Genomic DNA, 56,825 nt, shown 5'->3' on the forward strand with positions numbered 1-56,825 from the left:
TGAAGGGGCCTCGTTGAGAGGCAATCGTATCAGCCTTTTCCGCCGGACGCGCCTCCTGCGAATCTCGTAAAAATCCCGCCCCATGAACATGGGTGTCGCAAAAAGCCGCCGCGGCGTTACACTTGGCCAAGGGCCGCGGGGACAGGCGGCCGGAGTTTTTCAGATGAATTCATTGAACGATGAGCCGCAGGCGGAGGCCATCACGATCGTGCTGGTCGAGGACGACGCGCCGACGCTTTGGCGGCTGCAGGACGCGCTGAGCAAGGCCGGATATCAGGTCAGGGCCGCCGGCACGCTCACGGAAGCCCGCGCCTGTCTCGCGCAAGGCGCGCCGAAAGTGCTGCTGACCGACCTTCAATTGCCCGACGGCCATGGCGTCGATCTGATCCGCGAAACGCGGCAGCGCTTCCCAGACACCGAGATCATGGTGATCTCGATTCTCGGCGATGAGGAAAGCGTGATCTCCGCGATTACCGTCGGCGCCACCGGCTACCTGCTCAAGGACGCCTTCCCGACCGATATCGCCGCCACCGTGCGCGACCTCGTCGCCGGACACTCGCCGATCTCGGCATCGATCGCGCGCTTCATCGTGCGGCGGACCCAGAACACGCCCGAGCCGCCGCCCGGTCCCGCGCTCAACACCGCCAAGCTGACGCCGCGCGAGATCGACATCCTCTGGGGCATCGCCAAGGGCTTTAGCTACGCCGAGATCGCCAGCCATCTCGGCCTGTCGCGCCAGACCGTGCCCGGGCATATCAAGAACATCTATCGCAAGCTCGAGGTTCATACCCGGGGCGAGGCGGTGTTCGAGGCGGTCCAGCAGGGCTTGATCAAGCTGTGAACGACCACGACGAGGACGCGACGGCGGAACAACCGCCCGGGCGCGAACGGCGGCGGCTGCTGACGTCCCGCCTGGTCCAGTACCTGCTGCTGCAGGCGGTGATCGCCGGCGCCTGCATCCTGGCGCTTCTGCAGTCGCTGCCGGGCCCTCCCGCCCAGTATCAGGTCACGGCATTCCAGCTCACCGAAGCCGGCGTCGAGCGCGCGGTGACGCTGCCGTATTTCTCCCGGTTGCGGAATGCGATGGACGATCCGCCGCGTTTCAGCGGAAAATTCGTCCACCCGGCCGGCGAAGCTGCGCGGCCCTGGTCGGTGTTCCTGCCGCGCTTCACCAACGGCGTCGAGGTCACCGTCAACGACGTCGTGATCTTCGACAGCCGGCGCGATCCCGCGGCCAACCGTCCCGATCGCAACACGCCGGCGATTGCGGTGATCCCGGCGTCGGTGCTGCGCGACGGCGACAACGCGATTGCAATCCGGCTGTTCATCTGGGGTCCGATATCAGGCTTTCTCGATCGCATCTGGGTCGGCCCGGACGAATTGTTGCGCCCGACCTATGATCTGAGAACCTTGATCTTCGTTACCCTGCCTGTGGTGTTCTCGTCGTGGCAGGCGATCCTCGCGGTCATTCTCGGCATCATGTGGGTGATGCGCCGCCATGAGCCGGCCTACGGGGTTCTGGCGGCGGCGATGGCGGTTGGCGTCGCACAGGCCTTTCTGCAAACGCCGATGGGGGAGACGCCGCTCTCGAGGCTCAATGTGGTCCTGATTTCCTCCGCGCCGCTGGAAAGTGCGCTGGTGCTGACGTTTGCGCTGTTGTTCTCGGGGTGGAAGTGGCAGCGCTGGGGCTGGATCATTTTCATTCCGGGAATCGCACTGGCGCTGGGCGGCCTGTTCGGAAATCAGGCGCTGTCGCGCACGCTGTTCCTCGTTCTGGCGGTCCCGATGGTCGGTATCTCGCTGGTCATCATGGCTGTTGTCAGCGCCCGTTCGGCGCTGAAATGGCAGAACGTCGCAGGCTTCCTGCTCGGCTGCGCGGTCACGATCATGCTGACCTGCTGGATCGCCGACCTGCTTTCGGTATTCCAGATGACGCCGAACCGGATCTTCGTCGCGCGGCTGTCCTATTCGGTGATGCTGGTGGCGATCGGCGCCGGGCTGACCTGGCGGTTCGCCCGCGCGCTGAACCAGGTCGACGGCTTTGCCGGCCGCCTCGTCACCCAGGTGCGCGAGGCTGAGGAGAAGCTGAAGGCCAGTTTCGCCCGCGAGGAGGAACGCGCCCGCGCCGCGGCGCTGGCGCGCGAGCGGACGCGGCTGATGCGCGACCTGCATGACGGGCTCGGCGGCCAGCTCGTCAGCATCGTGGCCTTGAGCGAGCGCGGCAATGCCGGCGCGGGAATCGGCGATGCGGCGCGCGCCGCACTGAAGGATCTGCGTCTGGTCATCGATTCGATGGACGACATCGGCGGCGATCTGATGCTGGCGCTGGGCTCATGGCGCGAACGCGCCACGGCGCAACTGCGTCCGCATGATATCGCGCTGGACTGGCGCGCGGTCACGGCGCAGGGCCTGCCGGTGCATCCCGAACTGCGGCCGTGGCACGTGATCCAGATCGTGCGGCTGCTGGATGAGGCCGTGACCAATGCGGTCAAGCATGCCAATGCACGGCGCATCACGGTGAGGATCGAGACACTCGCAGGCGCCGATGGCCTCGACCGCGGCTGCATCACCGTCGAGGATGACGGCCAGGGTTTTGAGATCACGTCTGACGGTGCGGCAGCAGGCGCGATAAAAGCGGCGCGCGGCTTGCGCAACATGCGAAGCCGCGCTGCGCGCTGTGGCGCGGAGCTGGAACTGAGCTCCTGCGCCCAAGAGACTGATCAAGCGACTGATCAAGGCACGCGCGTAAAGCTGACATTGCCCCACCGCTTTCCCGACAGCGACGGCGCTACCGGTTAACTTACGTATCTTCGTTTTGACGCGTTTTCTTTACGCGAACCGGAATCCACTTCGCTCGAAAACGCTTTAGCTAGCCTCAGCGGCGGCCGACGCGATTGACCGGACCGCCGCGATTCATCGGCGTGCCGGGGCGGACGCCGACGCCGGGAGCACCGACGCCGACAGCACCGACGCCGACAACCGGTGTAGCGACCACCGCAACCGGCGTCGGCCGCACCACGCAGCCCTTCGGCACGCCGACCGTCTTGCAGTAAACCACCGCGGCCTGGGCCGAACCCACACCGCCCAGCGCGAACGAAGCCACGGCCGAGAACGCCGCAAGCGTCAGACCAGCGCTCAACCAACCTGTCTTCTTCAACATGTATCATCTCCCGAATTGGGCGTGCAGCTCTTTGCGATGTGCCGATCGGTCACCGCAGCCGACGCGGGATGTACATGGTCCATGTGAGCCCGCGGCAACATCCCATGAAAATGGTGTGGGCGTGCGCGCGAGGATTTGCGGGCCGATTTCCGACGCCATGAACATGGCATGGACCAGGGGCGCAACCTCGACGAGCTTCCGCGCGCTTTCAACCCTCATATCCTCGTCGAAAGGTGATCCACGATGAAATCAATCCACGTCTCGGCCGCCGCGCTGATCCTGTCGCTCGCCGCCGGCTCGCTGGCGCAAGCGCAATCCGGACCCACCCCGCAGGAGCAGATGGCCTGCCGCTCGGATGCCGGAAAATTCTGCGCCGAACATGTCGGCAAGCCGCCGCAGATGAATGCCTGCCTGCGCGCCAACAAGGCGAAGCTGTCGGATGGCTGCCGCAAGGTGGTGGAATCGCACGGCGGGTAAAACGGCTGCGATGATCGGGATTGCGTTCCCCGGATGCTGCGCACCACGCCGCGCTTGTCGGCGTGGTGCGCTGCTGATCCGGGGTCCACAGGCTCGGGTCCCGGCTCTGCGGTGCATCGTCCAGAGACGCCGCACCGCGTCCGGGACACGGATACCCCGTTCGAAGAAACATCACCATGCCCGAGTGGTGATCGTCCAGAAACGATCAATCATCCTGATCGAACAGCCTGATCCGGGGCATTTCGCTTCTGGCCGGCTCGGCGAACATATCCCTTCTCCTGGGCTCGGCGAACAAGTCCCTTGGCAAGTCCCTTGGCTCGCCTTCTTCCCGGATTCTGATTCGCCGCGGCTCGGTCACTTCCCGGACTCTCTCTTCGACCGCCTCGAGCTCCTGCTCACGGGGCTGCTTCAAACGGCGCTTGTCGGCCCATTGCTGTCGCCGTTCCGCGCGCCGTTTTTCGGCGTCCGCCCGTTTGATGTCGGCGTCGCGGGCTCTGGCGAAGGCATCCCGGGGCACGGCGGTCTTTTCGTCGGCCTGTTCGGCAGGCTTCGAAGATTGCGGTGGTGGCTGTACGGGTTGCGCGGCCGCACCGTTGTTGGCGGGCTTCTCTTCGGCGCGGGGAGGATTGGCGGGTGGAGCTGTCGCGTCTATTTGCGGCTGCGGCTGCGTGTTCGGCTGTTGCTGCGTTTGTGGCTGCTGGCTCTGCTCCTGCGCGGGCGCGGCAGCCGGATTCGTCCCGGCCGTCGCAGCCACATGCGGCACCGGCTCCGCTGGCGCCGTCGTGACTGTTATCGGTTCCGCCGACATCCTGCGTTCCAGCTTGGACACCGTCTGCGAAGGCGGGCTGGTAATGTTCGCAGCCAGATAGCCACCGCCAAGACCAGCGCTGACCGCCACGATCACGGTTCCCACGCCTGCAAAATAAGCCGTCGACGTCCGCATGGTTCGGCTCCCTCGTCCACGCGGGCAACGCGTTGGCATGGGCCGATGTTCCTGCACGGCAGCGTGAGGGAATTGGAACCGGCGGCGCTGCAATCGCAGCGCGCACCGCTCAGATCATCGCGGCGACTTTTTCCAGGCCGATGATGCGGGCGAGCGAACGGACTTCGCTCTTCTGGTCTTCACGCAACTGGAACAGCAGCGGCATCGCCGCCGATTTCAACTGCTGGACCTCTGCGGAGTCGGGATCGATCGGCACGCCCGCAGCACTCGGGTTGGCCTGACGGCCCGCATGAATCTTGCGGGCGACAGCGCGCAGCGCGCTCTCCACCGGCGGCCAATAGGACTCCTGCGATGCGGACAGTTTCAGGCGGTCCTTGATTCCGGCGATCTGGACGTCGCTGAGCAGCGCGTAGTTTTTCTGCGGCTGGGGCTTGGCTGCGGCCGGGTTTGCCTGCTTGGGCTTCGGCGGCGGGGTGGGCGCTACCACGACCGGCGCAAGCTCCTTCGGCAGACCGATATCGGCGGGGGCGGTCGAGGCATAGGCCTGGCGCAACGGCTCGCTCAGCGCCGCGGTGGTCTGCGGCGGCTCATAGGCGGCCAGCGCGTAGCTCACGACGGCCAACCGGTCCTTCTTGCTTTCCTTGTTCGAAACCGGCGCCTGGACGACGGCCGTGGAAGCAGCAGCCAGTTGGGGCGGCGCCGATGGTACGCTGTCGCGGCCGAGAATGGCAGTGGCGGCGGCGCCGACCACGAGAAAGCAGATCAGCGCGACGATCGTCATGGTTTTGGTCAAAAAGGTCTCCATTCCCGCCGATGTGTGGCCCTTTTGCCGAAAACTGGACGACAATTGAGGCTTTACGATGCCGACGGGAGCCCTGACGCGGCCGAAAAGCTGGGGAAATCGTCCCGAAACAGCTTGGAATCAGGCCGCGGCGGCCAATTCGTAGGCTTCCTGAATGTCGGCCACGATATCGGAAGCCTCCCACAGGGCGTCGGGCTCGATCGCCTGCAGGGTGACGGTCCAGTTGCTCTTGCGGCTGCGGGGCAGGCTGACGACCTCGAATTCGATCCCGCGGCACAGCGGATGCCGATCGAGCGCGAACATCACCCGCCGGGTGATCTCGTGCAGGGTCGCCGGGGTTTTGGCAGCTAGATACTGATCGAGATCCATTCCATTACCCCTTCGATTTGCCGTCCGTCCGACCGTGGCGGCGGACCGTCCTCTGGGGCTATTGTTGGGGCCGATATGGTTAACGGCGCGTTAAGGGCGGCAGTGGCACGGGCCGGAACCTTAAGCGAGCGGCGGAGCGGAACAGCCCGGCATGGCTGAAGCGATACCTCAGACGACAACGGCCGCGGCCGGCCCTTCGGTCCGCGCCCCGCTGGCGGCGGCCGTGTTGGTTTCGGCCGTCACGCTGTCGGTCGCGACCTTCGAACTGGGGATGGCGGACTGGCCTTCCGGCTTCGTCCTGCTCCTGGTCGTGCCGCTGGTGGCGCTGATCTTCTGCGGCTGTGCGCTGTGGTCAGCGACGCTCCTGCTCCGCCTCCGAAAAGGCGGGCTGAAGTTCGCCCTGCCCTTCCTGGCGTGCGCGTTGACGCTCGCCGTTCTCGTCTATGCCCCGCTGCACCAGATCGCCCTGCAGCAGAATTTCAACTGGCACCGCAAGAGCCGCGAGCGGATCGTGGCGCGGATAGAGGCCGGCGAACTCAAGCCGAACGTCAGTTACAACAAGCGCCTGATCGCGCTCGGCGACCGCGAACCCAACGCTTCCGCAGGCGGCAACGACATCGTGGTCGATGAGGCCGACGAAGGCACTTATGTGCTGTTTTTGACCACGCGGGGCCTGAAGCACTATTTCACCGGCTTCCTGCGCGTGCCACCGGGCGGCGATCCCAAAAAATTCTTCGAGTTCGAAGACAAGCCGCCGAGCCAGTTGGTCCGCTACGACAAGGACTGGTATTTCGTGGCGAATTAGGCGCCTCAAACCAGCTCCATGCGCAGATGGCGCCCGACTGCCTGCGCGGCCCGCGCCAGCGTCCCCAGCGTTACCGACTCATTTTCGGGATCGAGCAAGCGATCGAGCTGAGCGCGGCTTGTCTTCATCCGCACCGCGAGCTGGGTCTTGGAAATTTCCTCACGCCGCATCAATTCGTCGAGCTGTCGCACCAGCACTCGCTTGATCGCCCGCGCAGTTACACCCTCGTAGATTCCATCCTCCTTCAGAAAATCATCGAAAGACGATCCAATTCGACCTTGTTTGCCATGCACCTTCTTCATGCGATCTCCTTCTTTCGCTTGATCGCCAATTCCAGATCACCTGCGGGCGTCTTCTGCGTCTTCTTGATGAAGGCGTGCAGCAATATCATTCTGCCTTCATGTTCACAGAACAACACGCGGGCGATACGCCCTTGCGTCAATGTGCTGCGGACCTCCCACAATCCACGACCCAGGGACCGGTAGAGCGGCATCCCAATCGGCCATGCGAACTCGACGTCCTTGATGTCCTCGCCGACGATCTTGCGATCATCGGCGGACAAGCCCTTCAGCCATTCCCGAACCGGCTCACGACCGGAGGAAAGGGTGTAAAAGGGTGTAGAAGAAAGCGGGCAGTTGTTTCATTGCGCCCAGACTTGTACCATTTTTGGTACGCTGCTGCAAGAAAAATCCAGCCGGCCCCCTTATATCGAGCGTGCTGTATCAACAGGACTGGCGAGCAGGGCCTGTTTCTCGGCTTCGCGGCATGGAATGAAAAGGAGATCGATCAGGCCGCGCGCATCCTTGGCCGGATCGTCCGCTAGCAGCGTGTATCGCGCCGAACTAGCCGGCCGCGCGCCGCGGCTTTGCATTCGCGGCATCAGCGGCCGCCGGAACCTGCATCAGAATGGTTTGAGCTGTAGGCGCGATTTCCACGCCGCACTCCTGGAATCGCCGCTTCATGCGGCGGTTGAATTCCCGCTGCACCGGCCAGCGGCCGGCGTCGCTGCAGCGAATCTGGCCGACGATCGAGGCCATCGAGCCGTCCACCTTGTCGACGCCCCACAATTCGAGATCGCCGCGGATCAGGTGCTGGAATTCCACCTCGCGGCGCATCTCGGCGACGATGTCTTTCAGTATCTGGCCGGCGCGGTCGGTGTCTTCCTTGTAGGAGACGTTGACGCTGACGGCCGCGTTGCCGGCGCCGCGGCTTGAATTGGTGATGGTCGTCACCGCACTGAACGGCACGATGTGCACCGAGCCGTCGCCGGAGCGCAGGCGAAGGGTGCGGATCGAGACGTTTTCCACCACGCCCGACAGGCCCGACAGCGTGACGTTGTCGCCGACCTGGACGGTGTTCTCGAGCAGCAGGAAAAGCCCGGTGATAAGGTCCTGCACCAGTTTCTGCGAGCCGAAGCCGATGGCGATGCCGACGATGCCGGCGCCGGCCAGCAACGGCGCGACGTTGACGCCGATTTCGCTCAGCGCGGTGAGGCCGACGACGGTGACGATCAGGCCCAGCAGCACCGTTCGCAGCATCGGCTGAAAGGTGCGCAGCCGCGCCGCGCGCGCGTAATGGCCCTCGCGCGACAGCGCATTGATCTTGCGGTCCAGCAGCGCGTTGCTGATCTCCCAGATCGCCGCCGCCGCCAGCGCGGCAATGCCGACGGTCACCACCGCCGACAGCAACCGGCTGCCGATCTGGCCGCCATAGAACCAGACGATGGCATCGACGCCCCAGACCTCCAGCAGCGCAACGAAGCCGATGAACGCAATCACCGCCGAGACGATATTGCGCAGCAGCGGCAGATAGCGGTTGGCGCGGGTCTCGAGGCCCGGGAAGCGGCGCAGCAGATCGGGGCTGATGCGAAAGCCGCGGTCGATCAGGCTCAGCACGAGAATGGTGGCAAGACGCATGATCAGCACGACCGCGATGGTGCCGACGAAATACTGCAGCAGCAGCGCGTAGCCGTTGCGGATGTTCAGCGCCCACACCGCCCACAGAGCGAGATCGAGCGCGATCGCCAGATAATGCCAGAGGCCGGCGATGCGATTGCGCACCCTGACCGCGGCGCCCTCGCGGCCGGCCGGCGCGCGAATGGCCTCGGCGACGGGCCTTCGGCACTGCAGGATGATGACGACAACAAAGAGATGCACGACCAGCATCACCAGGCGCAGCACCGTTGCGTAGCCGGCGCGATGCAGGCCCAGCAGCAGCGCTACATTGGCGAAGGCGATGCCCGAGACGGCGACGGTAACGATGCGCCGCGCCCATATCTCGATGTAGGCTGCCGTCTCGGCGCGAACGCGAAACAGGCCGAACGGCCCGGCCAGCGCCCGCACGACGCAGATCAGCGCGCGCGACAGCGCATAGGCGTTGACGACCGCAAGGATCACCAGCCGGGTGGTTGCGAGATCGCCGATACCGGTGCCGAGCAACATCGTGGCGATCCCGATGAAGACGAGCACCGGGAGCAATTCAAGCGCGAGACGTCCCAGCACGAAGGGCAGCCTGACCAGCGACTGCCAGGTGCGCGCCAGGCTGAGCCGCCGTTGCTGCAGCTTGGGCTCCGCGACGACGTCAGCCGCCGACGATGGCGGATCCGCCACGGCCAGCGTCTGCGCCGGGGCGCGCGCGGTTTGCGGAAGCCGCGCTTCCAGGAGCGCCACCGGCCGCTTGATGAGGCGGAACACCAGCCACTCGGCAGCGAAGGCACAGAGGAACACCAGCGCCAGCTTCCACGCGATATCGAGCAATTGATGATAGGCGGACGGATCGTTGGCGGTCCGCACGAACCAGTAATAGAACGCCCGAAAATGCGTCAGTGTCCGCGCTACGTCGGCAACCTCGCGCGAAATCTCGCCGACCTGCTCGGATATCGAAAGCAGAAGCTGTGCGCCAAGGCTGTCCGAAGTTAGCGGTATCGCGGATTTCTGCTCGAGCGCGGCGGCTTGCGGCGGCTGCGAGGCATTGGCGATCACACGCAGCGTCTCGATGACCTGCGCGCGCTTCTTGTCGTCGGAAAGGGTCTCGAGCGCCCGCTTCGCCTGCTCGGGCGAAAGCACGTCAACTTTATCGGCGGCAGGGGCAGCCGGCGCAGCGCCGGGCTGAGCGAAAGCCGGAACAATAAACAAGACGCTGGCGAAGAGTAGCGACGGCAGGAGTTTGAGCGACACGAAGACCTCTTTGGAAAAAATGCGCCCGACGGCGAAACCGGGATCGGCCTCGCCCTCGCGCCTGCGTCATGTCGGATTGCCTGTTTTCGCCGCCATCCTGTGTCGGAAGTTTGCCATAGCGACGGTTTTCTTTTGGCATTTCGCCTGGCATTGCAGCATCACAGAAATGCCGCAGCGCCTAATCGCCGGGAACTTTTGCCATTGCCGCAAAAAGAGGGAAAAGCGTAGCGCTCTAATCAAGTCTGACGCGCGCGGCGGCCTCGCGAAATTCCGCTGATGTGCGCGCCACCAGCTCATCGACCGAAAGCAGCTCCGTTACGCCCGAGACGGAATGTCCCGCGCTCCAGATATCCTTCCAGCTTTTTGGACGGCTCTCGCGCGCACCGATGTCGATATCCTTGCCGATATCGATCGCGCCGCGCAGCGGCAGATTATCCGGATCGAGCCCGGCGGCCTCGATCGAGGGCCGCAGCATGTTGGTCTGCAATCCCGTAAACGCCGACGTCAGCAGGACATCGTCGGCGCTGCTCGCAACCAGCAGCTCCTTGTATCTGATATCCGCCATGCTCTCGTGCGTGGCGATGAATTTTGTGCCCATATAGGCGAGTTCGCAGCCGAGCGCCTGCGCGGCGCGAAGGGCGTGGCCATCGGCGATGCCGCCCGCCAGCACCAATGGCCCATCGAAGAACGCCCGCACCGCGCGCACGAACACGAAGGGATTGAGCCAGCCGGTTTGACCGCCCGCGCCGGCCGTCAGCAGCACCAAGCCGTCCGCCCCCGCAGCCACCGCACGCTCGGCATGGCGGATCGAGGCAACGTCTGCGAAAACCAGCGCACCGGCATCGTGCAGCGGCTTTAGCACCGGGGCCGGCGATCCGACCGACGTAATCACCATCTCCGGCCGGTGCCGCAGCAGCACCTGCAGATCCTGCTCCAGCCGCGCATTGGAACGATGCACGATCAGGTTCGCGCAGACCGGCGCTGACGGTTTGCCGCTGGCATCCGCATACGCCTTCAACCTGATGTCGATATCCGACAGCCATTCGTCCAGTTGTTCGGGGCTGCGGCAGTTCACCGTGGGAAACGAACCGATCACGCCGTTGCGGCAGGCGGCTACCACAAGGTCCGTGCCGGAGACGAGAAACATCGGCGCCGCGATCAGCGGCAAACTGAGGCGGTCGCGAAAGCGCGAGAGAGCATCGGATGATTGCGTCATGCTGGCTTGAGCCGCGTCCTCTTTGTGCTAGCGTTCATTGTTGTCTTGACGCGTTTTCTTCACGCGAACCGGTATCCACTTCGCTCGAAAACGCTATGGACGCCAACATTGGCACGGGCGAAGGCCAATTACAAAACAGCGGGAGAAAAGAATGAGCAATCCGCTCTACGCGTTTCCGACGGCGTGCGAGCAGACCTTGCGGGCGCTGGCGCGCTACCCGCAACGCACGGCGTTCAGCTGGCCGGGCGGATCGATCACCTATCGCGGCACGACCGACATGATCGGACGCATCCAGAGCGTCTTCATGCAACTGGGCTTTGCGCCCGGCACCCGCGTCGCCTTCCTCACCGCCAACCGCGCCGACACCTGGAGCGCCGGCTGCGCCGCGCAATTGTCGCGGTTCGCGATCACCTGGCTGCATCCGTTGGGATCGCTGGACGATCAACTGTTTCAACTGGAAGATTCCGAAGCGCAGATGCTGGTGGTCGACGGCGTGACGTTCCGCGATCGCGGTGGCGAGCTCGCCGCCAGGGCCACGGGTCTGAAGACCGTCTTCACGCTCGGGCCGGCCGACTACGGCGTCGACCTGCTGCAGGCGATCGAGGCGGCCTGCAGCGCCACGGCGCGCAGCTTTGCTCGTCATGACGACATCGCCACGCTCAACTATACCGGCGGCACGACGGGAAAATCCAAGGGTGCGCTGCGCTATCACCGCGAATATGGCGGCTTTGCCAGTGCGATCCTGGCCGATTTCGAAATTCCAGAGACCCCGCGCTATCTGACGGTGGCGCCGATCAGCCATGTCGCGGGGACAAAAGTACTGCCGACGCTGATGCGCGGCGGCACCGTGCACATGCTTAAAGGTTTTGATCCCGAAGCCGTGTTCAAGACGATCGAGCGCGAGAGGATCAATTTCACTTTGTTCGTGCCGACGATGATCTACGTGATGCTGGATCATCCCGCGCTCGACAAGACCGACCTCTCCTCGCTCGAATTGTTGCTGTATGGCGCTTCCGCGATGTCGCCGAGTCGGCTGGTCGAGGGCATCGAGCGGATCGGGCCGGTATTCTCGCAGCTTTACGGCCAGACCGAATGTTATCCGGTGTCGGTGCTGCGCAAGGCCGAGCACGATCCCAAGACACCGGAATTGCTCCTGTCCTGCGGATTCCCGATCGCCGCGTGCCAGGTCAAGATTCTCGACAATGACGACCAGGAAGTCGCAACCGGCGAGGCCGGCGAGATCTGCGTTCGCGCCGGCCACGTGATGGCCGAGTACTGGAAGCGTCCGGACACGACGGCTGAGACGCTCAAAAGCGGCTGGCTACACACCGGCGACATCGCGCGGGTCGACGAACGCGGCTACATGTTCATCCTCGACCGCAAGAAGGATATGATCGTCTCCGGCGGCTTCAACATTTTTCCGCGCGAGGTCGAAGATGTGTTGTCGCAGCATGCCGACGTCGCGATGGTCGCCGTGGTCGGCGTGCCCGATGACAAGTGGGGCGAGGCCGTCACCGCCGTGGTCGTCGCGCGCGAAGGTGCGCGGCTGAATGCGGATGAACTGATCAACCTCGTCAAGACGAAGAAGGGCTCGGCGCACGCGCCAAAGCACATCAAGTTCGTCACCGAGTTGCCGATGACCGGCGTCGGCAAGGTCGACAAGAAGGTGCTGAAGGCCGGCTTCTGGACCGGCCGCGAACGGATGGTGGGGTAGGCCTCACACGGTGGGACGATCGTGTCGCGGACGCAGCGCGACGCGCGGCGCAGCATCCGGGACACGAAAGATCCCTAGCCCGCCATGCGCCTCTCGGCCACCTTCGACTTGTCGAAATTGTTGGGCACCTCGATATCGACTTCCAGCGTCGAGACGTTCTTGCCCCGCTCCAGCTTGACGATGACCTTGTCGGGGTCGAGCTGTACGTGTTTCGATACGACGGCGAGAATTTCCTCCCGCAGCGTGACCAGCAGGTCGGACTGGCCGAGCAGCCCGCGCTCGTGCTGCAGCAAAATCTGCAGCCGCTCCCGGGCAACGGGGGCAGTCGCCTCGCGGCCGCCGAACAGCCGCAGCAGCCTCATGCTCATGCAGCCCTCCGACCCAGTAGCCGATCCATGAAGCCCTTGCGTTCGGCCGGCACGACCATGGCGACTTCCTCGCCCATCAGGCGGCGCGAAGCGTCAACATAGGCGCGGGCCGGCGCGCTCTCGGCATTGTTGAGCGTCACCGGCGTGCCGACATTGGACGCCTTCAGGACATCCTGGCTCTCGGGGATGATGCCGAGCAGGGGCGTCGCGAGGATTTCCAGGATGTCGTCGATATTGAGCATCTCGCCGCGCGCCGCGCGCGCTGGATCGTAGCGGGTGATCAGAATGTGTTTCTCGACCCGCTCGCCCCGCTCCGCCCTCACCGTCTTCGAATCGAGCATGCCGATGATGCGGTCGGAATCGCGCACCGAGGAAACCTCGGGATTGGTGACAATGACGGCCTCGTCGGCATAGCGCATGGCAAGCGTCGCGCCGCGCTCGATGCCGGCCGGGCTGTCGCACAGGATCCAGTCGAACCGGCTCCTGAGCTCGGTGATGACGCGGCCGACCCCCTCATCGGTCAGCGCATCCTTGTCCCTCGTCTGCGAGGCCGGCAGCAGCCAGAGATTTTCCAGCCGCTTGTCGCGGATCAAGGCCTGCGGCAGCTTGGCAACACCCTGCACCACGTTAATGAGGTCGAACACCACGCGGCGTTCGGCGCCCATCACCAGATCGAGGTTGCGCAGGCCGACGTCGAAATCGACCACCACGACGTTTTGCCCGCTTTGGGCAAGCGCCGCGCCGAGCGCGGCGGTAGAGGTGGTCTTTCCAACGCCTCCCTTGCCTGAGGTAACGACCAGCACCTTGGCCATACGTGATCTCCTTAGCCGGTTAATTCAGCGGGGTAATTTTCATGGTGTCGCCTTCCAGCCAGGCCTGCGCCGGGCGGTTGCGAAGCGAAACGTCGATTTCTTCTGCAGTCTGGTAGTAGCCGTCGATCGCAAGCAGTTCGGCCTCGATTTTCTGGCAGTAGATCCGCGCGCTGGAATTGCCGTTGACGCCCGCCATCGCGCGGCCGCGCAACGTCCCGTAGATGTGGATCGATCCGCCGGCGACGATCTCCGCACCGGAGCCAACCGAGCCGAGCACGGTGACGTCGCCCTCGATGAAGACGATCGACTGACCGGAACGCACCGGGCTATCGAGCAGCAGCGAGGTCGGCTTCCGCTTGGCCTCCGGCTCGGGCTTCGCCGGCTCGCTGCGCGTAATCACGCAAGCGCGGCCGCCGGTCAGCAAAGGCGGCATGTTCGCCGCGAGGCGTTCTTCGTCCACGCCCTCGATGCCGAGGACGCGGATGTTGCGCTCGTTGAGGCTGCCGACGAGATGGGCGATGGCGGCCCCGGAGAGATCGACGGCTGCGAGATCGAGCACGATCGGCTTGCCGACGAAGTAGCCCGGCGAGCGCGCCAGCGTGGCGTCGATCTCGGCGAGCCATTCCACGATCGGCACGACGGGGCTGAATACGAACGCGACATAGGAACGGCCGCGCAGCCGGACCAGTTGACGCGTGGGATCCGCTCGTACGTCCATGATGTTTCGACTCGCCTTTCTTAGTGAATGGTTAACAATCGGCCAACTTGGTTAACGAGTAATTAATGCGACAACCCGCGCTACGCGCAGAAAAGCGCGCAACTGGCGGCAAATTCGGCGCATTTGTGGCTGATTCTTGCTGCTGATCGTGGGGAACGCGCGTCAAACCCTATGCCCATAGGGGTCTCGCGAGTTGTAGTTAACAGGACCTCAACTTACTTTCGTCACGTTTCCGACCTAAATTAGTCCTCGCGCGGCTCCAACAAACTTATGTGTGCTGGCAGGCTTCCCGGGTCTGGCAGCTCATTCCGTCGGGCAGACGGACATTTGCCGGCAGGGGACTAAGGCAGTGGAAGCCGTGGGGATGGTGTGGTCGCGAGACATGATCTCGCAGACAGGTGTCGTCGAACGCAAAGGCGACGCCCGAAACTTTGCTTCAAATCTTCCAACCAAACCTGGCAGCGCCTGGAGAACGGACGTGGATTCCTCCGCGCACCTGCTCCGTGAGCTGGAACTCCTGTCCGATACGTCCGCAGCCGTTTCGCCGCCAACCGATCCGCCGGGTCATCCACCAAGTGCCAATCCGCCAAGTGTCACGAGGAGTAAGCGTATGAGTAGTGTGAGTGAGCAGGAACATCTCAATCCCCGCGATCCGCTGTACTACGCGCCGCGCTGGCTACGGGAGCGGTCGGCCATGCGCGCCGGAAGTCACGACACGCCGTTTTCTCCGGTGTCGTTCGACTCCCAGCTCGAGAGCGCGGTATCGGATGCGCTGCGCCATCCGCTCGATCCCGAGGTCATGCACGAACCCGACCTGGAGTCGAAGAAGGCATTGTGGACCATCGTGGCGCGCTTCGCCGCCGCCATCGGCGTTGCGGCGCTCGTGGCGCTGTTCTTCGTGGTCGCCGTGCCCGGCTCGCGCCAGAGCGATGGTGAGCAGTCGTCGACGTTCTCCAACGTCGCACAGTCGATCAAGAACGCGCTGTCTCCATCCGGAGAGGCTGCGCAAAAGCCTGCGATCAACGAGTTCCAGTCCTTTCTCGCCTCCACCCCGCCGAGCGCTCCGGCGGCGTCCGAGCAGGACGGACAATTGCTCAAGCAGTTCATGCAGTGGCGCGAGAAGCCGGATCCGGCCACGCCACAACGCACCAACCCATAATCCAGACGGAGGGCTGACGATGCCTGAGAACCAACTTACGGCTGACTTGTTCTCAAGGAGTTTGCCATGACCTCGCACCGGATCACTTTGCTGGTCGGGGCCATGCTTTTCGGCATCGCGGGCAGCGCGCATGCCGCCGGCGACATCACGATCGTGCGCGACCTTGCCAGCCGCGTCGGCCCCGTGATCGGGTCGGCGCAGGCTTGCCGGGACATTGCGCGTCCCCGCATCCAGACCATTATCGACAAGTTTTCACAGGTGATCCGGGAAGCCTCGTCGAACGAGGCGGAGCGTTCTGATCTCACCCAGACGTTCGATCGCACCGTGGCCGAAGGACGCACCGCTGTGACCTCCGGCAGGATCGATTGCATCCGGGCCGACCGTCAGCTTGCCGATCTCGAACGCTCGATCTCCGGACCGAGCCTCTCCAGCGTCATCGGCCCGTCGCCTGCCGCAGCGGCCACCGCCGCAAACGCGGCGACCGCGCCGACAGCCAATGTCCCGGCCGGCCCGCTGCCGCGCGGCATCGGCGAAAAGGAAATCCGCTTCGGCATCGCCGCCCCCTTCTCCGGTTCGGCCCGCGAGCTCGGTCGCCAGATGAAGCTCGGTATCGAAACCGCCTTCAACCGGATCAACGATTCCGGCGGCGTTGACGGCCGGATGCTGAAATTGTTCGCCGCCGACGACGGCTACGAGCCTTCGCGCACCGGCGAAGCCATGAAGCAGCTCTATGAAAAGGACCAGGTGTTCGGCATCGTCGGCAATGTCGGCACGCCGACCGCGGCGGTGGCGATCCCCTATGCGCTCGAACGCCGGATGCTGTTCTTCGGGGCCTTTACCGGCTCCAACATCCTGCGCAACGATCCGCCGGACCGCTACGTCTTCAACTATCGCGCCAGCTACGCCGAGGAAACCGACTCCGTCGTCCGTTATCTCGTCAAGATTCGCCGGCTGCAGCCCCGGCAAATCGCGGTCTTCGCGCAGCAGGATTCGTACGGCGACGCCGGATTTGCGGGCGTCGCCAAGGCGTTTCGCTCGATGGGCGTGAACGACGGCGCCATCGTCCGCCTCAACTATGCGCGAAACACCGTCGACGTCGACGACGCGATCAACCAGTTGAAGCTTGCGAAGCCGCCGATCAAGGCCGTCGTCATGGTCGCGACTTACCGGGCCGCGGCGAGGTTCATCGAGAAGACCCGCGACCTCTATCCCGGCATGATCTACTCCAACGTCTCGTTCGTCGGCTCCACTGCGCTTGCCGAAGAACTGAAGCTGCTGGGTCCGCGTTACACCAACGGCATCATCGTGACGCAGGTGGTGCCGGCGGTGTCGGGCTATTCGTCAGCCGTGCTCGAATACAAGAACGCGCTCGCCAAGTATTTCCCGGGCGAGGCGCCGGACTACGTGTCGCTCGAGGGCTATGTCGCCGCCAACGTCCTGATCCAGGGCATCAAGCGGGCCGGACCGCAGCTCGACACCGAGCGGCTGATCGACACGCTGGAGACCATGCGCAATCTCGACCTCGGTCTCGGGACCTCGCTCGGGTTTGGCCGCTCCGAGCACCAGGCCTCGCACAAGATCTGGGGCACGGCGCTCGATGAAAGCGGACGCTACCAGCCGCTCGATCTCGAATGATCAGGAAGCCGCGATATCAGTGTCGCGGCTTCTTCACGCCTGATGTCTGCGCTCAGCGCTTCTCGATCACCAGACTCTGGATGGCGCGGCCGAAATAGCCGCGCTCGTCGGCGAGCCGCGCCATCGCGAGCCCGGCGCCGTCGGGACCGATCCAGGATTCGGCATCGAGCAGGATCCAGTCGCCGGCCGGCTCTCGCGAAAAATTCACGGTGATGTCGGCGTTGAGAAAGGTCCATTCGCGAAAATCCAGCACGGCCGAGGTGCCGTTGCAGAAATCCGCCGCCGCCATCGCCCGCATCGCCTGCGAAACGGCGGCGCCCTCCACGATCGGCCGGTCGACGCGGTACCAGATCGCGCCGGGACCGGGCGAGCCGAACCGACCGCGGGCGGCACGCAGCGACATGCCTGATACGAACGGGCTGGAAGAATAATCCGCGGGCTCGACCCGCGATTGATCCGGCCCCGGAAGCTCGACCGGCAGGATCGCAGCCTCGGGCGGCAATTCGTTCGCCTGCACCTTGATCTTCAGCACGGTCGCGCCGACCACGACGACACCCTTGGCGAGCAGCCTGACGGCGCAGAGCTGGATCTTGCGTCCCTCGCGCAACACCTCGCTCTCGATCGTCAGCGGCGCCACCGGCACGGGGCGCATCAGGTCGACGGTGACACGGGCGACCCGCATCGGGACGGCAGCCGGAATCCGCTCCGCCGCCCACACCACCAGCGCCGCCGGAGGCGAGCCATGCTGCATGTTCGGGTCCCATGGCCCCGCAGCAAAGGGGCTGGTGACGACGTTGTTGCCGTCAACACGAAAAATGGCATCCATCGGGTGGGAGGTCCTGTCGATCAAGGGGAGCAGCTTCTTTGCCTTGTTCGACGGAACGAGTCGAGGCCGCGGTGGGCATAGCGCTGTGCGCCATTCGCGGGAGACGAAGCGCAGGACAGCAAGCTTCAAATGAACGCCATCCCGCCATTGAGGACGATGGTCTGTCCGGTCATGTAGCTGTTGCCGAGCACCATCGCCACCGCCTGCGCCACTTCCTCGGCCTGGCCCATGCGGCCGAGCGGGATGTTGCGGGCGAGATCGGTGCGGCCGCCCATCATGTCTGTTGCGATCAGCGACGGTGCCACCGCGTTGACGGTGATGCCTTCCTTGACCAGCCGCGCGGCATAGCCTCGCGTGAGCCCTTCCATGCCGGCCTTGGAGGCGTTGTAGTGCACGCCGATGGCGCCGGCGCCGCGCGCCGCACCCGACGAGATATTGACGATGCGGCCCCATTGGCGCGTCCGCATCGCGGGCAGCACCGCCTGCGTGCACAGGAACGCCGATTTCAGGTTGACCGCGATGGTGCGGTCGAAATCATCCTCGGTGAGGTCATCGACGCCGCGCACGATCGCAACGCCGGCATTGTTGACGAGAATGTCGACCGGGCCGAACGCCGAAGCGACCTGATCTACCATCGCCGCCACGGCCGCTGCCTGCGAGACATCCGCCGCCACCGCGATGGCGCGGCCGCCATTGGCCTTGATGGCGGCGACGACCGCCTCGGCATCAACAGCGTGCTCGCGATAGTTGACCGCGACCGCGGCGCCGGCCTCGGCCAGAGCCAGCGCGATCGCCGCACCAATACCGCGGGACGCGCCCGTCACCAGCGCGACATGCGCGCCCAGATCCTGTACGTTTGCCATCGAAACCTCACTTGCCGTCAAAAGCGGATGCAATCATATCACTGCGGAAGAGCCGGAGTCGAAACGCTGACGATGTGAACGGCGCCCCGGCCGAACATCATGTTGCGTTCGACCCCACGCGCTCCAGAAATTCCTTTACGGTATTGACCGTTCCGGTGCTGGTCGCGACGTAACCGGGCAAGCTCGCAACCCCATCCTGGAACTCGCGGCCCTTCATGATGTCGATGATGCGCCGCATCGGCTCCGTCTCCAGAAATGTGCGCTTACAGACGAAGAAATAATCCTCCGTCAGCAACCGGATGAAATCGAGCCCGAACTGCCGCGCGGCGGCCTCGACGCCAAAACTCACATCCGCCATGCCGCTGGCGACATAGGCGGCGACGGCGGCGTGGGTGAACTCCATTTGCTGCGCACCGTTAATCCTGGCCTCGTCGACCTTGTGCAGCGCCAGCAACTGATCGAACAGCCGCCGCGTGCCGGAATCATGGTCGCGGTTGACGAAGCGCGCCTTGCGATCGACGACATCTCTGATCGAGGCGATTTTCAGCGGATTGCCACGCTTGACCATCAGGCCCATTTCCCGCGTCACGAAACTGATGACGCGGTCCTCGCGTGGGTCGAGCCATTCCTTGCAGGCCCGAATGCCCTGCGCGCGCAATTCGCCGCGCGGCAGATGCACGCCGGAAAGGTCGCATGCGCCCTGCGCCAGCGACACCAGCGAATTCTGATTGCTGACATAGCGCAGATCGACGCCGATGCCGGGTTCGCGGTCGAGCAATTCGCGCAATTTCGACACCGCAAAACCGTGGCTGGCGTGAACGCGGATGACGGACGGGCGTTGATGCAGGAACGGCTTGATCTCGGTAACGAGTTCCTGCGCGAGATTTTCGAGCTGCGGGCCGAGCCGCGCCTGCATGCGCTCTCCGGCCCAGACCAGTTTTTCGCCGAAGGCGGTGAGCGCCGTGCCCTTGCCGCGGTGGGTCTCGACCAGCGGCACGCCGAAGAAATCGGACCACTGCTCGACCAGATTCCAGACATGCCGATAGGAGAGCTGGGCATGCTTCGCCGCGCTGGTGAGTTTCCCGGTCTTCCGGATTTCATTGAGAACGCCAAGCATCACCACCGCCGTCTCCGGACTGCCTTCCTTGTGAAATCGCCAGACGGTTTCGATCTCGACGTGATGCATGGTCACTCACTTATGAAATTGACTGCATATCTTTGCAAAGCATAGGCACACCATATCATATTTACAAAAGGCCTTGTCCTCCTAATTTCAGGTACAACAAACGGATGAAATATGATATCGATTGCATATGGTTATGACCGCGCGCCGATCCCCGCCATCGCATCTGCCAAGCCCCGGCTGCTGCTGATCGACGGCCGGCACGTCCCGTCCGCCTCCGGCCGCACGTTCAAGACCCTCAATCCGGCCAACGAACAGGTCATCGCGACGGTGGCCGAAGGCAACGCGGCCGACGTCGATCGCGCGGTGGCGGCGGCGCGGCGCGCCTTCGAGGGCCCTTGGCGCACCATGCGCGCCTCCGAACGCGGCCAGATCTTGCTCCGCTTAGCCGAGCTGATGAAGCAGCACGCCGACGAGATCGCAGCCCTTGAAAGCCTCGATGCCGGCAAGCCGATCGCAGGCGTGCTGCGGCAGGACCTCCCCGCCGCCATCGATACGCTGACTTACTATGCAGGCTGGGCCGACAAGATCAGCGGCGAGGTGGTCTCGACGCGGGAAGAAGCCCTCACCTACACCATGCGGGAGCCGGTTGGCGTGGTTGCCGCCATCGTGCCCTGGAATTTCCCGCTGATGATCGGGATGTGGAAATTGGCGCCGGCACTGGCCTGCGGCTGCACCATCGTGATGAAGCCCGCCGAGCTGACATCGCTTTCCGCATTGCGCATCGGCGATCTGGCGCTCGAAGCCGGATTGCCGCCCGGCGTTCTGAACATCGTTACCGGCCCCGGACGCGTGGTCGGCGATGCGCTGGTCAATCATCCCGACGTCGACAAGGTGACGTTTACGGGATCGCCGGGCGTCGGCCGCGGAATTCTGCGCGGCGCCGCCGGCAACTTCAAACGCGTGTCGCTCGAACTCGGCGGCAAGTCCGCCAACGTCATCTTCGACGACGCCGATATCGAGGCGGCCAGCAAGGCGGCGGCCTCGGGAATCTTCTTCAATGCCGGACAGGTATGCTCGGCCGGCTCACGCGTGCTGGCCCATGAGAAGGTCTATGACGAAGTGGTCGAGCGGCTGACGCAGCGCGCCAGGGCCATCCGCATCGGCGATCCCGCCGATCGCGCCACGGCGATGGGGCCGGTCATCTCCGAGAAGCAGATGAAGAGCATCCTCGATTACGTGGATATTGGCCGCAAGGAAGGCGCGCGGCTGACGACGGGCGGCGAGCGCGTCGGCGACCGCGGCTATTTCATCAGTCCCGCCGTTTTTGCCAACGTCGAGCACCAGATGCGCATCTCGCAGGAAGAAATCTTCGGGCCCGTGGTCAGCGTCATCAAGTTCAAGGATGAAGCCGAAGCGCTCCGCATCGCCAACGGCACGGCCTACAGCCTCGCAGCCGGCGTCTGGAGCCGCGACATCGGACGGGTGCAGCGCTTCGCCAAGCAGGCGAAGGCCGGAACGGTCTGGATCAACACCTATGGCTACACGGACGTGCGGCTGCCATGGGGCGGCGTGCGCGATTCAGGATTCGGCCGCGAACACGGCACGGCCGCGCTGGAGAATTTCACCGAGCCGAAGGCCGTCTGGATGAATCTGAACGTGTGAGCGCCGCACGACCGCCAAGGCCGGCAACTGCCAGGCCTCATCTTGGCCGCCCTCTCCTCTTAAGGGAGAGGGCGCCACGCTCGTTACAGTGCGGGGTCGATCGCCTCGTCATATTCTTGTCTGAACCGCGCGATCAGTTCGGCAGCCGGCAAGACCTTGGCGACGCTGCCGACGCCCTGGCCGGAGCCCCAGATTTCCTTCCAGGCCTTTGGCTTGGCGCGCTCGCCCGACGCATCCGTACCGAAGCTCATTTTTGAGGGATCCGAGGTCGGGAGATTGTCGGGGTCCATGCCGGCCGCGACGATCGACGGCTTCAGATAATTGCCGTGTACGCCGGTGAACAGGTTGGAATAGACGATGTCTTCCGCGGCCGAGGCCGTGATCATCTGCTTGTAGCCCTCGACCGCATTGGCTTCGGTGGTGGCGATGAAGGCGGAGCCGATATAGGCAAAGTCGGCGCCCAGTATGCGCGCGGCGCGGATGGCGCGGCCGTTCGCAATCGCGCCCGACAACGCGATCGGACCGTCGAACCAGGCCCGCGTCTCCGCCACGAAGGCCAGCGGCGAAATCTCGCCGGCATGGCCGCCGGCGCCGGCCGAGACCAGGATCAATCCGTCAGCGCCCTTCTCGACCGCCTTGTGCGCGAATTTCTGATTGATCACGTCGTGGAAAACGATACAGCCCCAGCCATGCGCGGCCTGATTGAGTTCCTCGCGCGCACCGAGAGAGGTGATCATCATCGGCACCTTGTGCTTTTCACAAAGCGCCAGATCCTGATCGAGCCGGTTGTTCGACTTGTGCACGATCTGGTTCACCGCAAACGGTGCCGACGGCCGCGCAGGGTTGGCCTTGTCGTAGGCCGCAAGCTCTTCCTTGATCCGCGCCAGCCATTCGTCGAGCAGCGCCGGCGGCCGGGCGTTCAGCGCCGGAAACGAGCCCACCACACCCGCCTTGCATTGTGCGATCACCAGATCCGGCACGGAAATGATGAAGAGCGGCGCACCGATCACGGGTAGCGACAGACGGCCCTTGAACAAGGCAGGCATGGACATTCGAGACGATCCTTCGGTTTATTCAAGCGGGTGAGGCATCGCCGTAGAGATGCCGGACGTCATACCAACAAGGCAATCTTTCCAGTGTCAAGTATTGCGTTTTGGCGCTACTGGCACAGCGCCCTCGTCACGTAATTTTCCGTCTTGCAGTCGCCCGGCTCGCGCTTGCGGCCGGGCAGGTACACTTTCGGCGAGCATTTCTCGGCCGCGTCGGTATCGAGGCTCTTGCCTTCCTTGTAGCCCTTGATCTGGCACAGCCGGTCGGCGCCGGCCTTACAGTCCGGCGCGCCGTTGGCCGCCACAAGACATGCCGCTCGCCCGCTCACCATGATCGAGGGCCTGGCCATGTTCGACAGGCTCTGGCCGGCGTCCTTGGTGCGCGCGTTGAAATCGTCGATGGTCTCGCCCGGGCTCTTCAGCGGCGGCAGCAGCGATTTGGATTTCTCGAACAGTTTTTCGATTTCGTTGATCAGCCCCGGATTTTCCTCGCGTCGCGGCGCGGCCGGCTCGATCTGCTGCGGCTCGGGCTGAGCCGGCAGCGGTTGCTGGGCCGGCGACTGCACGCCGAGCCTAGGTGGAGGCGCGGCCTGCGGCCAGCCGGCTTCGAGAGCGGCCGCCAGCATGGATGCAACGAGGCCGGCGGTCGCAAGTTGCGTCCCGAATGGTTTGCGCATGACACGAACGTAGCCTGAAGCCGGGATGCCGGCAAAGCGCTAGATCAGCTTGAACGCGATCTAGACCAGCTTGAACGCGATGTAGAAGCCGAGCACCAGTACAACCGCCCCGATGGCAACCCACAGGCCGAGCCGCTTTTCCAGTTCGCTCCGGATCAGGTCGCCGTAGCGGTTGAGCAGAACGGCGACGACGAAGAAGCGCCCGCCGCGCGCCACGACGGAGCACAGGATAAACAGCCAGATATTGTAGCCGGCGAAGCCCGAGGTGATGGTGACGAGCTTGTAGGGGATCGGCGTCAGCCCCTTCAGCAGGATGATCACCGCGCCCCATTCGGCATAGGAGGCCCGGAAGGTCTCGACCTTGTCACTGAGACCGTAGATGGTGATGAGCCAGTGCCCGATCGAATCGTAGAGCAGCGCGCCGATCGCGTATCCGAGCATGCCGCCGGCGACGGAAGCGATCGTGCACACGGTCGCGAACCACCATGCCTTCTTCGGCCGCGCCAGCGACATCGGCAGCAGCATGATATCGGGGGGAATCGGGAAGAACGAGCTTTCCGCGAACGCGACCGCCGCCAGAATCCAGAGCGCGTAGGGCTTGTCGGCGGCGTCGATGCACCAGTCGTAGGTCCGTTTGAGCATGCGCGCATGAACCATCATGCGGCGGATTTGTCCATGCCGGAAAAGGACGGAATTCGGGAGGAATTAGTGCCGTTTGCGCGAGGAGCGGCCTTCCAGCGCGGCAATTCGCCGCCGGACCGCAGGGGACGCCGTCGCCTTGGACAACTCCTTGGGCAAAGTTTTTGGCAAAGTCTTGGCAGGGAGCGCCTTGGCCGCCAGGGCTTTGGGCATTTTGACCGCCGACTTCGGCAGCTTCTCGGCGATGCCGAGCATATCCTCGCGCCGCTCCATTTCGCGCCAGACGTCTTCCGGCTTCACGCCGGCCGAAGCCCACAAAACGATCAGGTTGTAGAGCAGATCGGCGCTCTCGCGGACCACCGCCTCAGTCTTGCCGTTGACGGCGTCGATGACGACTTCGATGGCTTCCTCGGCGAGCTTCTTGGCCATCTTGGAGGGGCCGCGCTGAAACAGCCGGGCCGTTCGCGACGTCGCCGGATCGAGATCCCTGGCCGCGAGGACAGCCTGATAAAGCCGTTCGAGCGAATCACTCATTCTCCGAACCTAATGCAAAGCCGTGGGCAGCGTGTTAACGGGCGGGCCCACAACCATAAAAAAATCCACCGGCCGGGATGGCCGGTGGATTCATCTTTAACAGTTGCGATTTTAGCGATCGCGTTACCAGCCGCCATAGTAGGGGCCACCGCCGTAATAAGCGCGGGGCGCGTAATAGTACGGGGCCGGGCGACCGTAATAGGCCGGGCCGCCATAGTAGCCGTAGTTGTCGTAGTAGTAATCGCGGCGGTTCTGGGCGGCCGCGATCGCGAGCCCCGTGCCGACGATGCCGGCAAAGGCCGCCGCTGCCGCAGCACCACCGCCGCCGCGATAATGCCTGCGGCGCGCGCTGATATCGGTCGCATCGCTGGTCCCGGCGGACGCCGTCACGCCCTTGCCTGAAGTCGCGGAGCCGGCGAAGGCCATCGACGGCTGGACCGCCGTCAGCGCCACCGCCGCGATCGTCGCCACCGCGCCGGCGCGGCCGATCGATGAAAACAAACCCTTTCGCGCAAACATCTCGACATCCTCCGTGGGAGCTAGGCCCGACAGGCCCTCGATAGCTAACCACCGAGCGGATACTAGGTTCCCCAATCCGAACGGCAGCTGAACGATCCCTGGCAAAGTCGTGGCAGTCATCGACCGTTCAGGTTAGATGCTGCAGAATGGCCCGCCCAAGGGCGATTCATGCCGTTGGCGATGTCACGAAACAGTCATCGCCGGCGCGGCAACTTGTCCCACCTCGTGCTGATGTAACCTCGATGCGTGCTGTCAGGACCAACGCCATCCGCTCTCGCCTGAGCGCTCTCTCGAGCGTTCTTTTGGCCTCCCTTGCCGGGCTGTGTGCAATTGCGGGCTTCATGGCGAGCAATGTCCTGGCCGCAGACGAGCCCAGGGCTCCGCTCCAGATCCAGTTTTCGCTCGACCGGCCGATCGATGCCGCAGCCGCCCCGTTCGTGATGGCGGCAGCCGGCGGCCTGTTCGGCGCGGAAGCGCTTGCGGTCACGACCAACATCGCCAGCGGATCATCGGATGCGATTGCGCGCGTCGCGGCGGGCACCAGCGATTTTGCGCTGGTCGACATCAACGCGTTGATGCGGTTTCGCGACAAGGACAAGCAGGGCAGCCCCCGGATCAAGGCGGTGTTCGTGCTGTTCAACCGGGCGCCCTATTCCATCATCGCCCGCAAGAGCCGCGGCGTCCGCGCACTGACCGATATCGAGGGCAAGAATCTCGGCGTCGCCGAAGGCGACCTGTCGGTCCGGCTGTGGCCGGCGGTGGCAAACCTGAACGGCATCAAGATCAAGAGCGTGAAGCAGAGCAGCATCAGCGCCGCGGTGCGCGAGCCGATGCTGTCGGCGGGCCAGATCGATGCCGTGACCGGATTCTCCTATCTGTCGGCGATCAATCTGAAGGACCGGGGCGTGCCGGCCGACGATCTGGCGGTGCTGAAATTCGCCGACTATGGCTGCGAAGCCTATGGTTTCGCTGTTATCGCCAATCCGGCGCTGGCGGCCGCCAAGCCCGAGGCGGTGAAGGGATTCGTGCGGGCCGTGATCGGCGGCCTGCATCTGACCATCAAGGACCCCGCAGGCGCCGCGACCGAAGTAGCCAATCGCATGGACGGCGGCTCAAAGGACCTCGAGCTCGAACGCCTGCACGCCATCCTGCGCGACAACATCCTGACCAGCGAAGTGAAACGCAACGGCATCGGCGCGATCGATCCGGCGCGCTTCGAACGCTCGATCGACCAGGTCGGAGAAGATTTCAAGTTTCAGAAGCGGCCGCAGGCCTCCGACATCTTCGACGACCAGTTCCTGCCGCCGCTCAACGGCCGTTTGAGCAATTGAGTAAAGCTCGATCTCCTCGTGGTGAGGAGCGCGTCTTCGCGCTGGTTCTCGGCGTCGATCCCTGATTAGAATGGCTGATCGCGTCCCGTTTGCCCCTCGAGTTTCTGCCCGAATGTCCATGCTGCGCCTTTACACCCGCGTCCTCGAGCTGCTCGGCAAGGAGGCGCGGCTGGGCTGGATTCTGGCCTTCGCCAATCTGCTGCTGGCCGGCGCGCAATTCGCCGAGCCGGTGCTGTTCGGCAAGATTGTCGACGTGCTCTCGGGCAAGCCACAGACCGGCCCGCTGGCCTCGAACTCGGCCTGGCCGCTGCTGGCGGCCTGGGTGGCGTTCGGCCTGTTCACCATCGGCTGCAGCGCCATTGTCGCGCTCCACGCCGACAAGCTGGCGCACCGCCAGCGCCAGGCGGTGCTGACGGATTATTTCGAACACATCATGCAACTGCCGCTGACCTTCCACACCGGCACCCATTCCGGCCGGCTGATGAAGGTGATGCTGAACGGCACCGACTCGCTGTGGCGGCTTTGGCTCGCCTTCTTCCGCGAGCACTTTGCCGCCATCCTGTCGCTGGTGGTGCTGCTGCCGCTGGCGCTTTACATCAATTGGCGGCTGGCGATCCTGTTGTTCGTGCTGTGCGTGGTGTTCACCGTGCTGACCACGCTGGTGGTGCGCAAGACCTACGGCATGCAGAGCGAGGTCGAGGCGCAGTACAGCGATCTGTCTACGCGCGCCTCCGACGCGCTCGGCAATGTCGCGCTGGTGCAGAGCTTCGTGCGGATCGATGCCGAAGTTCAGGGCTTGCGCTTCGTCGCCGACAAACTGCTCGCTGCGCAGATGCCGGTATTGGGCTGGTGGGCGCTGGTCACCGTCATCACCCGCGCCTCCACCACCATCACCGTGCTCGCGATCTTCACCATCGGCATCTACCTGCACGCACAGGGACAGACGACGGTCGGCGAGATCGTGATGTTCGTGAGCTTCGCGACCATGCTGATCCAGAAGCTCGAACAGGTGGTGAGCTTCATCAACAGCGTGTTCATGGAGGCCCCGCGCCTGCAGGAATTCTTCGACGTGCTGGACGCGGTTCCCGCGGTCCGCGACCGGCCCAACGCCATGGATACCGGGCGGCTTTCCGGCCTCGTCGAATTCCACGACGTCTCGTTTTCCTATGACGGCAAGCGGCCCGCGGTCGAAGACGTTTCGTTTACCGCCCTGCCCGGCCAGACCATCGCCCTGGTCGGCCCAACCGGCGCGGGCAAGTCGACGGCGATCGCGCTATTGCACCGCGCCTTCGATCCGCAATCCGGCATCATCAAGATCGACGGCATGGATATCCGCGGCCTGAAGCTGACGGCACTACGGCGGAACATCGGCGTGGTGTTCCAGGAGGCACTGCTGTTCAACCGCTCGATTGCCGAGAATCTGCAGGTCGGCAAGCCGGACGCGACCGACGAGGAAATGCGCCTCGCGGCAAGCCGCGCGCAGGCTCTCGAATTCATCGAACGCAGCGACAAGAAATTCGAAACCCATGCCGGCGAACGCGGCCGCATGCTGTCCGGCGGCGAGCGACAACGCCTGTCGATCGCGCGCGCACTGTTGAAAGATCCGCCGATCCTGATCCTCGACGAGGCGACAAGCGCGCTCGATGCCGTCACCGAGGCCAAGGTCAATGCCGCGCTCGACGAGGTGATGAAGGGCCGCACCACGTTTGTGATCGCGCACCGGCTTTCGACCATCCGCAACGCCACCCGCATCCTGATGTTCGACAACGGCCGCGTGATCGAAAGCGGAACTTTTGATGAACTAGTGGCCAAGGGCGGACGCTTTGCGGAACTCGCGAAGGCCCAGTTCATGGTCCAGGAGAATGCGCGTGCCGGAATCGAGGCCAAATAGGGCCTGCGTGAGCGCGATCACGGTTTGGACATCGCCGAATTTGCGACGATTTCGTCCACCATTTAATCGCCCGGGCTCTGTTCTGGCCCGCCAAGCCGGTATAGGTTTGCGCCTTGCCGCAAAGCGACGGCGCCGGACACGCTTGAAACCCGAACGTTAGATTCTCAAGGACCTCCTTTTCGAAGGCAGGGTCTCAAAGGACCGGAACGGAAAAGTGCATTTTCTTCGCCTGCTGCCACGCCATTCGTCGTTGAACTGGATCTTCCTCGTGGCGGCGCTTGCCGTCGTGACGCCGCGCGCCGTGCACGCCGAAGCGCTGCTGGTCGTCGAAGCCGATACCGGCAAGGTGCTGCAGGCCGACAACGCCACCATGCCCTGGTACCCCGCCTCGGTGACCAAGATCATGACGGCCTACGTCACGCTGAAGGCGGTGAAGGAAGGGCGTCTGTCGCTCGACACGTTGCTGACGGTGTCGCCGGTCGCAGCCTCGCAGTCGCCGTCCAAGATGGGTTTCCGTCCGGGCATCCAGGTCACCGTCGACAACGCGCTCAAGATGATGATGGTGAAGTCGGCCAATGACATGGCCGTGGTGCTTGCCGAAGGCGTCGGCGGATCGATCGACGGTTTCTCCGGCATGATGAACCAGACCGCGCAAAAACTCGGCATGACGCAGACGAGCTATGTCAATCCGAACGGCCTGCCGGCGGACGGACAGATCACCTCGGCGCGCGATCTCGCGATCCTGGCGCGCGCCGTCATTCGCGACCTGCCGGAATACGAATACTTCATGCACATCCCGTCGATCCGCTACGGGCGCAGGGTGACGCAGAATTTCAACAAGCTGATCGGGCGCTATCCGGGCGCCGATGGCTTCAAGACCGGCTTCATCTGCGCTTCCGGCTACAATCTGGTCGCCTCCGCGACGCGTAACGGCAAGCGGCTGATCGCCGTCGTGCTCGGCGCATCGTCGGGACAGGCGCGCGCGGTTCGCGCGGCGCAATTGCTGGAGCGCGGCTTCGGCGGCGGGCTGGGTTGGCTGAAGCCCGCGCTCGGCACCGTCGACAATCTGGTTCCGATCGATGCTACGCCGCCGAACCTGCGCGACGAGATGTGCAACGGCAAGCGCAAGCGGCCGGCCACCGACGAGGACGCCGACGTCGTCGCCGCCAACGGCAACGCGTCGACCGGCGAGAGCGCGGTCGCGTTCTTCACCGCCGGGCTGCAGCCGCCGATGGGCAAGCCCTCGGAAATGCTGGCTGCGGAGGCGGCGGCGTCAGAGCCGATCCCGGTCTATACCGGCCCGACCAAGACCGGCGCCGCATTGATCGCGGCCGTTGCGGCTGAGGCCGAAAAGCAGACGCCGGCCAAGCGCGGCAAGAAATCGAAGATTGCAGCGAAGAAGCCTGACGCTGCGGCGCCCAAGGCTGAAGCCAGCGCAAAGCCGGCAGCCAAGCCTGTGGCGGTCAGGCATGCGAACGCCAAGCCGGAGGCTGCCGCCAAGCCGGCCGCCTCGGCCGAAAGAAAGCCAGCCGCCAAGCCCGCCGCCGCCGGAGACAAGCCCGCGCCGAAGCCGGCCAAGCCGAAGGCTGCCGCTAAACCCAAGGGCGAAACCAAGCCGGCTGGTTAACGGGCCGCGAAGCCGCGTAATTCGGCAGTTTTCCTGCCGTTCGTCCGAATTATTCCAGGTCGCTGAGATGCGTCGACAGCACGCAGCCGCTTGCCATCGGCGGCGGCATTCACAATACTGCCCAAAACAAGGCGGCCCGGCCAAGAAACAGGGAAACAACCAGAGGGGAAATACCATGGAGCGGATCTGGCTCAAGCAATATCCGGCCGGCGTGCCAGCCGATATCGACGTCACCCAGTACTCATCGCTGGTTGAGCTGCTGGAAGAGAGCTTTGCGAAGTTCGCCGACCGCAAGGCGTTCATCTGCATGGACAAGTCGATCAGCTACCGCGATCTCGACGACATGTCGGCCGCACTCGGCGCCTATCTGCAAAGCAAGGGCCTGCCAAAGGGCGCCCGCGTCGCGCTGATGATGCCGAACGTGCTGCAATATCCGGTCTCGACCGCCGCCGTGCTGCGCGCCGGCTATGCTGTCGTGAACGTCAATCCGCTCTACACCCCGCGCGAGCTCGAACATCAGCTCAAGGATTCCGGCGCAGAGGCGATCGTCGTTCTGGAGAATTTCGCTACCACGGTGCAGCAGGTGATCGCGAGGACCGCGGTCAAGCATGTGATCGTCGGCAGCATGGGCGACCTGCTCGGCTTCAAGGGCGTGATCGTCAACCTGGTCGTGCGCAAGGTGAAGAAGATGGTGCCGGCCTGGTCGATCCCGGGCGCGGTCTCGTTCAACGAGGCGCTCGCCGCCGGCCGCAGCCTGAAGCTCAACAAGCCGCAGCTCAACCGCGATGACGTCGCCTTCCTGCAATATACCGGCGGCACCACCGGCGTCTCCAAGGGCGCCACGCTGCTGCACAAGAACATTCTTGCCAACGTGCTGCAGAACGACGCCTGGCTGCAGCCGGCGCTGAAGAAGCCGCCGATTGTCGACCAGATGGTCATCGTCTGCGCGCTGCCGCTCTATCACATCTTTGCACTGACCGCGTGCTACCTCCTGGGAGTGCGCGCCGGCGGCACCAATCTGCTGATTCCCAACCCGCGCGACATGGCCGGATTCGTCAAGGAGTTATCGAAGTACCAAGTCAGCTTTTTCCCGGCCGTCAACACGCTCTACAACGGCCTGTTGAACACACCGGGGTTCGACAAGCTCGATTTCTCCAAACTGAAAATCTCCAATGGCGGCGGCATGGCGACGCAAAAGCCCGTGGCCGAGAAATGGCTGAAGACCACCGGCTGCGCGCTGTCGGAAGGCTACGGCCTGTCGGAGACGTCGCCGACGCTGACCTGCAATCGCGCCGACATCGAGGAGTTCTCCGGTACGATCGGCCTCCCGGTACCCTCGACCTACGTCTCGATCCGCGACGATGACGGCAAGGAATTGCCGCTCGGCGAAGCCGGCGAGATCTGCGCCAAGGGCCCGCAGGTGATGGCCGGCTACTGGAACCGGCCGGAAGAGACCGCCAACGTGATGACCGCGGACGGCTTTTTCCGCACCGGCGACATCGGCGTAATGGATGAGCGGGGCTACACCAAGATCGTCGACCGCAAGAAGGACATGATCCTGGTCTCGGGCTTCAACGTCTATCCGAACGAGATCGAGGAAGTGATCGCGAGCCATCCGGGCGTGCTGGAATGCGCCGTGATCGGGGTACAGGACTCCAAGTCCGGCGAGGCGGTGAAAGCCTTCATCGTCAAGAAGGACCCGAACCTCACGGCTGAGGAGGTCATCAAGTACTGCGGCACGCAGCTCACCGCCTACAAGGTCCCCAAGCAGATCGAGTTCAGGACCGATCTGCCGAAGACCAATGTCGGCAAGATCCTGCGCCGCGAACTGCGCGACGAGAAGAAGGCCGCGGCCTAACAGGCGCACGGCTTCCTGTCGATGACTGAAACTTCCGTCACGCCGGCCGATATTCTGGCGTTCTGGCGTGATGCCGGCCCGAAGCGCTGGTACACGCCCGATGAAGCGTTCGACGCCGAGGTGCGCCGGCGCTCTCTCGGCCTGTGGCAGAAGGCGGCAGCCGGCGAATTATCATCGTGGGAAACGAGCGATGACGGCGCGCTGGCGCTCGTCATCGTGCTCGACCAGTTCCCCCGCAACATGTTCCGCGGCGACGCCATGACCTACGCCAGCGATGCATTGGCGCGCGAGGTGGCGCACCGCGCCATCGATGGCGGCGTGGACGCGCGGATCGATCCTGCCTTGCGTGAATTCCTCTATCTGCCCTTGATGCACTCGGAGCTTCTCGCCGACCAATTGCGCTGCATCGAGCTGTCGCGAAACGCAGGCCACACCGAAAGCCTGAAATGGGCCGAGCACCACGCCGATATCATCCGGAGGTTCGGGCGCTTCCCTCACCGCAACCGCATTTTGGGCCGCGCGACCACGCCAGAGGAGCAGGCATTCCTGGACGAAGGCGGCTTTTCGCCGTGATGACGCAAGCGTGAACGGCCAATACCGTTGCCGTTTCGCTTCTCCTGAATATTGTGCCGGTCACCCGCCCGGTTTAAGACACAGCCGCACCTAAAGGGAGAATGACGATGACGATCCAAGTTGGCGACAAGCTGCCGGAAGCCAAGTTTCGCGTGATGACGGCGGAAGGGCCGCAGGTCAAAACCACCGACGATATTTTCAAGGGCAAGAAGGTGGCGCTGTTCGCGGTGCCCGGCGCCTATACCGGCACCTGCCACAAGATGCACCTGCCGAGCATCTTCCTCAACGCCTACGCCATCAAGGACAAGGGCGTGAACACCATCGCCATCGTCTCGGTCAACGACGCTTTCGTGATGAACGCCTGGAAGCGCGACACCGACCAGCGCGACGAAGCCGTATTCCTCGCCGACGGCAATGCCGATTTCACCAAGGCGATCGGCATGGAGCTCGACGCCTCCGGCAACGGGCTGGGCATCCGCTCCAAGCGCTATTCGATGCTGGTGGACGACGGCGTGGTCAAGAAGCTCAACCTCGAGCCGGCGCCGGGCAAGGTCGAAGTCTCCGGCGGCGATACGCTGCTGGGGCAGCTCTGAGCTGAGGCACTCTCGCTGCGAATAACACTCTTCCTTCCTTCTCCCCTTGTGGGAGAAGGTGGCGGACGCAGTCCGCCGGATGAGGGGTCTGTCTCCGCGTAAGCGGTCTGTGTTTGCGGAGAGAACCCCTCACCCGTCTCGAATAAGCTTCGCTCATTCGATCCACCCTCTCCCACAAGGGGAGAGGGGGAGAGCTACTTCCCCACTCTCTCCTGCAGCCTCGCCATCGCCACGCCTTCGCGCGCCAATTGATCGGCGCGCTCGTTTTCGGCGTGGCCGGCGTGGCCCTTGATCCAGTGCCAGCGCACCTGATGCGGTTTCAGCGCGGCATCGAGCCGCTGCCATAGTTCGACATTCTTGACCGGCTTCCTGTCGGCGGTACGCCAGCCGTTTTTCTTCCAGCCGTGGATCCAGCCGGTGATGCCCTGCCGGACGTACTGGCTGTCGGTGGTGAGGTCGACCACGCACGGCTTCTTCAGCGCTTCCAGCGCCGAGATCGCCGCCATCAGCTCCATGCGGTTGTTGGTGGTGTGGGCCTCGCCGCCCTTCAGTTCCTTCTCTTTGTCGCCGAATCTCAGGATGGCGCCCCACCCGCCGGGGCCGGGATTGCCCGAGCAGGCGCCGTCGGTGAAGACCGTCACGTGAGGGAGTTCGCTCAAGCGACGCATCCTGGCTGGGTCAGGCCGTAATCGCGCACGCTCGCGACATTCTGGTGGAAGCGCAGCTTGCGGACATATTCGAGCGGGTCCTTTGGCTTCACCAGCGCGCCCGGCGGTACGTTGAGAAAATCGACCAGCCGCGTCAGCAGGAAACGCAGCGCCGCGCCGCGCGCCAGCAGCGGCAGCGCCTCCTGCTCGGTATCAGACAATTGGCGCTCGCGGCCGTAGGCATTGAGCAGCGCGCGGGCCTTGGTGACGTTGAAGGAATGATCCGCTTCGAAGCACCATGCGTTCAGGCAGATGGCGGCGTCGTAGGCCAAAATGTCGTTGCAGGAAAACGGGAAGTCGATCAGCCCCGACAGCTTGTCGCCGAGGAAGAACACATTGTCGGGAAACAGATCGGCATGGATGACGCCGGGCGGCAGATCTTTCGGCCAGCACGCGTCGAGGTGATCGAGCTCGCGCGCAATGAAGTCATGCAAGCCGGGCGCGACGCTATCCGCACGCGGCGCGGCGAGATCGAACAGCGGCCGCCAGCCCTCGACCGACAGCGGGTTCTTGCGGAACATCGGGAAGTCACGCCCCGCCAGATGCATTTTCGCAAGCGCTTCGCCCACGCCGGCACAATGCGCGGCGTTGGGCCGCCGCGGCCACACGCCTTCGAGAAAGTTGATGATCGCCGCGGGACGGCCCGCAAGCTCGCTATAGACCTCGCCCTTGCGATTCCTCGCCGGCTGCGGACAACGCACACCGCGCTCGGCCAGATGCGCCATCAGCGACAGGAAGTACGGCAAGTCATCCACCGCCACGCGCTTTTCGTAGAGCGTGAGGATGAACGCGCCCTTGCTGGTATGCAGCAGGAAGTTGGAATTCTCGACGCCCTCGGCGATGCCCTTGTAGGAGAGCAACTCGCCGATGTCGTAACCTTTCAGGAACTCCGCGAGGTCTTCGGCGGCGACGTCGGTGTAAACCGCCATCGCGACTACTCGGCGGCAGCTTCGGGCCGCAGCGAACGCGGCAGCGGGAAGAACTCGTTCTCCTCCGCGGCCGACACCGTCTCCACATGCAATTCGAACCGCTCGGCAAACGCGCCCATGATTTCCTCGACGATCACTTCCGGCGCGGATGCGCCCGCGGTGATGCCGAGGCTCTTGATGCCCTCGAAGCGCGACCAGTCGAGATCCGAGGCACGCTGCGCCAGGATCGCGATCCTGCAGCCCTCGCGCTCGGCAACCTCGCGCAGCCGCTGCGAGTTCGACGAGTTCGGCGCGCCGACCACGATCAGCGCATCGACCACCGGCGCCACCTTCTTCACCGCGAGCTGGCGGTTGGTGGTGGCGTAGCAGATGTCTTCCTTGTGCGGCCCGTTGATGTTCGGAAAGCGCTCCTTCAGGAGCGCGACGATCTCGGCGGTGTCGTCGATCGACAGCGTCGTCTGGGTCACGAAAGCGAGGTTGTTGGGATCCTTCGGCGCAAACGTCTTGGCGTCATCAGCGGTCTCGATCAGCGTCACCGCGCCGGCCGGCAGCTGGCCGAGCGTGCCGACCACCTCGGGGTGGTGGGAATGCCCGATCAGCAGGATTTCGCGGCCACGCTTGAAATGGATCGCGGCCTCGCGGTGCACCTTCGTGACCAGCGGGCAGGTCGCATCCAGCGAGAAGAAATTGCGGGCACGGGCATCGGCCGGAACCGATTTGGGAACCCCATGGGCCGAGAACACCACCGGGGCGTTGGTATTATCAGGGATTTCGGCGAGTTCCTCGACGAAGATCGCGCCCTTGGTCTTCAGGCTGTCGACCACGTAGCGGTTATGCACGATCTCGTGGCGGACATAGACCGGGGCGCCGTAGATGGCGAGCGCCCGCTCCACGGTGTCGATGGCCCGCACCACCCCGGCGCAGAAACCCCGGGGGGAACAAAGCACGATTCTGAGGTCTGGTTTAGCTGGCGTTGACACAGAAGGCATGGGGGCTATCTCGGGGACCGAATCACCCCTTGCCGGCGGGCAGGGAACGGCCAATTCGGATAAGGACTTGGGACTGCTTTCGGGCCCTGTCAAGGCACTTTAGCAGACCATTGCGCCAATACCCCGGGAAGGCGTATATAGCGCCCTAATTCCCGTCATCCCCGATGACCATAGGCTTCGCCTCCAAAAGAGGTGGGCGAGGCACAAAGGAGATTTGCCATGAGCAATGCACCGCTGATGCCAAAAGCGACTGCCGTGTGGCTGGTTGACAATACCGCGCTGACCTTCGACCAGGTGGCCGATTTCACCAAAATGCACCCCCTTGAGGTCCGCGCCATTGCGGACGGCGACGCCGCCCAGGGCATCAAGGGCATGGACCCGATTTCGACCGGCCAATTGAGCCGCGACGAGATCGAAAAGGGTGAAAAGGACCCGAACTACCGCCTCAAGCTCGGCGAGAGCAAGGTTGTGCTGCCGCCGGCCGCCAAGAAGAAGGGCCCGCGCTACACCCCGGTGTCGCGCCGCCACGAGCGGCCGAGCGCGATCCTGTGGCTGGTCCGCAACCACCCGGAATTGAAGGACGCGCAGATCATGCGCCTGGTCGGCACCACCAAGACCACCATCGCCAGCGTCCGCGACCGCACCCATTGGAATGCCTCGACGCTAACCCCGATGGACCCGGTGACGCTCGGCCTGTGCTCGCAGATCGAGCTCGATTTCGAGGTGCAGCGCGCGGCCAAGGAAAAGCCGGTGCCCGCGGCCTACGGCGGCGCGACGCTGCTGCCGGCCTCCGAGACCACCAAGAAGGAGCCGGAATTCGAGCCGAGCGAGAAGCAGCAGGACGATCTCAACGTCGACGCCGTGTTCGCCAAGCTGAAGACGATCGGCGGCAAGAAGCAGGACGACGAGGAGTGAAGGTTATCAGCTACGGCTGATGCCGAACGCGGCGGGGCAACCTGCCGCGTTTTTTGTTTGCGGCGGCCGCCGCGGGGCCGGCTGGCGGTGCGTCAACCGTATTTCAGCTTCATGAACAGGATTCCGCCGGCCAGGACGATCGTAACCGCATTCGCGACGATCAGCGGCGCATCTCCGGCAAGCAGGCCGTACAACAGCCAAAGCAGGATGCCGAGCACCATGACGAGGAACATTCCAAGCGAAATGTCTTCGGTGGAGCGGGTTCTCCAGACTTTCACGAACTGCGGTGCATAAGCGAGGGTCGTGCACGTTGCAGCGGCAAACCCCAGCAGCTTGATTGCAAGTTGTTCCATGCCGCGCTTATAGCATCGATTCGAAGATGGATTTGCGAGGGACGACCGGGCGAGCCGATACGGCTCACGGCTTCTTCAAGTTCGCAGCACCAGGCCCTTGACCTGCTGTCCCTGCAAAAATAGCCGTCATGCCCCGCGAAGGCGGGCATCCAGTACGCCGCGGCCTATCGATTCGAAAACTGATTTCTCTGGAATACTGGATCACCCGCCCCAGTGCGCAATTGCGCACAAGGCGGGCGATGACGGTCGTGTGCTAACCGAGCTCGATCTCGTCGTCGATCTCATGCGAGAGGCTGACGCCGCCGATCGTCAGCACCATCTTCGCCGCCAGCTTCTCATTACCCTTGAGCTTGCCGGCCTCGATGGCGTCGCGCACGGCCTTTTCGATCTCGCGCTGCGAGGTGATGCCGACTTTCTTCAGAAACTTGCGCAGGCTGGCATTGAAGACATCTTCGTTCATGAGGGCCTCCTGATCACGGCCTGGTCGGATTGTTCAGCATCTGCTCGGCGAGATTGCGTTGGGCACGGTCGGCGCGGGCATTGGCATTGCCGCGCTGAACGTCGCGGTTCTTGCGGCAATTGACGTAGTCGTTTGAACCCACGGCGACATTGTTGGCGCGGCAGAATGCGTCGTCGTCTGCGCTGGTGTCGACCATGGTCGGCTGGCCGCGTTCGAGGCAACCGGTGAGCAAGGGGGCTGCCAGCAGCAGCGCGACGAGGTATTTCGCGGGTCCAAATTTCATTGGAGGCCTTCCGTTTTCCGTCTCGTCATTGCCGGGCGCCTGTCCCCGACCTGATCGGGGATGAGCCTGCAATCCATCGAAAAGATGGCAGCCTGCTTTGAAGCCGATGGATGCCCGGGTCAAGCCCGCGGCTTTCAGGTTTAATTTTTGCAGACGAGGCGGATGACGTTGATTCTTTTGTGTTCCAAGCGTTTGGCGACGTTTGTTGCCCGCTAATCCACGAACGTCACGCTATCCGCCACGCTCGCCCGCGAGGTGCGGTAGCTGTTCACCTTGTGGGCGCGGTCGGCAAAGCCGAACGAGATGCCGCAGACCACGCGGCGATCGTCGGGCAGCTTGAAGTGCCGCCGGATCAGCCCGGAATGTCGGGCCAGCGCGGCCTGGGGAATCGTGCCGAGGCCGAGCGCCTGCGCGGCAAGCATGAAATTGGAGACATAGGCGCCGCAATCGACCGCGCCGTAGATGCCGAGCGGCTCGTCGGTATGAATGATCGCAACATGCGGCGCGCCGAAGAAATTGTAATTCTCCAGCGCCTGTTTGGCGTAGGCCATCTTGTCGCCTCTGGCGATACCGAGCGTGTTGTAGAGCTGAAAACCGCTCTCGCGGCGGCGGTCGAGATAGACGCCGAGATATTCGCGCGGCGGCGTGAAATCATGATCGTCCCTGGCGCCGGACGCGGCCTCGGCGTAGATCGCCTCGCGAAATTTTTCCTTGGCCTCGCCGCTCGCGATCAGCACCTGCCAGGGCTGGCTGTTGCACCATGACGCCGTGCGCTGCGCCACCGTGAGAATATGCTCGATCGTCGCGCGCGGCACCTCCTGCGGCAGGAACGCGCGCACGGAATAGCGCTCGTTCAGCAGCTCTTCGAACACGCCAATGCGATCGTCTTGCTTCACGGTAGCGTCCATAGCACAGCTCGCTTTCGTGCCCCGGACGCAGCGCAACGCAACGCGGTGCGCTGCAGAGCCGGGGCCCATCCAGTGTAGGTCCCGGCTCTGCGGAGCAACGCTACGCGTTGCACCGCGTCCGGGACACGAGAGATCATCGTCCCTTGGTCGGGATCTTGTTGAACGGCACGTCCTTGTCGACGCGGATATCGCCGGGCAGGCCCAGCACGCGCTCGGCGATGATGTTGCGCAGGATCTCGTCGGTACCGCCGGCGATACGCATCGACGGTGACGAAAGCAGCATCTGCTGGAACTGGCCGCTCGCCTCTTGCTCGTCAGTGCCGGTGAGCGCGCCGGCCGCGCCCTGCAGATCCATCGCGTAGGTCGCGATATCCTGCAGCATCGAGCCCGAGACCAGCTTGCCGATCGAATTCTCGGGGCCCGGCCGCTCGCCCTTCGACAGCGAGGAGATCGCGCGGTAGCTGGTGTATTTCAGCCCGCTCGCCTTCACCGCCCAGCTCGCAAGCTTCGAGCGCGTCGCGGGATCGTCGATTGCGAGCCCGTCATCCGTCATCAGGTTCGAGCAGAACTCGAACATTTCGGGAAAGCCTGTCGCGAGCCGCGAGCCGATCGACATGCGCTCGTTCATCAGTGTCGTCAGCGAGACGTTCCAGCCGTCGCCGACGGCGCCGAGACGCTGGTGATCGGGAATCACCACGTCAGTGAAATAGACCTCGTTGAACTCCTGCATGCCGTTGGCCTGCTTGATCGGCCGCACCTCGACGCCCCCGCTCTTCATGTCGAGGAAGAACATCGTCAGGCCCTTGTGCTTGGGCACATTGGGATCGGTGCGCGTGATCAGAAGGCCGTAGTCAGAGTAGTGCGCGCCCGAGGTCCAGATTTTCTGGCCGTTGACGATCCAGTTGTCGCCCTTCTTCTCCGCGCGCGTGCGAAGCCCCGCGACGTCGGAGCCGCCGGCCGGCTCGGAGAACAGCTGGCACCAGATATGTTCGCCGGAGGCAAGCTTCGGCAGATAGTGGCGCTTGTGCTCCTCGCTGCCGAACGCCATCACCGTCGGGCCGCACATGCCCTCGCCGATCTGGAACGGCTGCGTCAGCTTGCCATAGACACCCTCTTCCTGCTGCCAGATCACCTTCTCGATCGGCGTCGCGCCGCGGCCGCCATATTCCTTCGGCCAGTGCAGGCAGGCCCAGCCGCCTTCGGCCTTCTTCTTCTGCCAGGCCTTGCCGACGTCGACGATCTCTTCCTTCTCCAGCCGGATCCGGCCGAGCGAGGATTTTGACAGCTCCGCCTCATATTGCTTCGGCGCGTTGGCGTCGATCCATTTGCGGGCGGTAGCGCGGAATTCGGCTTCCTGCGGCGTATCGTCGAAGTTCATGGCGGCTTCTCCTATCTCGGATGCGTTCCCCGGATGCTGCGCAGCACGAAGTGATGCGCTGCTGTTCCGGGGTCTCTCAATTTCGCATTTCTCTGGGTCCCGGCTCTGCGGAGCAGCGTTGCACGCTGCACCGCGTCCGGGACACGATCAATTTCTTCCCTTGGTCGGGATCTTGTTGAACGGCACGTCCTTGTCGACCCGGATATCACCCGGCAAGCCAAGCACGCGCTCGGCAATGATGTTGCGCATGATCTCGTCGGTGCCGCCCTCGACGCGGGTGCCGGGCGCGCGCAACAGCATCGCCTGGAATTTTCCGGCGACCTCGGCATCTTCAGGCCCGCTCAGCACGCCGGCGGCGCCCTGCAGGTCGAGCGCATACATCGCGACTTCCTGGACCATCGATCCCGCGACCAGTTTGCCGATCGAATTCTCCGGTCCCGGCCGCTCGCCCTTCGACAGCGCCGAAATCGCGCGCATGCTGGTGTATCGGAGGCCGCTCGCCTTCACCGCATAGTTCGCAAGCCTGGAGCGGACGCTGTGGTCCTCGATCGCGGGGCCGTCTTCCAGCATCAGGCTGTTGCAGAAGTCGAACAGTTCCGGGAAGCCGGTCGAAACGCCGGCGCCGATCGACATGCGCTCGTTCATCAGCGTGGTCAGCGAGACGTTCCAGCCGTCGTTGACGGCGCCCAGCCGCTGCGAATCCGGAATCTTCACGTCGGTAAAGTAGACCTCGTTGAAGTCGGACTGCCCGCTGGCCTGCTTGATCGGCCGGACCTCGACGCCCGGGCTCTTCATGTCCAGGAAGAACATGGTGAGGCCCTTGTGCTTCGGCACGTTCGGATCGGTGCGCGTCAGCAGGATGCCGTAGTCGGAGTAGTGCGCGCCCGAGGTCCAGATTTTCTGGCCGTTGATGATCCAGTTGTCGCCGTTCTTCTCGGCGCGGGTGCGCAAGCCTGCGACGTCGGAGCCGCCGGCGGGTTCGGAGAACAACTGACACCAGACCTTTTCACCCGAGGCCAGCGGCGGCAGGTACTTTCGCTTCTGCTCCTCGCCGGCGAACGCCATCACGGTCGGCCCGCACATGCCGTGGCCGATGATGAACATGCCGCTAAGTTTGCCGAACGGCCCCTCCTCCTGCTGCCAGATCACGCGCTCGATCGGCGACGATCCGCGGCCACCATATTCCTTGGGCCAATGCAGGCAGGCCCAGCCGGCGTCGGCCTTCTTCTTCTGCCAGGCCTTTGCCACTTCAAGGATGTTGGCGCCCTTCAGCACGGTGCGGCCGAGCGAGGACTTTCGAAGTTCCTCCTCATATTGTTTCGGCGCGTTGGCGGAGATCCACGCTTTGGCTTCAGCGCGGAACGCGGCTTCCTGCGGGGTGTCGTCGAAGTTCATGACCGTGATCCTTCAAATTCTACCGTCGTCCCTGCGAACGCAGGGACCCATAACCACCGGCCTACAAAACTAACCCGGGCTCTTGCATCGTCATCCAATCGAAACTTCCCGGCGTATGGGTCCCCGCGTTCGCGGGGACGACAACGGTGATGTTGCCTCAAGCCGCATTGCGCTGGCGCATGCGGTCGATCAACTGATCTTCCCAATAGGACAGGCTGCCGAGCGTCAGCGCTGACGCGTTGGCGCGGCGGTAGTACATGTGGCAGTCGAACTCCCAGGTAAAACCCATGCCGCCGTGAACCTGGATGTTGTTCTTGGAGCAGTGCTGGAACGCCTGCGTCGCGCTGATGCGCGCAGCAGCTGCGGCTTCCGGCAGTTCCGATGCATTGGTCGAGAGCGCCCAGGCGCCGTAGTAGCAGTTCGAGCGCGCCAGCGTTGCGGAAACATACATGTCGGCGAGGATGTGCTTCACGGCCTGGAACGAGCCGATCGGCCGGCCGAAGGCGATACGGTCCAGCGCATAGTCGCGGCCCATTTCCAGCGCGCGATCGGAGCCGCCGACCTGCTCGAACGCCAGCAGCACGGCGGCGCGGTCGAGCACCTGGGTCAGAATGCTCCAGCCTTCACCCGAGGCACCGAGCGGTTCGGCCTTGGCGTTCTTGAAGGTGAGTTCGGCCTGGCCGCGGGTCGGATCGACATTGGTCAGCGACTTGGCTTCGACGCCGCCGGCCTTCAGGTCGACCAGGAACAGTGAGATATCGGAATCGCGGCCCGTAGAACCGGTGCGCGCGGCAACGACCGCGAAATTGGCGATCGCGCCATCCGGCACCGGCTTCTTCACGCCGTTGAGCGTGCCGCCGGAGGCCTGCAGCTTGATCGCCTTCGGCGACGGATTGCCCTTACCCTCGAACAGCGCCAGCGTGCCGATCGCCTCGCCGCTCGCGATCTTCGGCAGCCATTTCTGCTTCTGCGCGTCGGAGCCTGCCAGCAGGAGCGCTTCGGCAGCGAGATAGACGGTCGACGAAAACGGCACCGGCGCATTCGCGCGGCCCATTTCCTCCGCGATCACGCAGAGTTCGAGATGGCCCGCACCCGCGCCGCCGAACGCTTCCGGGATCGCGACGCCGAGGAAGCCCATTTCGGCGAGTCCCTTCCACAGCTTCTTGTCATACGCCGCCTTGCCGTCGAGCACCTCGCGCACGGCTTTCGGCGGACACTGTTCGGCAAGAAACTTCCTCGCTTCGTCGCGCATCTGTTTCTGGTCGTCGGAGAAATCGAAGTTCATGGCGTGTTACTCGGGTTTTGTGTGAGGTGTATCTCTTTAGTTCGTCGTCCCCGCCTAGTGCGCAATTGCGCACGGGGCGCGGGGACCCATAACCACAGGTCTTTGTGCTTTATCCGGAATTGGCTCCAACCTGACATCGATAGGCCTCGGCGTATGGGTCCCCGCGTTCGCGGGGACGACGTTGGTGGGTTGGTGGCTTCATTGCAGCACAATCACATCATCGCCGGGCTTTGCAGCGTAGAGCTTCTCCACCAGCGCAACGCGGCGTTCGAGGCCGGCGCGCTGGTTGATGTAGCCCTTGTCGGTGAGTTCGTTGCCGTCGATCGAGGGCGGCTCGGCCATCAGCATGGCCCGCGCAATCCGCATGCTGCTGCCGGTGGCGGACGCGTTGTGCGCTTCCAGCCCGCGCTTCAGGCAGGCGATCACCTCGGGATGCCGAACGATATCTTCAAATGCCGCCTCGGGATTGCCTGTTATCTGCCGGCAGGCATGTAAATTGGGCCAGGCCAAAAGCCCGATGAACTCCCTGTCTTGCCCGGCCACCAGCGCATCATGCACCACAGGCGTGGCGGCGGCGATCGCATCGGTGCGCAGCGAGCCGACATGAACGAAGGTGCCGGTCGTGAGCTTGAAATCCTCGACCACGCGGCCGGCGAAAATGATGCCCTGCAGCGGATCGTTTTCATCGACGAACACGCCGGCATCGCCGATGCAATAAAAGCCTTCCTCGTCGAACATCTTCTTCGTCAGATCGGGCTGGCCGAAATAGCCCGGCGTGACGTTGACGCCGCGCAGACGCAGCTCGTATTTCGAGCCGCGCGGCACCAGCTTCAGTTCGACGCCGGGGAATGGCAGGCCGATCAGGCCGACGCGCTCGGTGTCCCAATAGGTGCCGGTCGACGTCGGCGCGGTTTCGGTCGAGCCCCAACCCGTATAGAACACGATGCGCTCGCCGGTGGTCTTCACCGCCAGCGCCTGCATGCGGTCGTAGAGATCGTCCGGCAGCCGCGCGCCGCCATAGGCCATGATGCTCAGGTTCCTGAAGAAGCTGCGGCACAGCGCGTCGTCCTTCTCCATCGCAGCAGCGAGTGCGGCATAGCCGGCCGGCACGTTGGCGTAATAGGTCGGCGAGATTTCGTGCAGGTTACGTAGCGTCTCCTCGAACCGGCCGGGCATCGGCCGGCCGTCGTCGATATAGAGCGTGCCGCCATCGACCAGGATCGGATGGAACGCGGCATTGCCGCCCATAGTGTGATTCCACGGCATCCAGTCGAGCACGGTCGCGAGCGGACCGTTCGGGTCGCGCGGCCGCACCTGCATCATCATCGCCGCATTGGCGCACATCATCTCCTGCGTGTTGATGACGGCCTTCGGCATGCCGGTCGAGCCCGACGTGAACAACAATTTGCCGACGGTCTTCGGCGTGATCTTCGCAATCGACTCCTCGACCGCTCTCGTCACCGGCGTGACCGCGAGATCGGCAAAGGACACGCTCTTGATACCCTCGCCCAGGGCCGCGCGACATGCACAACGGTAACACCGGTCAGGTCGATTGCCCTGAGTGCCTTCTCGAAGGTCGGTCCGTCCTGCACCATCACGACCGCAGGCTTGATCAGGTCGAAGAGGTATTTGAGCTTGAGATGATCCTGGCTCATCAGCGAATAGGCCGGCGACACGGGTGCTGCGGGAGAGCGCGCCTGCATCGCGGCCTGCGTCATCAGCGCATGCTCGATCGAATTGCCGGACAAGATCGCAACGGGACGGCCTTCGCCGAGGCCAAGGTCGAGCAGGCCCTGCGTCAGCCCGTCGACGACGCGCCTGGCTTCACCGTAGGAGACTTTGCGCCATTGCCGGTCCGCGCCGCCGCGTTGCGCCAGCCAGATGCGCTCTGGCGCCTGCTTCGCCCATTTCGCGAGCGACGCCGGAATATGCTTCTCGTAAGGCTGCAACGGAATGCGCGACTTCAGGATGATGACGCCATCAGGACGCCGCTCGACCGCGATGTCCCGCGCCAGCCATTCGATCTTGCGAAAGGCCGGCTTGGTCAACACTGCGGCAGCACTCCCACTCATATTGCGTCTCCCGGAATTCAGCCCTTTGCGGATCTTGTCGTCATCGCCTGATATAGACAGGCTTTCGCTTTTCGAGAAAGGCCCTGATGCCTTCGTTGAATTCTTCCGAGCGGCTGCACAACACCTGATTGCGGTCTTCCATCGCGATCACGGCCTCGATCGAACCGGCATCGACGCTCATGTTGAGGCACTCTTTGGACAGCCTTAAGCCCACCGGCGAAGCCGTCATCATCGCATCGACATAAGGCTCAGCCGCCGCGTCAAGCCCGCCTTCCTCGACGACCTCGGAGACGAGGCCGACCGCGAGCGCCCGTTCTGCGCCGATGAAGCGGCCCGTGAGGATCAGTTCGGACGCGACGGAGACGCCCACCAGCCGCGGCAGGAAATAGGACGTGCCGATGTCGCAGCCGCCGAGACCGAGCTTGATGAAGGCGCAGTTCATCCGTGCGGACTTGGTAGCGATGCGAATATCGGCGGCGAGCGCCAGCGCAAATCCGCCGCCGGCCGCGGCGCCCTGGATCAGCGCGATGATCGGCTGCGGGCAGCGCCGCATCAGCATCACGATGTCGGCAATGCGACGCTGCGAATCCAGCGATTCCGTCACGCCGGGCGGCTCCTGCTGCCCGGCGCGGCGCTTCATTGCGTGCTTGAGGTCTAGGCCAGCGCAGAACGACGCGCCGGCGCCCCTGAGCACGACGACGCGGGTCGAGCGATTGCGCTGCAGGCCTTCGAAGTAGGTGTTGAGGGCATCGATCAGGGAGGGATCGAGCGCGTTAAGGTTGTCCGGGCGATTGAGCGTGACCCAATCGACTCCGTCATGATGTGCGATCAGCAGCGGTTGAGTCACGCGGATCTCCCATCCATCGTCGTCCCGGCCTTGAGCCGGGACCCATAACCACAGGCCTTTGTTGTTGCGCACGGCGTCGGCTACCTTGCCTCACAGAAACGCCGCGGAGTATGGGTCCCCGCTCCCCGTGCGCAATTGCGCACTAGGCGGGGACGACGACGGAGCGCGTCCCTTACCGCGGCGCCATGCGGATGGCGCCGTCGAGACGAATGGTCTCGCCGTTGAGCATCGGATTCTCGACGATGTGAACCGCGAGGTTGCCGTACTCCGAGGCGTCGCCCAGGCGGGCCGGATGCGGCACCTGGGCGCCGAGGCTCTTGCGGGCCTCTTCGTTCAGGCCCATCAAGAGCGGCGTCAGGAACAGGCCGGGCGCGATGGTGTTGACGCGGATCTTGAGGCTGGCAAGATCGCGGGCCGCCGGCAGCGTGAGGCCGACGACGCCGCCCTTCGATGCCGAATAGGCGATCTGGCCGATCTGGCCTTCATAGGCCGCAACGGAAGCGGTGTTGATGGCGACGCCGCGCTCTTCGCCGATCGGCGGAGCGGTAGCGAGGCGCTCGGCGAACAGGCGCAGCACGTTGAAGGTTCCGATCAGGTTGACGTTGATGATGCGCACGAACTTGGCCAGCGGATAGACGCCGTCCTTGCCGACGGTGCGCTGCGATCCGCCGATGCCGGCGCAGTTCATCAGGACGCGCGCAATGCCGTGCGCGGCTTCGGCTTTCGCAATCGCCGCCTTGATCGCCTCTTCGTCGGTGACGTCGGCGTGGAGGGCAACGCCCTTCACCTCAGTGGCGACCTTTTCGGCGTTTTCCTTGTTCTGGTCGATGACGCCGATTTTGGCGCCCTTGGCGGCCATGGCACGGGCGGTCGCGGCGCCGAGGCCGGAGCCACCGCCAGTGATCAGAACGGCAACGTCTTGCAACTGCATGGTAACAACCTTTCCTTGGGAGTTTCTTTTCTGGATTCGTAGATTACTGAATGGCTGTGATCGTCATCCGACAGCACCTGCCTCTTTCCAATTCAACATTCCGCCGCAGATCAGCGCTTCCATATGCTTGATGTATTCGCGGCAGACCTCGTCGGTGACCGGGCCGACACCGGTCGCCCGCGACATCGCATGGCGGCCGAAGAACAGGTGATCGCAGGCGCCGACCAGGCTGGTGTAGAACATCACCGGGTCGATGTTGCGAAACTCGCCGGCCTTGATGCCCTCCGCGAGCAGCCGCCGCTGGAATTCCAGGAGCGGCGCCACGAAAAACTTCGACACCTCGTCGGCCGCTTCCGTGCTGCTTTCATGCAGCAGGTAGTGGATCAGCCGGTTCATATACGGGAACTGATAATAGGCGCGGATGATGCCGCCGATATGCAGCTTGAGTTTTGCGGTCGGCGAGATCGGCTGGCTGATGAGATATTCGAGTTGCGACATCTCGGTCGCGGCGTCGCGCGCCAGCAGCGCCAGCAACAGCCCGTCCTTGTTGCCGAAATGATATTTCACCAGCGCAGCGTTGACGCCCGACTTCTGCGCGATGTCGGACAGCGACACCTCGATCGAGGCACGCTCGATCATCAGTTCGCTCGCCGCGACAAGCAGCTTCTCGGCGGTGCTGTTTTTACCGCCGTGAGGCCTGGTCGGTATGCTGGTATTCAACTGCGATGCCATCACTGCCTGGTCCGGAAACCCGGGCCGCACATAAGCGCATGCCGCGCCTGCACTCAAGAGTTAATTGATTGATTGACTAAATCCCGAACCGCCCCTTAAATCCGGCCCAACTTTCCAACACCCACCAACAAACAATCAGGGAGAACAGACATGGCCGAGGCCTATATCGTCGCCGCCGCGCGTACCGCGGGTGGCCGCAAGGGGGGACGTCTCGCAGGCTGGCACCCGGCCGATCTCGCCGCTTCCGTGCTGAATTCGCTGGTCGACCGCTCAGGCGTCGATCCTGCCCAGATCGAGGACGTGATCATGGGCTGCGTCATGCAGGCCGGCGAGCAATCCAACAACATCGCCCGCAACGCGGTGATGGCCTCAAAACTTCCCGAGAGCGTGCCCGCCACCTCGGTCGACCGCCAGTGCGGCTCGTCGCAGCAGGCGCTGCACTTCGCGGCGCAGGCGGTGATGGCAGGCAGTATGGACATCGTGATCGCCGCCGGCGTGGAATCGATGACGCGCGTGCCGATGGGCCTGGCTTCGCAGCTCCCCGCCAAGAACGGCTTTGGCCACTACAAGAGCCCGGGCCTCGAGCAGAAATATCCGAACATCGTGTTCAGCCAGTTCACCGGCGCGGAAATGATGGCGGAAAAGTACGGGCTCTCCAAGGACCAGCTCGACGAATACTCCTACAACAGCCACCAGCGCGCGATTGCCGCGACGCAAGCCGGCAAGTTCAAGGACGAGATCGTTCCGCTGCAGATCACCCGCGCCGACAACTCGACCGATACCCACCACATCGACGAAGGCATCCGCTTCGACGCCAGCCTCGACGGCATCAAGGGCGTCAAGCTGATCGCGGAGAACGGCAAGCATACCGCCGCCAGCGCCAGCCAGATCTGCGACGGCGCTTCTGGTGTGCTGGTGGTCAACGACCGCGGCCTCAAGTCGCTCGGCGTGAAGCCGTTGGCGCGGATCCATCACATGACCATGATGGGCGGCGATCCCGTCATCATGCTGGATGCGCCGCTGCACGCCACCAAGCGGGCGCTGGAAAAGGCCGGGATGTCGATCAAGGACATCGACCTGTTCGAAGTCAACGAGGCCTTCGCCGCCGTGCCGGTGGCGTGGCTGAAGACGACAGGTGCCGATCCGGAACGGCTCAACATCAATGGCGGCGCGATCGCGCTCGGCCATCCGCTCGGCGGCTCCGGCACCAAGCTGATGACCACGCTGGTCAATGCGCTCAAGCAGAACAACAAGCGTTACGGCCTGCAGACCATGTGCGAAGGCGGCGGCATGGCCAACGTGACGATCGTCGAGCGGCTTTAAAAACAAGAAAAGCGTTTGGCGACTGGCGAGCAGGGAGTGCGCTTCCTGCTCGCCATTTTCATATCGAGGAAACCCCCATGACCCATCCGTCCATCCACGCCCGCAACACACCGAGCAAGATCGCCTATCAGATGGCGGGGACCGGCAAGGCGATCACCTATCGCGAGCTTGACGAGCTTTCGAACCAGGGCGCACATCTGCTTCGTTCGCTCGGCCTCAAGGCCGGCGACCACATCGCCTTCCTGATGGAAAACCGACTGGCATTCATGGAGATCTGCTGGGCGGCGCAGCGCGCAGGGCTCTATTACACCGCGATCAGCCGCTACCTGACCCAGGACGAGATCGCCTACATCATAAAAGACTGTGGCGCCAAGGTCTTCATCACCACGCCGCGCTGCGCCGAGAAACTCCAGGGACTGATCAGGGGCGAACCGGGAGAGCCGCTGTTTTTCATGCTCGACGAACTGCAGCCGGGTTTCCGGTCCTGGGACAAGGAAGCAATCTCGCAACCCACCACGCCGATCGCGGACGAGGTTGCAGGCTACGACATGCTGTACTCGTCGGGCACTACCGGCCGCCCCAAGGGCATCAAGAAGGCATTCGAAAACAATCCGATCGATGTGCCGAACGCGTTTCTCAGAATTCTCTGTGCCGATATGTGCGGCATGTCGTCCGACAGCATCTATCTGTCGCCGGCGCCGCTCTATCACGCCGCTCCCCTGCGCTTCAACATGATGGCGATCACGCTCGGCGGCACCTCCATCATCATGGAGCATTTCGACGCCGAGGAATTTCTGAAGCTGGTCGAAAAATACAAAGCCACGCAGTCGCAACTGGTGCCGACCATGTTCGTGCGCATGCTGAAGCTGCCGGACGAGGTACGCACGCGCTACGACGTCTCCTCGCTGAAAGGCGCCATTCACGCCGCCGCGCCCTGCCCGGTCGACGTGAAGGCAAAAATGATCGAGTGGTGGGGACCGATCCTGATCGAGTATTACGCCGGCTCCGAGGGCAACGGCGTCACCGTCTCGACCTCGCAGCAATGGCTGACGCACCGCGGCACCGTCGGCCGCGCCGTGGTCGGCAAGGTGAAGATTTTGGACGAGAACGGCGAGGAGCGTCCCGTGGGCGAAATCGGCACGGTCTATTTCGCCGATGCGCCTGCCTTCGCCTATCACAACGATCCCGAGAAGACGAAGAAGGCCTACAACGAAAAAGGCTGGTCGACGCTCGGCGACGTCGGCTATCTCGACGCGGAAGGTTTTCTCTATCTCACCGACCGCAAGAGCTACATGATCATCTCGGGCGGCGTGAACATCTACCCGCAGGAGACCGAGGACGTCCTGATCACCCATCCCGCCGTCTCCGACGTCGCCGTGTTCGGGGTGCCGAACGAGGAGATGGGCGAAGAGGTCAAGGCCGTGGTGCAGCCGCACGACATGGCAAAAGCCGGCAAGGAGCTCGAGGCCGAACTGATCGTGTTCTGCCGCAAACATCTGTCCCCGATCAAATGCCCGAAGAGCATCGACTTCGAGGCCGAGCTGCCGCGCACGCCGACCGGGAAACTGGTGAAGCGCCATCTGCGCGACAAGTACTGGCCAAAGCCGGCTGCGAAGGGGTAGCTGCATTTCGAAGACATAGCTTCCTTCCCTTCTCCCCTTGTGGGAGAAGGTGCCATCCCGAAGGGAAGGCGGATGAGGGGTCTGTCTCCGCGGAAACAACCCCTCACCCGTCTCGAATGAGCTTACGCTCATTAGATCCACCCTCTCCCACAAGGGGAGAGGGGAAGAGAGGCGCAAACGATGCCCATCCTCCCCGAGATCCCGCTCCCCTCCTCCATCCGCTCCCGGTACGTCGACAACATCAACGGCCTGCGCATGCACGTGCTGGAAGCCGGTTTCGAAACGCGCGGCCGGCCATGCGTCTTGCTGCTGCACGGCTTTCCCGAACTCGCCTATTCCTGGCGCAAGGTGATGCCGGTGCTCGCCGAAGCCGGCTATCACGTGATCGCGCCGGATCAGCGCGGCTATGGCCGCACCACCGGATGGGACCCGGATTACGACGGCGATCTCGCCTCGTTCCGGCTCACCAATCTGGTGCGCGATGCGCTTGGGTTGGTGGCGGCGTTCGGTTATCGCGGGGTCGACGCCGTCATTGGCCACGACTTTGGCAGTTCCGTCGCCGCATGGTGTGCGCTGATCCGGCCCGACGTGTTTCGCTCGGTCGTCATGATGAGCGCGCCGTTCGGCGGCCCGCCGTCACTGCCCTTCAACACCATCGATGGCCCGGCCATATCAGCGGCAGAAGATCCCATTCATCGCGAGCTCGCGGCGCTGCCGCGGCCGCGCAAACATTACCAATGGTACTATTCGACGCGCGAGGCGGACGACGACATGCACCACGCGCCGCAGGGCGTGCATGATTTCCTGCGCGCCTACTACCATCACAAGAGCGCGGACTGGAAAGACAACAAGCCCTATCCGCTCAAATCATGGTCCGCGGGCGAAATCGCAAAACTTCCGACCTATTATGTGATGGACCTCGCCAAGGACATGGCCGCAACGGTTGCGGAGGAAATGCCATCGGCGGCGGAGATCGCTGCCAACAAGTGGCTGCCCGACAGCGAGCTTGCCTTCTACAGCGCCGAATATGCCCGCACCGGATTTCAGGGCGGCCTGCAGTGGTATCGCTGCGGCACCTCGGGCGCGTTTTTGCCGGAACTGCAGACCTGGTCGGGCCGCACCATCGACGTGCGCTCTGCTTTCATCTCGGGCAAGCAGGACTGGGGCACCTATCAACGCCCTGGCGTGTACGAGGCCATGCAGAAGGCCTGCACCAACATGATCGGCAGCCATCTCGTCGATGGCGCAGGCCACTGGGTGCAGCAGGAGAAGGCTAACGAGGTGAGCTGGTTGCTGGCGCAATTCCTGCGAGGGGCGAAGGCGAGCGCGTAGACGAGGGCGAACCAGGCCACGCCCGGCAATTGACCGCAGCGACAGCCAATATTAGAATGATTCTAAACTAAGAAAAGGTGTCGCCCCGTGAAGAATTTCGCCGATCTGACCGAGCGCGAGGTGCTGGCCGTTGCGATCTCCTCCGAGGAGGAAGACAGCCGCATCTATATGAGCTTCGCGGAAGACCTCGCCGAGCGTTATCCGGACTCGGCCAAGATCTTCGAGGAGATGGCGGAAGAGGAACGCGGCCATCGCCATCGACTGCTGGAAATGTACGAGCAGCGGTTCGGCGCGCATCTGCCGCCGATCCGACGCGAGGACGTCAAGGGATTTTTGCGAAGGCGCCCGATCTGGCTGACGAAGAACTTGTCGCTCGACACCATCCGCAGGGAGGTCGAGACGATGGAGCTCCAGGCCGAGCAATTCTACATCAAGGCCGCAGAGCGGGCCGAGGATGTCGGCGTGCGGCGATTGCTCGGCGATCTCGCCGAGGAGGAGAAGGGCCACGAGCAACTCGCGGTGAAGCTGACCGGCGAGATCCTCAGCCCCGATGTGCGCGCCGAAGAGGACAAGACGCGGCGGCGCATGTTCGTGCTGCAATATGTGCAGCCGGGACTCGCCGGGCTGATGGACGGGTCGGTCTCGACGCTGGCGCCATTGTTCGCAGCCGCCTTTGCCACGCATCAGAACTGGCAGACGTTTCTGGTCGGGCTGGCGGCCTCGATCGGCGCCGGCATCAGCATGGGATTTGCCGAAGCGCTATCCGACGACGGCTCGCTGACCGGGCGCGGCTCGCCCTGGCTGCGCGGCCTGACCTGCGGGTTGATGACGACACTCGGCGGCATCGGCCACACCCTGCCCTATCTCGTTCCCGACTCCTGGCCGAACGCGTTCTGGATCGCGACGGCGATCGCCTGCATCATCGTGTTCTTCGAATTGTGGGCAATCGCCTTCGTCCGCGCGCGATACATGGACACGCCCTTCCTGCAGGCGGTGTTTCAGATTGTGCTGGGCGGGGCCATCGTGCTCGCAGTCGGGATAGTGATCGGCGCGGCGTAGGGCGCTGTTCTCAACTCCCGTTCAGGCCGCCGATCTCCGGAAAGAACAAGTCCTTCCACGAAGCCGGCTCGTGCTTGATGGCGCCGACCCGCGCGCATGAATTTTGCGAATTTCATCGTGGCGGCGGGCGTCATCGTCCACTCGACATTGGCCGCCGTCACGACCTTGATCACCATCTCCAGCGGCAGCTTGGAATTGCTGTCGTTGATCCAGCTTTGCGCGGTCCCCTTCGGATCGGCGGCGATGATCGCGGTCGCCTCCTTAACCGCGTCGAGAAATGCGCCGTAGAGTTCGGGATTGTCCTTGCGGAACCGTGCCGATGTCCATGCCACCGTAAAGGTGTGCGGCCCGAGCACGTCGAATGACGACAGCACGGTGTGGATGTTGTTCTGCTGCAGCTGCTGGAACTGGAACGGCGGCACGCTGAAGGCCGAACTGACGCCGCCCGCGCCACTCAGGAGCGCGATGGTCGCATCCGGCGGCGACATCGACACCGTTAGCGGATCGAGCCTGGCGTAGTTTTCCTCGCCATAGGCCGCCGCTGCCGCCATCTGCAGCAGCACCGCCTGCACCGACACCTTGATCGAGGGGACTGCGATGCGGTCGCGTTCGGTGAAATCCTTGATGGACTTGATGCCGGGATTGGCGGTGTTGAGCAGGAACGGCTGTGAGCTCAGCGCGCAGATTCCCTTGACCTCGAACGAGGTGCCCTGCGTCTTGTCCCACAGCGTGATCAGGCCGGGCACGCCGCCGCTGACGATGTCGGTCGAATTCGACAGCAGCGCTTCATTCATCGCCACCGGACCGTTGAAGCGCTGCCAGGAAACCTTGAAATCGTTCAGGCCGCGCTGGGTGGCGTATTTCTCGATCAGCCGGTCGCGCTTCATGACGTTGAATTGCAGGTAGCCCATCGAGAACTGCTCGGCCAACCTGATTTCCACGGCGCGGGCTATCGCCGTCGCGCTGCCGATTGTGACGATAATCACTGCGCCTGCAATCCACGCCGATCTCATCGGAGCCTCCCGCGCTGTTTTCATTTATTGTTGATCAGGAGACTAGCGTGCAAACGGCGCCTTCGCCAAGAGCGTAGCAACGTGACTGTCCTGCCGCTGTACAGCCATTGCTCTTGCGGCGTTGGCGCAAACTGAGCATCATCCGCGCCGCATCGAATAGCAGAGCGGGAGTACGCCTTGGCCAAGTCGCAATGGAGCTTCAAGACCGCCGTTGAATTGTCGACAGCCCTCGCTGCCAAAAAGGTTTCAGCCGTCGAACTGGCCGAGGACGCGATCGTCCGGATCGAGCGGCACGATGCGAAGATCAACGCAATCTGTGTTCGCGATTTCGAGCGCGGACTTGCGGCGGCCCGCGCCGCCGACGCCGAACTGGCGCGCGGCGTGAAGAAGCCGCTGCTCGGCCTGCCCGTGACGGTCAAGGAATCCTACAACGTCGCGGGCTTGCCGACGACGTGGGGGATTCCGGCGCAGAAGGATTTTACGCCGAGGGAAGACGCGTTGCCGGTCTCCCGGGTCAAGGATGCCGGCGGGGTCATCCTTGGCAAAACCAATGTGCCGCTCGGGCTCGGCGACTGGCAGAGCTATAATGAGATCTACGGCACCACCAACAACCCTTTTGATCTCGGCCGCACGCCGGGCGGCTCCTCCGGCGGATCGTCGGCGGCGCTCGCGGCGGGCTATGGACCGCTGTCGCTCGGCTCCGATATCGGCGGCTCGTTGCGCGTGCCGGCGTTTCACTGCGGCGTCTACGCGCACAAGCCGACCTTCGACCTCGTCGCCATGCGCGGCCACACGCCGCCGCCCCTGCCGCCGCTGCCCTCCACGCGCGATCTCAGCGTGATCGGACCGATGGCGCGCGGCGCGGCCGATCTGTCGCTGCTGCTCGACGTGATCGCGGGGCCCGATCCGCTCGAGTCCGGCCGGGCGTATAGCCTCACGCTGCCGCCGGCGCGTCACATGGAGATGAAGAATTTCCACGTGCTTTTGATCGATACCGATCCGGTCATGCCGACCGACAGCGTGGTGCGCGGCACGCTGGAAACGCTTGCCGCAAATCTCACCAGGGCCGGCGTCAAGGTCGACCGCGCCAGTCCGCTGCTACCCGATTTCGCAGCATCAAGCCGGCTCTACATGCGGATGCTGATGTCGTTCCTTGCGGCTTCCTTTGCACCCGAAACCTATGCCGGCGCGAAGGCCGCCGCGGCCGCGCTGCCGGCCGCGGACAACAGCCTCGCCGCCGAGCGCCTGCGCGGCATCGCGCTCGGCCACCGCGACTGGTTGATGGCCGACGGCGGACGCTCCCGTCTGCGCGCGCAATGGCGCGAATTGTTCAGGACGTACGACACGGTGATCTGCCCGATCATGCCGACGCCGGCCTATCCGCACGACCATTCGGACGACCAGGAAAAGCGCCGCATCAGGATCGACGGCAAGGATTACGTCTATCCCGACCAACTCTCCTGGCCCGCCATTGCCACCCTGCCCGGCCTGCCCGCGACCGCGATCCCGACCGGCTTTGCGCCGGACGGACTGCCGATCGGTGTGCAGATCGTCGGCCCCTGGCTGGAGGATCGCACGCCCCTGAGGCTGGCGGAACTGATCGAGCGGGAGTTCGGCGGCTTCAAGCCGCCGCCGATGTTTGACGATTGAGAGGCGAAAACTTACCTGCGACGTTATTGCGTACGAAGCGAAGCAATTCATAATCCCATCAGAATGAAGCGGATTGCTTCGCCATCCCGCGCCACACAACGCGGGAAAGCAGCAACGGAAGGGAACATCATGAGCAGGGATATCGAAGAGCTGACCGCGCTGAACCGCGATTATGTCGCCTCGGTGCAAAACTCCGACGTCAAGCGTTTCGACGAGATTCTTGCCGGCGACTTCTACTGCTCCAATCCCGACAAGTCGCTGGTCGACCGCGCGGCGTTTCTGAAACAGACGGCGGTGCCGGTGACGATCAAGAATCTAACGGCACACGACGTGAGGATCCGCGTGCTGGGCGACTTCGCCATCATCCACGCCGCTACGAGTTATACGACCCCGGACGGTCAGCAGGCCCATGGCCGCTACACCGATTGCTGGGCGAAGCAGAACGGGAAGTGGCTCGCGGTGTCGGCGCACGTGTCGCGGTAGGACTCAGTCTCGCGTCGTCCCTGCGAACGCAGGGACCCATAACCACTGATCGGTGTTACGAGAAAAAGGTGTCTCCCCTTGTGCCATTTCGATCGGCCGCGGCGTATGGGTCCCTGCGTTCGCAGGGACGACGGATGCTAGACCAGTACGCCGACGCTACGCCTCACGCATCAAACATGATGACGCTGCGCAGCGTCTTGCCGGCCTTCATGTTGGCAAAGCCCTCGTTGATCTCGGACAGTTTCAGCCTGGCCGAGATCCAGTCTTCCAGATGCAGCTTGCCGCGCATGTAGAATTCGACGAGGCGGGGCATGTCGACGCGGAAATGGTTGGAGCCCATCGACGAGCCCTGAATGCGGCGCTCGCGCAGGAAGTCGAAACCGTGCAGCTCGATCTTCTGGCCGAACGGGATCATGCCGACGATGGTCGCGGTGCCGCCGGCCGCCAGCATGGCAAAGGACTGCTCGGCGGTTTCCTTGCGGCCCAGCACCTCGAAGGCGTGATGCACGCCGCCACCGGTGAGTTCACGCACCTGCTGCACCACGTCGCCCCTGGAGGGATCGACGATGTCGGTGGCGCCAAGCTTGGTGGCAAGCTGCAGTTTCACCGGGTTGGTATCGATCGCGATGATGCGGCCGGCGCCCGCGATCGCCGCCCCATTGATCGCCGCCATGCCGACGCCGCCGCAGCCGATCACCGCCACCGTTTCGCCGGCCTGAACCTTGGCCGTGTTCACGACAGCGCCATAGCCGGTGATGACGCCGCAGCCGATCAGCGCCGCCAGTTCCAGCGGCATGTCTTTGCGGATTTTGACGATGGCGTTTTCGTGCACCAGCATCTGCTCGGCGAAGGACGAGAGGTTGAGGAACTGATGGAGCTTCGCCTCACGCGCCCAGGAAAGCCGGTTGGACTGGCCGGGCAGCATTTTTACTGTCGTGTCGGTGCAGAGTACCGTGCGGCCGGTGGTGCAGTTGTCGCAGGTGCCGCAGAACACCGATAGGCAGGTCACGACGTGATCGCCGGGTTTTACGTAGGTG

The 56,825-nt window shown here is 63.7% G+C and carries 55 protein-coding genes and 1 pseudogene (1 of these 56 cut by a window edge); 21 read left to right on the forward strand and 35 right to left on the reverse strand.

What is annotated here, in order from left to right:
- Positions 1-163: 163 nt before the first annotated feature.
- Positions 164-841 (forward strand): response regulator, encoded by a 678-nt coding sequence (locus tag V1293_RS18990; RefSeq protein WP_442894253.1) that lies wholly within the window; start codon positions 164-166, stop codon positions 839-841.
- The gene (locus V1293_RS18995) at positions 838-2,799 is read left to right on the forward strand and encodes a sensor histidine kinase (RefSeq protein ID WP_334511376.1); all 1,962 of its coding nucleotides are present in this window, start codon (positions 838-840) and stop codon (positions 2,797-2,799) included. Before V1293_RS18990 ends, V1293_RS18995 begins: the two co-directional genes overlap by 4 nt.
- 76 nt (positions 2,800-2,875) lie before the next feature.
- On the opposite strand, the gene V1293_RS19000 is transcribed toward V1293_RS18995, so the two are convergent.
- Positions 2,876-3,160, reverse strand: a complete 285-nt coding sequence (locus tag V1293_RS19000) for a hypothetical protein (RefSeq protein WP_025590848.1) — start codon at positions 3,158-3,160, stop codon at positions 2,876-2,878.
- 243 nt (positions 3,161-3,403) lie between these two features.
- Here V1293_RS19000 and V1293_RS19005 point away from each other — a divergent pair, with 243 nt between their 5' ends.
- On the forward strand, positions 3,404-3,637 hold the full coding sequence (locus tag V1293_RS19005) for a cysteine rich repeat-containing protein (RefSeq protein WP_334511377.1): 234 nt from the start codon (positions 3,404-3,406) through the stop codon (positions 3,635-3,637).
- 205 nt (positions 3,638-3,842) lie between these two features.
- On the opposite strand, the gene V1293_RS19010 is transcribed toward V1293_RS19005, so the two are convergent.
- The 3 genes from V1293_RS19010 to V1293_RS19020 form a co-directional block, all read right to left on the reverse strand.
- Positions 3,843-4,541 (reverse strand): hypothetical protein, encoded by a 699-nt coding sequence (locus V1293_RS19010; protein ID WP_334511378.1) that lies wholly within the window; start codon positions 4,539-4,541, stop codon positions 3,843-3,845.
- A gap of 148 nt (positions 4,542-4,689) precedes the next feature.
- Positions 4,690-5,373, reverse strand: a complete 684-nt coding sequence (locus V1293_RS19015) for a hypothetical protein (protein WP_334511379.1) — start codon at positions 5,371-5,373, stop codon at positions 4,690-4,692.
- A 129-nt stretch (positions 5,374-5,502) separates the two neighbouring features.
- On the reverse strand, positions 5,503-5,751 hold the full coding sequence (locus V1293_RS19020; protein WP_108512168.1) for a hypothetical protein: 249 nt from the start codon (positions 5,749-5,751) through the stop codon (positions 5,503-5,505).
- 151 nt (positions 5,752-5,902) lie between these two features.
- On the opposite strand from V1293_RS19020, the gene V1293_RS19025 reads away from it, so the two are divergent.
- Positions 5,903-6,556, forward strand: a complete 654-nt coding sequence (locus tag V1293_RS19025; protein WP_334511380.1) for a hypothetical protein — start codon at positions 5,903-5,905, stop codon at positions 6,554-6,556.
- A 5-nt stretch (positions 6,557-6,561) separates the two neighbouring features.
- Here the strand turns inward: V1293_RS19025 and V1293_RS19030 are convergent, their stop codons facing one another.
- The 4 genes from V1293_RS19030 to V1293_RS19045 all read right to left on the reverse strand — a co-directional run bounded on the left by V1293_RS19030 (position 6,562) and on the right by V1293_RS19045 (position 10,948).
- Positions 6,562-6,858: a helix-turn-helix domain-containing protein gene (locus tag V1293_RS19030; protein WP_334511381.1), complete on the reverse strand. Its 297-nt coding sequence runs from the start codon at positions 6,856-6,858 to the stop codon at positions 6,562-6,564.
- On the reverse strand, positions 6,855-7,127 hold the full coding sequence (locus tag V1293_RS19035; RefSeq protein ID WP_442894358.1) for a type II toxin-antitoxin system RelE/ParE family toxin: 273 nt from the start codon (positions 7,125-7,127) through the stop codon (positions 6,855-6,857). The genes V1293_RS19030 and V1293_RS19035 overlap by 4 nt, the downstream gene beginning before the upstream one ends.
- A gap of 271 nt (positions 7,128-7,398) precedes the next feature.
- Positions 7,399-9,732 carry a mechanosensitive ion channel domain-containing protein gene (locus V1293_RS19040; RefSeq protein WP_334511383.1) on the reverse strand — a complete coding sequence of 778 codons (2,334 nt, stop codon included), beginning with the start codon at positions 9,730-9,732 and terminating at the stop codon, positions 7,399-7,401.
- A gap of 232 nt (positions 9,733-9,964) precedes the next feature.
- On the reverse strand, positions 9,965-10,948 hold the full coding sequence (locus tag V1293_RS19045) for an NAD(P)H-dependent flavin oxidoreductase (RefSeq protein ID WP_334511384.1): 984 nt from the start codon (positions 10,946-10,948) through the stop codon (positions 9,965-9,967).
- A 151-nt stretch (positions 10,949-11,099) separates the two neighbouring features.
- On the opposite strand from V1293_RS19045, the gene V1293_RS19050 reads away from it, so the two are divergent.
- Positions 11,100-12,662 (forward strand): AMP-binding protein, encoded by a 1,563-nt coding sequence (locus V1293_RS19050; protein WP_334511385.1) that lies wholly within the window; start codon positions 11,100-11,102, stop codon positions 12,660-12,662.
- A 74-nt stretch (positions 12,663-12,736) separates the two neighbouring features.
- Here the strand turns inward: V1293_RS19050 and minE are convergent, their stop codons facing one another.
- The 3 genes from minE to minC are packed head-to-tail and all read right to left on the reverse strand — an operon-like array spanning position 12,737 to position 14,560.
- A complete protein-coding gene (minE, locus tag V1293_RS19055; RefSeq protein WP_334511386.1) occupies positions 12,737-13,030 on the reverse strand; it encodes a cell division topological specificity factor MinE in 294 nt (97 codons plus the stop codon).
- On the reverse strand, positions 13,027-13,842 hold the full coding sequence (gene minD, locus V1293_RS19060; RefSeq protein WP_334511387.1) for a septum site-determining protein MinD: 816 nt from the start codon (positions 13,840-13,842) through the stop codon (positions 13,027-13,029). Before minD ends, minE begins: the two co-directional genes overlap by 4 nt.
- A gap of 19 nt (positions 13,843-13,861) precedes the next feature.
- Complete coding sequence (gene minC / locus V1293_RS19065; RefSeq protein ID WP_334511388.1) at positions 13,862-14,560, reverse strand: septum site-determining protein MinC; 699 nt, start codon at positions 14,558-14,560, stop codon at positions 13,862-13,864.
- A gap of 610 nt (positions 14,561-15,170) precedes the next feature.
- Here minC and V1293_RS19070 point away from each other — a divergent pair.
- Entirely contained in the window at positions 15,171-15,719 is a 549-nt protein-coding gene (locus V1293_RS19070; RefSeq protein WP_334511389.1) for a hypothetical protein, read from the forward strand.
- Between the two features lie 66 nt (positions 15,720-15,785).
- The gene (locus V1293_RS19075; protein ID WP_334511390.1) at positions 15,786-17,354 is read left to right on the forward strand and encodes an ABC transporter substrate-binding protein; all 1,569 of its coding nucleotides are present in this window, start codon (positions 15,786-15,788) and stop codon (positions 17,352-17,354) included.
- Between the two features lie 52 nt (positions 17,355-17,406).
- Here the strand turns inward: V1293_RS19075 and V1293_RS19080 are convergent, their stop codons facing one another.
- The 3 genes from V1293_RS19080 to V1293_RS19090 form a co-directional block, all read right to left on the reverse strand.
- Complete coding sequence (locus V1293_RS19080) at positions 17,407-18,180, reverse strand: thioesterase family protein (protein ID WP_334511391.1); 774 nt, start codon at positions 18,178-18,180, stop codon at positions 17,407-17,409.
- Between the two features lie 125 nt (positions 18,181-18,305).
- The gene (locus tag V1293_RS19085; protein WP_334511392.1) at positions 18,306-19,043 is read right to left on the reverse strand and encodes an SDR family NAD(P)-dependent oxidoreductase; all 738 of its coding nucleotides are present in this window, start codon (positions 19,041-19,043) and stop codon (positions 18,306-18,308) included.
- A gap of 97 nt (positions 19,044-19,140) precedes the next feature.
- Positions 19,141-20,229 carry a substrate-binding domain-containing protein gene (locus tag V1293_RS19090; RefSeq protein WP_334511393.1) on the reverse strand — a complete coding sequence of 363 codons (1,089 nt, stop codon included), beginning with the start codon at positions 20,227-20,229 and terminating at the stop codon, positions 19,141-19,143.
- Positions 20,230-20,340: 111 nt separating this feature from the next.
- Here V1293_RS19090 and V1293_RS19095 point away from each other — a divergent pair, with 111 nt between their 5' ends.
- Positions 20,341-21,831 (forward strand): aldehyde dehydrogenase family protein, encoded by a 1,491-nt coding sequence (locus V1293_RS19095; protein ID WP_334511394.1) that lies wholly within the window; start codon positions 20,341-20,343, stop codon positions 21,829-21,831.
- An 83-nt stretch (positions 21,832-21,914) separates the two neighbouring features.
- On the opposite strand, the gene V1293_RS19100 is transcribed toward V1293_RS19095, so the two are convergent.
- The 5 genes from V1293_RS19100 to V1293_RS19120 all read right to left on the reverse strand — a co-directional run bounded on the left by V1293_RS19100 (position 21,915) and on the right by V1293_RS19120 (position 25,249).
- Complete coding sequence (locus V1293_RS19100) at positions 21,915-22,883, reverse strand: NAD(P)H-dependent flavin oxidoreductase (protein WP_334511395.1); 969 nt, start codon at positions 22,881-22,883, stop codon at positions 21,915-21,917.
- A 107-nt stretch (positions 22,884-22,990) separates the two neighbouring features.
- Complete coding sequence (locus tag V1293_RS19105) at positions 22,991-23,506, reverse strand: hypothetical protein (RefSeq protein ID WP_334516796.1); 516 nt, start codon at positions 23,504-23,506, stop codon at positions 22,991-22,993.
- A 111-nt stretch (positions 23,507-23,617) separates the two neighbouring features.
- Complete coding sequence (locus tag V1293_RS19110) at positions 23,618-24,199, reverse strand: YqaA family protein (RefSeq protein ID WP_334516798.1); 582 nt, start codon at positions 24,197-24,199, stop codon at positions 23,618-23,620.
- Between the two features lie 63 nt (positions 24,200-24,262).
- Positions 24,263-24,730, reverse strand: coding sequence for a phosphoribosyl-ATP diphosphatase (gene hisE / locus V1293_RS19115; protein ID WP_334511396.1), 468 nt, complete (start codon positions 24,728-24,730; stop codon positions 24,263-24,265).
- A gap of 123 nt (positions 24,731-24,853) precedes the next feature.
- On the reverse strand, positions 24,854-25,249 hold the full coding sequence (locus tag V1293_RS19120; RefSeq protein WP_334511397.1) for a hypothetical protein: 396 nt from the start codon (positions 25,247-25,249) through the stop codon (positions 24,854-24,856).
- A gap of 341 nt (positions 25,250-25,590) precedes the next feature.
- Here V1293_RS19120 and V1293_RS19125 point away from each other — a divergent pair, with 341 nt between their 5' ends.
- The 6 genes from V1293_RS19125 (at position 25,591) to V1293_RS19150 (ending at position 33,122) form a co-directional block, all read left to right on the forward strand.
- Complete coding sequence (locus V1293_RS19125) at positions 25,591-26,580, forward strand: ABC transporter substrate-binding protein (RefSeq protein WP_334511398.1); 990 nt, start codon at positions 25,591-25,593, stop codon at positions 26,578-26,580.
- Between the two features lie 112 nt (positions 26,581-26,692).
- The gene (locus V1293_RS19130) at positions 26,693-28,471 is read left to right on the forward strand and encodes a glucan ABC transporter ATP-binding protein/ permease (RefSeq protein WP_334511399.1); all 1,779 of its coding nucleotides are present in this window, start codon (positions 26,693-26,695) and stop codon (positions 28,469-28,471) included.
- Between the two features lie 214 nt (positions 28,472-28,685).
- Entirely contained in the window at positions 28,686-30,098 is a 1,413-nt protein-coding gene (locus tag V1293_RS19135) for a D-alanyl-D-alanine carboxypeptidase family protein (RefSeq protein WP_334511400.1), read from the forward strand.
- A gap of 175 nt (positions 30,099-30,273) precedes the next feature.
- Positions 30,274-31,956 carry a long-chain fatty acid--CoA ligase gene (locus tag V1293_RS19140; protein ID WP_334511401.1) on the forward strand — a complete coding sequence of 561 codons (1,683 nt, stop codon included), beginning with the start codon at positions 30,274-30,276 and terminating at the stop codon, positions 31,954-31,956.
- A gap of 21 nt (positions 31,957-31,977) precedes the next feature.
- Positions 31,978-32,529 (forward strand): DUF924 family protein, encoded by a 552-nt coding sequence (locus tag V1293_RS19145; RefSeq protein ID WP_334511402.1) that lies wholly within the window; start codon positions 31,978-31,980, stop codon positions 32,527-32,529.
- A 107-nt stretch (positions 32,530-32,636) separates the two neighbouring features.
- Positions 32,637-33,122, forward strand: coding sequence for a peroxiredoxin (locus V1293_RS19150; RefSeq protein ID WP_057854710.1), 486 nt, complete (start codon positions 32,637-32,639; stop codon positions 33,120-33,122).
- A gap of 194 nt (positions 33,123-33,316) precedes the next feature.
- Here the strand turns inward: V1293_RS19150 and rnhA are convergent, their stop codons facing one another.
- From rnhA to ispH, 3 genes are read right to left on the reverse strand one after another with little or no spacing between them, the layout of a single operon-like run.
- Complete coding sequence (rnhA, locus tag V1293_RS19155) at positions 33,317-33,781, reverse strand: ribonuclease HI (RefSeq protein ID WP_334511403.1); 465 nt, start codon at positions 33,779-33,781, stop codon at positions 33,317-33,319.
- Positions 33,778-34,758, reverse strand: coding sequence for a homoserine kinase (locus tag V1293_RS19160; RefSeq protein WP_334511404.1), 981 nt, complete (start codon positions 34,756-34,758; stop codon positions 33,778-33,780). Before V1293_RS19160 ends, rnhA begins: the two co-directional genes overlap by 4 nt.
- A 5-nt stretch (positions 34,759-34,763) precedes the next feature.
- Positions 34,764-35,747: a 4-hydroxy-3-methylbut-2-enyl diphosphate reductase gene (ispH, locus tag V1293_RS19165; protein WP_334511405.1), complete on the reverse strand. Its 984-nt coding sequence runs from the start codon at positions 35,745-35,747 to the stop codon at positions 34,764-34,766.
- 219 nt (positions 35,748-35,966) lie between these two features.
- Here ispH and V1293_RS19170 point away from each other — a divergent pair, with 219 nt between their 5' ends.
- Complete coding sequence (locus V1293_RS19170; protein ID WP_334511406.1) at positions 35,967-36,662, forward strand: DUF1013 domain-containing protein; 696 nt, start codon at positions 35,967-35,969, stop codon at positions 36,660-36,662.
- A gap of 92 nt (positions 36,663-36,754) precedes the next feature.
- On the opposite strand, the gene V1293_RS19175 is transcribed toward V1293_RS19170, so the two are convergent.
- The 11 genes and pseudogenes from V1293_RS19175 to V1293_RS19225 form a co-directional block, all read right to left on the reverse strand.
- Positions 36,755-37,015, reverse strand: a complete 261-nt coding sequence (locus tag V1293_RS19175; RefSeq protein WP_334511407.1) for a SemiSWEET transporter — start codon at positions 37,013-37,015, stop codon at positions 36,755-36,757.
- Positions 37,016-37,268: 253 nt separating this feature from the next.
- Positions 37,269-37,475, reverse strand: coding sequence for a DUF6494 family protein (locus tag V1293_RS19180; protein ID WP_334511408.1), 207 nt, complete (start codon positions 37,473-37,475; stop codon positions 37,269-37,271).
- A gap of 13 nt (positions 37,476-37,488) precedes the next feature.
- A complete protein-coding gene (locus V1293_RS19185; protein WP_334511409.1) occupies positions 37,489-37,758 on the reverse strand; it encodes a hypothetical protein in 270 nt (89 codons plus the stop codon).
- Between the two features lie 212 nt (positions 37,759-37,970).
- Positions 37,971-38,666, reverse strand: coding sequence for a nitroreductase (locus V1293_RS19190; protein WP_334511410.1), 696 nt, complete (start codon positions 38,664-38,666; stop codon positions 37,971-37,973).
- Positions 38,667-38,799: 133 nt separating this feature from the next.
- Positions 38,800-40,044, reverse strand: a complete 1,245-nt coding sequence (locus V1293_RS19195) for an acyl-CoA dehydrogenase (RefSeq protein WP_334511411.1) — start codon at positions 40,042-40,044, stop codon at positions 38,800-38,802.
- A 147-nt stretch (positions 40,045-40,191) separates the two neighbouring features.
- Positions 40,192-41,439, reverse strand: a complete 1,248-nt coding sequence (locus V1293_RS19200; RefSeq protein WP_334511412.1) for an acyl-CoA dehydrogenase — start codon at positions 41,437-41,439, stop codon at positions 40,192-40,194.
- 157 nt (positions 41,440-41,596) lie between these two features.
- Entirely contained in the window at positions 41,597-42,724 is a 1,128-nt protein-coding gene (locus tag V1293_RS19205) for an acyl-CoA dehydrogenase family protein (RefSeq protein ID WP_334511413.1), read from the reverse strand.
- Between the two features lie 198 nt (positions 42,725-42,922).
- A pseudogene (locus V1293_RS19210) lies at positions 42,923-44,796 on the reverse strand (AMP-binding protein).
- 40 nt (positions 44,797-44,836) lie between these two features.
- Positions 44,837-45,643 carry an enoyl-CoA hydratase/isomerase family protein gene (locus V1293_RS19215; RefSeq protein ID WP_334511414.1) on the reverse strand — a complete coding sequence of 269 codons (807 nt, stop codon included), beginning with the start codon at positions 45,641-45,643 and terminating at the stop codon, positions 44,837-44,839.
- Between the two features lie 172 nt (positions 45,644-45,815).
- On the reverse strand, positions 45,816-46,574 hold the full coding sequence (locus V1293_RS19220) for an SDR family NAD(P)-dependent oxidoreductase (protein ID WP_334511415.1): 759 nt from the start codon (positions 46,572-46,574) through the stop codon (positions 45,816-45,818).
- 63 nt (positions 46,575-46,637) lie between these two features.
- Positions 46,638-47,306 (reverse strand): TetR family transcriptional regulator, encoded by a 669-nt coding sequence (locus V1293_RS19225; RefSeq protein WP_334511416.1) that lies wholly within the window; start codon positions 47,304-47,306, stop codon positions 46,638-46,640.
- 150 nt (positions 47,307-47,456) lie between these two features.
- Here V1293_RS19225 and V1293_RS19230 point away from each other — a divergent pair, with 150 nt between their 5' ends.
- The 4 genes from V1293_RS19230 to mbfA all read left to right on the forward strand — a co-directional run bounded on the left by V1293_RS19230 (position 47,457) and on the right by mbfA (position 52,642).
- Positions 47,457-48,629, forward strand: coding sequence for an acetyl-CoA C-acetyltransferase (locus V1293_RS19230; protein WP_334511417.1), 1,173 nt, complete (start codon positions 47,457-47,459; stop codon positions 48,627-48,629).
- Between the two features lie 77 nt (positions 48,630-48,706).
- The gene (locus V1293_RS19235; protein WP_334511418.1) at positions 48,707-50,251 is read left to right on the forward strand and encodes an acyl-CoA synthetase; all 1,545 of its coding nucleotides are present in this window, start codon (positions 48,707-48,709) and stop codon (positions 50,249-50,251) included.
- A gap of 180 nt (positions 50,252-50,431) precedes the next feature.
- Positions 50,432-51,583, forward strand: a complete 1,152-nt coding sequence (locus V1293_RS19240; protein ID WP_334511419.1) for an alpha/beta fold hydrolase — start codon at positions 50,432-50,434, stop codon at positions 51,581-51,583.
- Positions 51,584-51,670: 87 nt separating this feature from the next.
- A complete protein-coding gene (gene mbfA, locus V1293_RS19245; protein ID WP_334511420.1) occupies positions 51,671-52,642 on the forward strand; it encodes an iron exporter MbfA in 972 nt (323 codons plus the stop codon).
- On the opposite strand, the gene V1293_RS19250 is transcribed toward mbfA, so the two are convergent.
- Complete coding sequence (locus V1293_RS19250; protein ID WP_334511421.1) at positions 52,582-53,655, reverse strand: ABC transporter substrate-binding protein; 1,074 nt, start codon at positions 53,653-53,655, stop codon at positions 52,582-52,584. The two genes, mbfA and V1293_RS19250, sit on opposite strands and share 61 nt — an antisense overlap.
- A gap of 177 nt (positions 53,656-53,832) precedes the next feature.
- Between V1293_RS19250 and V1293_RS19255 the strand changes: the two genes are divergently transcribed.
- Positions 53,833-55,305, forward strand: coding sequence for an amidase (locus V1293_RS19255; protein WP_334511422.1), 1,473 nt, complete (start codon positions 53,833-53,835; stop codon positions 55,303-55,305).
- Positions 55,306-55,434: 129 nt separating this feature from the next.
- A complete protein-coding gene (locus V1293_RS19260) occupies positions 55,435-55,788 on the forward strand; it encodes a nuclear transport factor 2 family protein (protein WP_334511423.1) in 354 nt (117 codons plus the stop codon).
- Positions 55,789-55,951: 163 nt separating this feature from the next.
- On the opposite strand, the gene V1293_RS19265 is transcribed toward V1293_RS19260, so the two are convergent.
- A protein-coding gene (locus V1293_RS19265) for a Zn-dependent alcohol dehydrogenase (protein ID WP_334511424.1) crosses the window boundary here: on the reverse strand, positions 55,952-56,825 show its 3' portion. It continues 215 nt past the right edge of the window; only the last 874 of its 1,089 coding nucleotides appear in the window; its start codon lies beyond the right edge, outside the window — the gene reads right to left on this strand; its stop codon occupies positions 55,952-55,954.

This window comes from Bradyrhizobium sp. AZCC 1693 (assembly GCF_036924745.1).
GTDB lineage: Bacteria > Pseudomonadota > Alphaproteobacteria > Rhizobiales > Xanthobacteraceae > Bradyrhizobium.

Coding starts and splice junctions, on each gene's coding strand:
- V1293_RS19160 (WP_334511404.1), bottom strand. CDS start 34,758: ATGGCGGTTTACACCGACGTCGCCGCCGAAGACCTCGCGGAGTTCCTG.
- V1293_RS19000 (WP_025590848.1), bottom strand. CDS start 3,160: ATGTTGAAGAAGACAGGTTGGTTGAGCGCTGGTCTGACGCTTGCGGCG.
- V1293_RS19205 (WP_334511413.1), bottom strand. CDS start 42,724: ATGAACTTCGATTTCTCCGACGACCAGAAACAGATGCGCGACGAAGCG.
- minE (WP_334511386.1), bottom strand. CDS start 13,030: ATGAGCATGAGGCTGCTGCGGCTGTTCGGCGGCCGCGAGGCGACTGCC.
- V1293_RS19150 (WP_057854710.1), top strand. CDS start 32,637: ATGACGATCCAAGTTGGCGACAAGCTGCCGGAAGCCAAGTTTCGCGTG.
- V1293_RS19020 (WP_108512168.1), bottom strand. CDS start 5,751: ATGGATCTCGATCAGTATCTAGCTGCCAAAACCCCGGCGACCCTGCAC.
- minD (WP_334511387.1), bottom strand. CDS start 13,842: ATGGCCAAGGTGCTGGTCGTTACCTCAGGCAAGGGAGGCGTTGGAAAG.
- V1293_RS19050 (WP_334511385.1), top strand. CDS start 11,100: ATGAGCAATCCGCTCTACGCGTTTCCGACGGCGTGCGAGCAGACCTTG.
- V1293_RS19195 (WP_334511411.1), bottom strand. CDS start 40,044: ATGAACTTCGACGATACGCCGCAGGAAGCCGAATTCCGCGCTACCGCC.
- V1293_RS19125 (WP_334511398.1), top strand. CDS start 25,591: ATGGCGAGCAATGTCCTGGCCGCAGACGAGCCCAGGGCTCCGCTCCAG.
- V1293_RS19170 (WP_334511406.1), top strand. CDS start 35,967: ATGAGCAATGCACCGCTGATGCCAAAAGCGACTGCCGTGTGGCTGGTT.
- V1293_RS19005 (WP_334511377.1), top strand. CDS start 3,404: ATGAAATCAATCCACGTCTCGGCCGCCGCGCTGATCCTGTCGCTCGCC.
- V1293_RS19250 (WP_334511421.1), bottom strand. CDS start 53,655: ATGAGATCGGCGTGGATTGCAGGCGCAGTGATTATCGTCACAATCGGC.
- ispH (WP_334511405.1), bottom strand. CDS start 35,747: ATGCCTTCTGTGTCAACGCCAGCTAAACCAGACCTCAGAATCGTGCTT.
- V1293_RS19100 (WP_334511395.1), bottom strand. CDS start 22,883: ATGTCCATGCCTGCCTTGTTCAAGGGCCGTCTGTCGCTACCCGTGATC.
- V1293_RS19225 (WP_334511416.1), bottom strand. CDS start 47,306: ATGGCATCGCAGTTGAATACCAGCATACCGACCAGGCCTCACGGCGGT.
- V1293_RS19075 (WP_334511390.1), top strand. CDS start 15,786: ATGACCTCGCACCGGATCACTTTGCTGGTCGGGGCCATGCTTTTCGGC.
- minC (WP_334511388.1), bottom strand. CDS start 14,560: ATGGACGTACGAGCGGATCCCACGCGTCAACTGGTCCGGCTGCGCGGC.
- V1293_RS19070 (WP_334511389.1), top strand. CDS start 15,171: ATGAGTAGTGTGAGTGAGCAGGAACATCTCAATCCCCGCGATCCGCTG.
- V1293_RS19185 (WP_334511409.1), bottom strand. CDS start 37,758: ATGAAATTTGGACCCGCGAAATACCTCGTCGCGCTGCTGCTGGCAGCC.
- V1293_RS19120 (WP_334511397.1), bottom strand. CDS start 25,249: ATGTTTGCGCGAAAGGGTTTGTTTTCATCGATCGGCCGCGCCGGCGCG.
- V1293_RS19230 (WP_334511417.1), top strand. CDS start 47,457: ATGGCCGAGGCCTATATCGTCGCCGCCGCGCGTACCGCGGGTGGCCGC.
- V1293_RS19025 (WP_334511380.1), top strand. CDS start 5,903: ATGGCTGAAGCGATACCTCAGACGACAACGGCCGCGGCCGGCCCTTCG.
- V1293_RS19090 (WP_334511393.1), bottom strand. CDS start 20,229: ATGCATCACGTCGAGATCGAAACCGTCTGGCGATTTCACAAGGAAGGC.
- V1293_RS19260 (WP_334511423.1), top strand. CDS start 55,435: ATGAGCAGGGATATCGAAGAGCTGACCGCGCTGAACCGCGATTATGTC.
- V1293_RS19145 (WP_334511402.1), top strand. CDS start 31,978: ATGACTGAAACTTCCGTCACGCCGGCCGATATTCTGGCGTTCTGGCGT.
- V1293_RS19080 (WP_334511391.1), bottom strand. CDS start 18,180: ATGGATGCCATTTTTCGTGTTGACGGCAACAACGTCGTCACCAGCCCC.
- V1293_RS19140 (WP_334511401.1), top strand. CDS start 30,274: ATGGAGCGGATCTGGCTCAAGCAATATCCGGCCGGCGTGCCAGCCGAT.
- V1293_RS19095 (WP_334511394.1), top strand. CDS start 20,341: ATGATATCGATTGCATATGGTTATGACCGCGCGCCGATCCCCGCCATC.
- V1293_RS19110 (WP_334516798.1), bottom strand. CDS start 24,199: ATGCTCAAACGGACCTACGACTGGTGCATCGACGCCGCCGACAAGCCC.
- hisE (WP_334511396.1), bottom strand. CDS start 24,730: ATGAGTGATTCGCTCGAACGGCTTTATCAGGCTGTCCTCGCGGCCAGG.
- V1293_RS19200 (WP_334511412.1), bottom strand. CDS start 41,439: ATGAACTTCGACGACACCCCGCAGGAAGCCGCGTTCCGCGCTGAAGCC.
- V1293_RS18990 (WP_442894253.1), top strand. CDS start 164: ATGAATTCATTGAACGATGAGCCGCAGGCGGAGGCCATCACGATCGTG.
- V1293_RS19240 (WP_334511419.1), top strand. CDS start 50,432: ATGCCCATCCTCCCCGAGATCCCGCTCCCCTCCTCCATCCGCTCCCGG.
- V1293_RS19190 (WP_334511410.1), bottom strand. CDS start 38,666: ATGGACGCTACCGTGAAGCAAGACGATCGCATTGGCGTGTTCGAAGAG.
- V1293_RS19045 (WP_334511384.1), bottom strand. CDS start 10,948: ATGACGCAATCATCCGATGCTCTCTCGCGCTTTCGCGACCGCCTCAGT.
- V1293_RS19105 (WP_334516796.1), bottom strand. CDS start 23,506: ATGCTGGCGGCCGCTCTCGAAGCCGGCTGGCCGCAGGCCGCGCCTCCA.
- V1293_RS19220 (WP_334511415.1), bottom strand. CDS start 46,574: ATGCAGTTGCAAGACGTTGCCGTTCTGATCACTGGCGGTGGCTCCGGC.
- V1293_RS19030 (WP_334511381.1), bottom strand. CDS start 6,858: ATGAAGAAGGTGCATGGCAAACAAGGTCGAATTGGATCGTCTTTCGAT.
- V1293_RS19175 (WP_334511407.1), bottom strand. CDS start 37,015: ATGGAACAACTTGCAATCAAGCTGCTGGGGTTTGCCGCTGCAACGTGC.
- V1293_RS19235 (WP_334511418.1), top strand. CDS start 48,707: ATGACCCATCCGTCCATCCACGCCCGCAACACACCGAGCAAGATCGCC.
- V1293_RS19180 (WP_334511408.1), bottom strand. CDS start 37,475: ATGAACGAAGATGTCTTCAATGCCAGCCTGCGCAAGTTTCTGAAGAAA.
- V1293_RS19085 (WP_334511392.1), bottom strand. CDS start 19,043: ATGGCAAACGTACAGGATCTGGGCGCGCATGTCGCGCTGGTGACGGGC.
- V1293_RS19130 (WP_334511399.1), top strand. CDS start 26,693: ATGTCCATGCTGCGCCTTTACACCCGCGTCCTCGAGCTGCTCGGCAAG.